Genomic DNA, 57,671 nt, shown 5'->3' on the forward strand with positions numbered 1-57,671 from the left:
AGGTGTTCATGGCGAAAAACGCCGATTCCGCACTGAAGCTTGGGCAGGCCCGTGGGGCTGCTATTGTGGCGGGGGCTGAAGAGTGCCTGGAGATTGCCGAATACACCGCAACCCAGGTCAAGCAAGCCGTGGTTGGTACCGGTGCGGCCAACAAGGAACAAGTGCAGATGATGGTCATGCACATGCTGAAGCTGACCAGCAAGCCGCAAATCGATGCTTCGGATGCGCTGGCAATCGCCATTTGTCATGCGCACACCCGTTCCAGTCTGTTGCCGCATGGTCTGGGTACCGCACGCAGTCGTGGCGGGCGCCTGCGTCTCTGATAGCATCAGCAATCAATTTTCCGGTATACGGATTCTGTGCCTGGGTCGTCGGCCCGAATCCGTATTCCGTTTTGTCGCCAGCCCCCGGCTGGTCAACGCTCAAGGATCTGAAACGTGATTGGACGCTTGCGCGGCACCCTGGCTGAGAAACAGCCGCCGCACCTGATTCTGGATGTAAACGGCCTCGGGTATGAGCTGGAAGTGCCCATGACCACTCTTTATCGCCTGCCGTCGGTCGGTGAACCGCTGACGCTGCATACCCATTTGGTCGTACGCGAAGACGCGCAGTTACTCTATGGTTTCGCCGGCAAGCGTGAGCGAGACTTTTTTCGTGAGTTGATCCGTCTCAATGGTGTCGGGCCGAAACTGGCCCTGGCCCTGATGTCGAGCCTGGAAGTGGATGAGCTGATCCGCTGCGTGCAATCCCAGGACACTTCGGCACTGACCAAAGTCCCGGGTGTCGGCAAGAAAACCGCCGAGCGTCTGCTGGTCGAACTGAAAGACCGCTTCAAGGCCTGGGAAACCGTGCCGGCGATGTTCGCCCTGGTGCCGAACCAGCCGGACGGTCCGGCGCCGGTCAACACCGCCGAAAACGATGCGGTCAGCGCGCTGATTTCCCTGGGCTACAAGCCGCAGGAAGCGAGCAAGGCAATTTCCGCCATCAAGGACAAGAACCTGAGCAGTGAAGACATGATCCGCCGCGCCCTGAAGGGAATGATTTAAGTGATTGAAGCTGATCGTCTGATCGCCGCCGCGCACAGCCCGCGCGAGCGCGAAGAAGTCCAGGATCGGGCCATTCGCCCCGTCAGCCTGGCCGACTACATTGGCCAGCCGACGGTTCGCGAGCAGATGGAGCTGTTCATCCAGGCCGCCCGCGGCCGTAACGAATCCCTCGATCACACGCTGATCTTCGGCCCGCCGGGGTTGGGTAAAACCACCCTGGCCAATATCATTGCCCAGGAAATGGGCGTGTCGATCAAGAGCACGTCCGGCCCGGTGCTTGAACGTCCGGGTGATCTGGCGGCGTTGCTGACCAATCTTGAGCCGCACGACGTGCTGTTCATCGATGAAATCCATCGCCTGTCGCCGATCGTGGAAGAAGTGCTATACCCGGCGATGGAAGACTTTCAGCTCGACATCATGATCGGCGAAGGGCCGGCGGCGCGGTCGATCAAGCTGGATCTGCCACCGTTCACCCTCGTCGGCGCCACCACCCGCGCCGGCATGCTGACCAACCCGTTGCGTGACCGCTTCGGTATCGTCCAGCGTCTTGAGTTCTACAACACCGCTGACCTGTCGACGATTGTCAGTCGCTCGGCGAACATTCTCGGCCTGCCGCTGGATCCGGAGGGCGCCTTTGAGGTGGCTCGCCGCGCCCGTGGTACGCCACGGATTGCCAACCGTCTGCTGCGTCGGGTACGCGATTTCGCTGAAGTCCGGGCCAAGGGGCACATCACCAAGGCCGTGGCCGATCTGGCGTTGAACCTGCTGGATGTCGACGAACATGGCTTCGATCATCAGGACCGGCGCCTGCTGCTGACCATGATCGAGAAATTCGACGGCGGCCCGGTGGGCATCGACAGCCTGGCGGCGGCGATCAGTGAAGAACGCCACACCATTGAAGACGTGCTGGAGCCGTATCTGATTCAGCAGGGCTACATCATGCGCACGCCACGGGGCAGGGTGGTGACGCGGCATGCCTACCTGCATTTCGGTTTAAACATTCCGTCACGAATGGGCGAGATGCCTGTGGTAGACGAGTTTCTCGATGCGGTAGACGATTAGCACACATTTATTCTCGATTTATTCAGCGTTTGTACTGTCACAGGACGGTACTTTTGCGGTAAAGCCTTTGAACAATGAAAAACAGTTGCCTGGCTGGATTGGCAACCCGAGGAGTAAGCACTAGAGTATGCGCGCGCAAAACGGGCTTGAGCCGTTCGCACATCGTTGTCGCGTTTATTACGAGGACACCGATGCCGGCGGCATCGTGTATTACGTTAATTACCTCAAGTTTATGGAACGGGCTCGAACCGAGCGGCTCCGGACGCTGGGCTTTGCCCAGTCGGAACTGGCAGGGGAGGACCTGTTGTTTGTCGTGCATTCCAGCGAAGCGCGCTACCACGCGCCGGCGCGACTGGACGACGAACTGCTGGTAAGCGCTGATGTAATCGAATTGAACCGTGCCAGCCTGCGCTTCAAACAGCAGGTCAGGCGGGCCACGGATAATGTGCTGCTCTGTGAAGGGCAGTTTCTGGTGGCCTGTGTGCGCACCGAAAGTTTGAAACCCCGGGCCATGCCCGAATCCTTGCGTGCGGCCTTTGCCGACGCGGGCGGCACGGGTACACACTCAAAGCAGGAGATAAAGCGTGGAAGCTAACGTCGTCGACCATTCCTCCATGTGGAGCCTGGTCAGCAATGCCAGCATCGTGGTGCAGTTGGTAATGTTGACCCTGGTGGCCGCATCGGTGACCTCATGGATCATGATCTTTCAGCGCAGCAATCTGCTGCGTGCCGGTCGACGTGCCTTGGAGAGCTTCGAGGAGCGCTTCTGGTCGGGTATCGACCTGTCCAAGCTGTACCGTCAGGCCGGCAGCAACCCTGATCCGGATTCGGGCGTGGAGCAGATCTTCCGTGCCGGCTTCAAGGAATTCTCCCGTCTGCGTCAGCAGCCAGGCGTCGATCCTGAGGCGGTGATGGAAGGTGTGGCGCGTGCCATGCGCGTTGCCATCTCCCGTGAAGAAGAGAAACTGGAGCAGAGCCTGCCGTTTCTCGCCACCGTCGGTTCGGTCAGCCCGTACATCGGTCTGTTCGGTACCGTTTGGGGCATCATGAACTCCTTCCGTGGTCTGGCCAGTGCCCAGCAAGCGACCCTGGCCACCGTGGCCCCGGGTATCGCCGAAGCCCTGATCGCCACCGCGATCGGCCTGTTCGCCGCGATCCCGGCCGTTATCGCTTACAACCGTTTCTCTGCCCGCAGCGAAACCTTGCTGAGCCGCTACTACACCTTCGCCGATGAGTTCCAGGCGATCCTGCACCGCAAAGTGCACACCAGCGAAGAATAAGCAGGTATTTCCCGATGGCTTTAATCGCTCGAGCCCGAAACAAGCGCAAGCCGGTCGCCGAGATGAACGTGGTGCCATACATCGACGTGATGCTGGTGCTGCTGGTTATCTTCATGGTGACCGCGCCGATGCTCAATCAGGGCGTGAAAGTGGATCTGCCCAAGGTTTCCAGTGAAGCCTTGCCGCAGGACAACAACACTCAGGTGCTGACCATTTCGATCAAGGCTGACAAGACCTACTACTGGAACCTTGGCAGCGAAGTCGACACTGAAAAGCAGCAGGACAGGGCCATGACGCTGCCGCAGATGACTGACGCGGTGACCAAGATCATTCGCGCCGGCACCGAAGGCGGCAAGCGTACCCAGGTCTTTATCCGTGGCGACAAGTCGGTCGACTACGGCGCCGTCATGGGTGCCATGGGCGGGTTGCAGAAGGCCGGGGTCGGTAATGTTGGCTTGATTACCGAGGCGCCCTGATGCAGCAACAGCGAGAGCCGTCCGCCTCGGAAAGCTACTTCTGGCCTAGTGTCCTGGCAATTGTCCTGCACGTGCTGGTGTTTGGCATGCTGTTCGTCAGTTTTGCCTTCACACCAGAGCTGCCGCCGGCCAAGCCGATTGTCCAGGCGACCCTGTACCAGCTGAAATCGAAAAGTCAGGCAACCACCCAGACCAATCAGAAGATTGCGGGTGAGGCGAAGAAATCCGCCGCACGCCAGACCGAAGTCGAGCAGATGGAACAGAAAAAGGTCGAGCAGGAAGCGGTAAAGGCTGCGGAACAAAAGAAAGAAGCAGCGGCTCAAAAGGCCGAGGAAGCCAAGAAGGCCGACGAGGCGAAGAAAGCGGACGAAGCGAAAAAGGCTGATGAAGCCAAGAAAGCCGACGACGCGAAGAAAGCCGAAGCCAAAAAGGCCGAAGAGAAACAATTGGCTGATATAGCCAAGAAGAAAGCCGAAGAAGAAGCCAAAAAGGCTGCTGAAGAAGAGGCCAAGAAAGCGGCCGCTGAAGAAGCCAAGAAGAAGATCGTCGAAGACGCGAAGAAGAAAGCCGCCGAAGACGCCAAGAAGAAAGCTGAAGCTGAAGAGGCGAAGAAGAAAGTCGCCGACGAAGCGAAGAAGAAAGCTGCTGCCGATGCTGCGAAGAAGAAATCGCAGGAAGCGGCACGTAAATCTGCTGAAGAGAAAAAGGCTCAGGCCCTGGCAGATTTGCTTTCCGACACGCCGCAGCGTCAGCAGGCCTTGGCCGATGAGCAGGGTGACGAAGTCGCGGGCAGTTTCGATGACCTGATTCGTGCGCGAGCAGCGGAAGGCTGGGCACGTCCTCCTTCGGCACGCAAAGGCATGACGGTCGTGCTGCAAATCGGCATGTTGCCGGACGGTACGGTGACCTCGGTCAGCGTGGCCAAGTCCAGTGGCGACGGTCCGTTCGATGCTTCGGCAGTCGCGGCGGTCAAGAATATTGGACGTTTGACGGAAATGCAGGGAATGAAGCCGAGCGATTTCGCTCCGTATCGTTCATTCAAGATGACATTCACACCTGAGGATCTAGCCTTGTGAGAAACCTTCTTCGAGGAATGCTGGTCGTGATCTGCTGCATGGCAGGGATCGCGATGGCTGATGAAAAGAACATTCTGGTCACCAGCGGCAGCGATCGGGCCACCCCGATCGCCGTTGTACCGTTCGGCATGCAGGGCGGTGCCGTGCTGCCGGACGATATGGCAGAAATCATTGGTAACGATTTGCGGAACTCGGGCTACTACTCGCCGATTCCAAAGCAAAACATGATCAGCCAGCCAAGCCAGCCGAGCGAAATCATCTTCCGTGACTGGAAGGCGGTGGGTGCTCAATACATGATGGTCGGCAGCATTGCTCCAGCGGGCGGTCGTCTGCAGGTGCAGTGGGCACTGTTCAACGTGGCCACCGAGCAGAAAGTGGCTGACGGCAGTGTTTCCGGGACCACCGAGCAACTGCGTGACATGGCGCACTTCATCTCTGACCAGTCGTTCGAAAAACTCACCGGTATCAAAGGTGCGTTTTCGACCCGTCTGCTGTATGTGACAGCCGAGCGTTTCTCCGAGAAGAACACTCGCTACACCCTGCAGCGTTCGGACTACGACGGTGCCCGCGCCGTGACTCTGCTGCAATCGCGCGAGCCGATCCTGTCGCCGCGTTTCGCACCGGATGGCAAGCGCATCGCCTACGTGTCGTTCGAGCAGAAGCGTCCGCGCATCTTCATGCAGAACATCGACACCGGTCGCCGTGAGCAGATCACCAACTTCGAAGGCCTGAACGGTGCGCCAGCCTGGTCGCCGGATGGCAATCGTCTTGCGTTCGTACTGTCGAAAGACGGTAACCCGGACATCTATGTGATGAACCTGGGTTCGCGTCAGATCACTCGCGTGACTGCAGGTCCTGGCATCAATACCGAACCGTACTGGGGCAAGGATGGTTCGACCATCTACTTCACCTCGGACCGTGGCGGCAAACCACAGATCTACAAAACCAGCGCCAGTGGCGGCGGTGCGGAGCGAGTGACCTTCATCGGTAACTACAACGCCAACCCGAAACTTTCGGCTGACGAAAAGACCCTGGTGATGATCCATCGTCAGGACGGTTTCACCAATTTCAAAGTAGCGGCTCAGGATTTGCAGCGCGGAAGTGTAAAAATCCTAACTGATAGCACTCTGGACGAGTCGCCTACTGTTGCGCCCAACGGCACCATGGTAATCTACGCCACCCGCCAGCAGGGCCGGGGAGTCTTGATGCTCGTGTCCATTAATGGACGCGTGAGGCTCCCGCTTCCTACCGCACAAGGCGAAGTCAGAGAACCGTCCTGGTCCCCTTACCTGAACTGACGCGGCGCTTTACGTTTTACTTAACACACTGGGGTTCATTAGGAGTTTCACGATGGAAATGCTGAAGTTTGGTAAATTTGCTGCGCTGGCTCTGGCCATGGCTGTAGCTGTAGGTTGCTCGTCCAAAGGCGGCGACAACGCCGGTGAAGGCGCTGTTGATCCAAACGCTGGTTACGGCGCAAACACTGGTGCCGTTGACGGTTCCCTGAGCGAAGAAGCTGCTCTGCGCGCAATCACCACCTTCTACTTCGAATACGACAGCTCGGACCTGAAGCCAGAAGCCATGCGCGCTCTGGACGTTCACGCCAAAGACCTGAAAGCAAACGGCGCTCGCGTTGTTCTGGAAGGCAACACCGACGAACGTGGTACTCGTGAGTACAACATGGCACTGGGCGAGCGTCGTGCGAAAGCCGTTCAGCGTTACCTGGTACTGCAAGGTGTTTCCCCAGCTCAGCTGGAACTGGTTTCCTACGGCGAAGAGCGTCCAGTTGCTACCGGCAACGACGAGCAGTCCTGGGCTCAAAACCGTCGCGTCGAACTGCGTAAGTAATTCGATATGCGAACGTGCCGTCGTGCTGTAACTGTTCTGGCTCTCAGTCTCGCGCCGCTTGCGGCGTGGGCTGCGGTTCCTGTGGTCGATGACAACTCCGGTTATAACAATAGCGGGAGCAGTTATCCGCCTGCAGGTTACGGTACGAACGGCGCCTATGCCGGGGGAGCGGCTTCGGCCCCTGCCTCGGCACAGGGCATGCTGTTCAACCAACTGCAACAGATGCAGGATCAGATATCGCGCCAGCAAGGTGTGATCGAAGAACTGCAGAATCAGGTTGCGCGCATGAAGCAAGAGTCTCTGGAGCGATACCAGGATCTTGATCGGCGCATAGGATCCGGTGCTGCACCTGCCGCGACTCCTGAGAATTCTTCTGCCGGTGGCGATGCAAGTGCTGCTGCCGGTGCTGCTGCGGGTGCCGGGGCTGCTGCCGCCCAAGCGCCTGCAGCGAGCAGCGAACCGGGTGATCCGGCCAAGGAAAAGCTGTATTACGATGCGGCTTTCGACCTGATCAAAGCCAAAGACTTCGACAAGGCCAGCCAGGCTTTCTCGGCATTCCTGCGCAAATACCCGAACAGCCAATACGCGGGCAACGCCCAGTACTGGTTGGGCGAAGTCAACCTGGCCAAAGGCGATCTGCAAGGTGCAGGTCAAGCGTTTGCCAAGGTTTCGCAGCTGTATCCCAAGCATGCCAAAGTGCCGGATTCGCTGTACAAGCTGGCTGACGTAGAGCGCCGCCTCGGTCACACCGACAAGGTCAAAGGCATTCTGCAACAGGTGGTTTCCCAATACCCGGGGACCTCTGCAGCTCAGTTGGCCCAGCGCGATCTGCAACGCATGTAACCCAGCTTTACCCCGTTTGGAAGAAACCCGCGCTTGTCGCGGGTTTTTTCGTTAGAATTCACGCCCTTTTTCTGAAACACGCTTCTGGTGATCTACGCGTTGGCGGGGTTGCCTGAAGTGCCTGACGGAGGCGGACAGCCTGTTTAGCTGTTACGCCCGTGGCGACTATGCAAGACACATTGAGAATCACCGAAGTTTTCTACTCGTTGCAGGGGGAAACGCGGACTGCCGGGCTGCCCACGGTTTTTGTGCGCCTGACCGGTTGCCCATTGCGTTGCCAATACTGCGACAGCGCCTATGCGTTCACCGGCGGTACGATCCGCACCCTCGATGACATCCTTGAGCAAGTGGCCGGGTTCCGCCCGCGCTACGTGTGTGTCACTGGTGGTGAGCCACTGGCGCAGCCCAATGCCATTCCTTTGCTCAAGCGGTTGTGTGATGCCGGTTACGAGGTCTCGCTGGAAACCAGCGGTGCCCTCGACGTTTCGGCCGTCGATCCACGCGTCAGCCGCGTTGTCGACCTGAAGACGCCGGGCTCGAAAGAAGCCCACCGCAACCGTTACGAGAATATCGAACTGCTGACTTCCAACGATCAGGTGAAATTTGTCATCTGCTCGCGGGAAGACTATGACTGGGCGGTTTCCAAACTGATCCAGTACGGGCTCGACCGGCGTGCCGGCGAAGTCCTGTTTTCTCCAAGTCACCATGACCTCAACGCAAGGGATCTGGCGGACTGGGTGGTGGCGGATAACCTGCCAGTGCGGCTGCAACTGCAACTGCATAAATATCTATGGAATGATGAGCCGGGGCGCTGAGATGACTGAACAACTGAACACTGACGAAAAACGTGCGGTAATACTGCTGTCGGGTGGCCTGGACTCGGCCACCGTGGTGGCAATGGCTCGCGCTGAAGGCTACGCCTGCTACACCATGAGTTTCGATTACGGTCAGCGCTCCCACGCTGAGCTGCACGCTGCTGCTCGCGTTGCCCGCGACCTGGGTGTGGTCGAGCACAAGGTCATTGGCCTGAACCTGAACGGCATGGGCGGTTCGGCCCTGACCGACACCAGCATCGATATCCCGGAAGAGTTGGGTGAGGGCATTCCGGTGACTTACGTGCCGGCGCGCAACACTGTGTTCCTGTCGCTGGCATTGGGCTGGGCGGAAGTGCTCGGCGCCCGTGACATCTTCATTGGCGTCAACGCGGTGGATTATTCCGGCTACCCGGATTGCCGTCCGGAGTTCATCGAGTCGTTCGAGCGCATGGCTAACCTTGCGACCAAGGCGGGCGTGGAGGGCAATGGTTTCCGCATCCAGGCGCCGCTGCAGAACCTGAGCAAGGCGCAGATCGTCCAGGCCGGTGTGAAGCTCGGCGTGGATTACGGCCTGACCGTTTCCTGCTATCAGGCCGACGATGACGGCCGTGCCTGCGGCAAATGCGACAGCTGCCGCCTGCGTGCAGAGGGCTTTGCGGCGGCCGGTGTGAGCGATCCAACACCTTATTTTTGATTTTTTTCAAAAAGGTGTTGAATAGTCCTTAAAAATCAGTATTATACGCGCCACCACACAGCGGGTCGTTAGCTCAGTTGGTAGAGCAGTTGGCTTTTAACCAATTGGTCGTAGGTTCGAATCCCACACGACCCACCATATTTGGCGGTTTAGAAAATCCGGAAGGCCCACGAAAGTGAGGATTTCCGGGTTTTTTTTTGCCTGCGATTCGGGTGAGCATTTGTTCAGTGCCGTCGGTGCTGACACAGGTCAGAATCATCTTTTGTATCAATGGGATATTCTGTAGCCTTGCGCAGCTTCAATGCTGTCCGTGCCTGATAATACTCACTCTCCCGGCGGTACCCTCATGTGGTCCGGAGCCGGGTGTATACTCGACTTTCGCGCGAAAGCGCCTGCAGGTCTTGCGAACATGACGCAGATTTCCGAACGCCTTCTGGTTCAAGCCCACCTCGATGCCAAACAGCCCAAACCGCTGACTGCCGAGGAAGAGGCCTACTACCGTTCCGCCATCGCCGCCGAGCTCAAGGCTCAGGACGCGGTGCTGGTCGCCCACTTCTATTGCGATCCGGTGATTCAGGCTCTGGCCGAAGAAACCGGTGGCTGTGTTTCCGACTCCCTGGAGATGGCCCGCTTCGGCAACGCCCATCCGGCCAAGACCGTGGTGGTCGCCGGCGTTAAATTCATGGGTGAGACCGCCAAGATCCTCAACCCGGAAAAGCGCGTGCTGATGCCGACGCTGGACGCCACTTGCTCGCTGGACCTGGGTTGCCCGGTTGACGAGTTCTCGGCGTTTTGCGATCAGCACCCGGAGCGCACGGTGGTGGTGTATGCCAACACCTCCGCTGCGGTCAAAGCCCGGGCTGACTGGGTGGTGACATCGAGCTGCGCGCTGGAGATCGTCGAAAGCCTGATGGACAACGGCGAGACCATCATCTGGGGCCCGGACAAGCACCTGGGGACTTACATCCAGCGCAAGACCGGTGCGGACATGCTGCTGTGGGACGGTGCCTGCATCGTGCACGAGGAGTTCAAATCCAAGCAGCTCGAAGACATGAAGGCGCTGTATCCGGACGCCGCGATTCTGGTGCACCCGGAGTCGCCGACGTCGGTGATCGAACTGGCCGACGCCGTCGGTTCCACCAGCCAGTTGATCGCTGCCGCGCAATCGCTGCCGAACAAGACCCTGATTGTCGCCACCGACCGTGGCATCTTCTACAAGATGCAGCAGCTGTGCCCGGACAAGGTCTTCATCGAGGCGCCAACCGCCGGTAACGGCGCGGCATGCCGCAGTTGCGCGCATTGCCCGTGGATGGCCATGAACACCCTTGAGCGTACGCTCAAGAGCTTGAAGGAAGGGACGAATGAGATCTTTGTTGATCCGGCGTTGATTCCGCAGGCGATCCGGCCTTTGAAGCGCATGCTGGATTTCACCCAGGCGGCGCGGATGAAGCTGGCGGGTAACGCTTAAGCTCTAAAGGCATTACAAAAACCTGTAGGAGTGAGCTTGCTCGCGATAGCGGTTTATCAGTCGACTTAAATATTGACTGACACTTCGCTATCGCGAGCAGGCTCACTCCTACAGTGGTTTTGGGTGTCTGAAAATTATTTGGTCTTTTTCGGGATCCGCACCACGCGGGTATCGGAATAGATGTCATGCCAGGTGCGTTTCTGCTTGTCATACAACGACCAGAAGAAGCCAAGCCCCGCGCACAGCCACGAAGCGATCGATACCATGAAGCGCAGCAGCGCCTGCCACAGGCTGATCGCGCTGCCATCGGCGTTCTGCACGCGAATCCCCCACACCTGCATGCCCAGCGTCTGCCCGCCATGGGTCCAGAACTTGGCGAAGAACGCAAACAGCACCAGCAGCAGCACCGTGGAGTACAGCGGATCGCCGTCCATTTTCCCGGAGTCGGTCAGTACCCGCAGGCGTTCCTCGCCGATGATTGCCGCCTGGATCAGCTTGTAAACGAATCCGGTGACAATCAGCAGGGCGGTGCACAGCAGGAAGTCATAGAACATCGCGGCCAGGCGACGGCCAAGGCCAACGGCAGGAAAATCGCCCTGGGGAGTGAGCAGGTTTTTCGACATGGCAGCCTCTGGACGCAAAATGAAGCGCCATTTTACGGATTCGTGCGCACAAAAAAGCCCCTGATATCAATATCAGGGGCTTTTTCGTAACAGAAGATCAGGCTTCAGCTTGTACTTCGTCAGCCTGCATGCCTTTTTGGCCTTGCACTGCAACGAAGGTCACTTTCTGGCCTTCTTTCAGGCTCTTGAAGCCGTTGCCCTGAATGGCGCGGAAATGCACGAACAGATCCGGACCGCTTTCTGGAGTGATAAAACCAAAACCTTTCTCGTCGTTAAACCACTTGACGGTACCGCTCTGACGTGTGGACATTTCTTATTTCCTTTGACGCAAAAAATTAATGACAGTCTCTTCCTTATGAAAGAGTACTGGGGCTGGTTGCAGGAGAGTAAGAAGACGTCGAACGGGATGTAGCTAACTTTGTAGGCTACTGCCCAGGTCACGATTCCAAGCTGACCCATGCAAACACAGTGGACAAACTCTACGCCAACTACGGGAGAAAAAACAAGCCCCGCGAAGGCCCCGGTTTTCCTGCCCCTGATGGCAGTTTAGTCAGTCCACTAGTACGGTTTAGACGATTAGCTTGTTGAAATGTTTTCGACCGTTATAAGCAAAGTTCAAATTCGAATCAGATGTTAGAAAATGCACTTTTTTGTGGCGATTGCGTTACACATTAGTGCGCGCATAACGCAATCGCGTTACTTATAGAAACAGTCAATCAACCACGGTAGTAGCGTTGTGGAACAAATGGCATTTTGCTTACAAGCATTTGCACCTTTTTCCCACGAACGATGGCCCAGACTGGCGTATCGAGTGCGGTATAAGCGCTGTCGAGGTAACCCATCGCCAGCGGCCCACCCAAGGTCGGCCCGAAGCCGCCGCTGCACACGCTGCCGATGATCTCACCGGCCTCATTGACGATTTCTGCGCCTTCACGCACCGGCGTGCGTTCCTGCGGCAGCAGGCCGACGCGTTTGCGTGCGACACCGTTCTGCTGTTGAGCGAAAACCGTTTCCGCTCCCGGGAAACCACCGGCCCGCGCGCCGTCGGCACGGCGTGGCTTGGAGATCGCCCACAACAGGCTCGCTTCGATCGGCGTGGTCTCGGTGTTCATGTCGTGGCCGTACAGGCACAGACCGGCCTCCAGGCGCAGCGAGTCGCGGGCGCCGAGGCCGATGGCCTGGACTTCCGGTTCGGCGAGCAGGGCGCGGGCGAGTTTTTCCGCGTCGGCAGCAGGCACCGAGATTTCGAAACCGTCTTCACCGGTGTAGCCCGAACGGCTGACGAAGCAATCCACGCCCAGCAGTTGCACGCGGTTGAACTGCATGAAGGTCATCTTCGCCACTTCCGGCGCCAGCCGCGCGAGCACGGTGACTGCTGCCGGACCCTGCAGGGCGAGCAGGGCGCGCGCCTCGAACAGCTCCGTAATGGTGCACTGGTCGCCGATGTGTTTTTGCAGGTGGGCCAGGTCCTGATCCTTGCACGCGGCGTTGACCACCAGGAACAGCTCGTCGTTACCGAGGTTGGCGACCATCAGGTCGTCGAGGATGCCGCCGTTCTGGTTGGTGAACATCGCGTAGCGCTGCATGCCCACCGGCAGGTCGATGATGTCCACTGGCACCAGGGTTTCCAGGGCCTTGGCGGCATTGGCGCCGGTCAGGCGGATCTGGCCCATGTGCGAGACATCGAACAGCCCGGCCTGCTCACGGGTGTGCTGATGTTCCTTCATCACGCCCAGCGGGTATTGCACCGGCATGTCATAGCCGGCGAACGGCACCATGCGGGCACCGAGTTCGAGATGCAAAGCGTGCAGCGGGGTTTTCGACAGTTGTTCGGTGGACATGCGGAACTCCTTGATTCACAGCAACCCTCTCCCGCAGGGAGAGGGGGCTAATTAGCATTCGATAATGTTGACCGCCAGACCGCCACGGGCGGTCTCTTTGTATTTGCTTTTCATGTCGGCGCCGGTCTGGCGCATGGTGCGGATGACCTTGTCGAGCGAGACGAAGTGTTGGCCGTCGCCGCGCATGGCCATGCGCACCGCGTTGATCGCCTTCACCGAGCCCATGGCGTTGCGCTCGATGCACGGCACCTGCACCAGCCCGCCAATCGGGTCGCAGGTCAGGCCGAGGTTATGCTCCATGCCGATTTCTGCGGCGTTTTCCACTTGCTGCACGCTGCCACCGAGGACTTCGCACAACGCACCGGCCGCCATCGAACAGGCCACACCGACTTCGCCCTGACAGCCGACTTCGGCGCCAGAGATCGAGGCGTTTTCTTTGTACAGAATGCCGATCGCGGCGGCGGTCAGCAGAAAACGCACGACGCCGTCGTCATTCGCACCGGGAATAAAGCGCATGTAGTAATGCAGCACCGCCGGGATGATTCCCGCCGCACCGTTGGTCGGCGCGGTAACCACGCGACCGCCGTTGGCGTTTTCTTCGTTGACCGCCAGCGCGTACAGGTTGACCCAGTCGAGCACCGACAGCGGATCGCGCAGCGCCGATTCCGGGTTCTTGCACAGCTGCCGATGCAGTGCCGCCGCCCGGCGTTTGACCTTCAGCCCGCCCGGCAGAATGCCTTCGTTGCGGCAGCCGGCAGCCACGCAGTCCTGCATCACTTGCCAGATCTTCAGCAGCCCGGCGCGGGTCTCCGCCTCCGGACGCCAGGCGCTTTCGTTGGTCAGCATCAGTTGGCTGATTGACAGCCCGTACGTGGCGCAATGACCGAGCAGGTCCTTGGCGCTTTTGAACGGGAAGGTCAGCGGTGTGGCGTCTTCGACGATGCGGTCGGCACCGGCGGCATCCTCGTCGACGACAAAACCACCGCCAACGGAGTAGTACTCGCGGCTGCGGATCTGAATGCCTGCCGCATCGAATGCACGGAAGATCATGCCGTTGGGGTGATAGGCCAGCGGCTTGCGGATCATCGCCAGGTGTTCTTTTTCGTTGAACGCAATGCTGTGTTCACCGAGCAAGTTCAGCTGGCCATTGCCGCGAATGTCTTGCAGGCGCGCGGCGACGGTTTCGGTATCAACGGTGTCCGGGTGTTCGCCCTCAAGGCCGAGCAACACGGCCTTGTCGCTGCCGTGACCTTTGCCGGTGGCGCCGAGCGAGCCGTACAGCTCGACTTTGACGGTGCGGGTTGCAGACAACAGGCTGTCCCGACGCAGGCCTTCGGCGAAGCGCGCAGCGGCACGCATTGGGCCGACGGTATGGGAGCTGGAGGGACCGATGCCAATCTTGAACAGGTCGAACACGCTTAACGACATGAGTGGTTCTCCGGTTTCTTGTTATAGGAATTGGCGGATGTTGCGGTTCACCGCATTCCCTTGTAGGAGTGAGCCTGCTCGCGATAGCGGTCTTTCAGTCGACATCATTGGTGAATGTCAGTGCGCTATCGCGAGCAGGCTCACTCCTACAGAGGAATTGCGGCGTGTGCGGGATCAGCGATAACTGATCCCGCATCGGTTTAAGCGTAGCTTTCGATCGACGGGCAGGCGCACACCAGGTTGCGGTCGCCGAACACGTTGTCGACGCGACCGACCGGCGGCCAGTATTTGCCTTCGATCAACGACGCCACTGGATACACCGCTTGCTCGCGGCTGTACGGGTGAGTCCATTCGCCGACCAGCTCCGCCGCGGTGTGCGGGGCGTTCTTCAGCGGGTTGTCGTCCTTGTCCAGGGTGCCGTTTTCCACGGCGCGAATTTCTTCGCGGATGCGGATCATGGCGTCGCAAAAGCGGTCCAGTTCTTCTTTGGATTCGCTTTCGGTCGGCTCGATCATCAGCGTGCCCGCTACCGGGAACGACATGGTCGGGGCGTGGAAGCCGAAGTCGATCAGGCGCTTGGCAACGTCATCGACGCTGATACCGCTGCTGTCTTTCAGCGGACGCAGGTCGAGGATGCATTCGTGCGCCACCAGACCGTTGCTGCCGGTGTACAGCACCGGGTAGTGCTCTTCCAGACGACGGGAAATGTAGTTGGCGTTGAGGATCGCCAGTTGCGAAGCACGCTTGAGACCCGCGCCACCCATCATACGAATGTACATCCAGGTGATCGGCAGAATGCTCGCGCTGCCGAACGGTGCTGCGCAGACCGCGCCTTCTTTGCGCTCCATCTGGCCATGGCCCGGCAGGAACGGGGTCAGGTGCGACTTGACGCCAATCGGGCCGACGCCCGGGCCGCCACCGCCGTGCGGAATGCAGAAGGTCTTGTGCAGGTTCAGGTGGCTCACGTCACCGCCGAACTTGCCCGGCGCGCAGAGGCCGACCATCGCGTTCATGTTGGCGCCGTCGATGTACACCTGGCCGCCGTTGTCGTGAATGATCCCGCAGATTTCGCGGATGCCTTCTTCGAACACGCCGTGGGTCGACGGGTAGGTGATCATCAGCGCGGCGAGGTGTTCGCGGTGCTCGATGGCTTTGGCGCGCAGGTCTTCGATGTCGACGTTGCCACGGGCATCGCACGCAGTCACGACCACGCGCATGCCGGCCATGTTGGCGGTGGCCGGGTTGGTGCCGTGGGCGGACGACGGGATCAGGCAGATGTCGCGGCGCTCATCGCCACGGCTCTGGTGGTAGGCGCGGATTGCCAGCAGGCCGGCGTATTCACCTTGCGAACCGGCGTTCGGTTGCAGCGAGATCGAGTCGTAACCGGTGGCGGCGCAGAGCATCGCTTCCAGTTCATCGGTCAGTTGTTGGTAGCCGGCACTTTGCGCGGCCGGGGCGAACGGGTGCAGGGCGCCGAATTCGGCCCAGGTCACCGGGATCATTTCGCTGGCGGCGTTGAGTTTCATGGTGCACGAGCCCAGCGGGATCATGGTGCGATCCAGTGCCAGGTCCTTGTCCGCCAGTTTGCGCAGGTAGCGCATCAGCTCGGTTTCCGAGTGATAACGGTTGAACACCGGGTGGCTGAGGATCGGCGACTGACGCACCAGTGCAGCAGGAATGGTGCTTTGCACCGCAGCGGCCAGCGCAGCGAAGTCCGGCAGGGTCTTGCCGTCAGCGAACAGGCCCCACAGGGTTTCGATGTCAGCCTGAGTGGTGGTTTCATCCACCGACAGGCCCAGGCGCTCGGCATCGATCACGCGCAGGTTGATCTGCTGAGCGTGTGCCTTGTCATGCAGTGCAGCGGTGTGCGCGCCGGTGGCGATGGTCAGGGTGTCGAAGAAGCTTGCCTGCTCGACTTTGGCGCCCAGCGCGCTCAGGCCTTTGGCGAGAATCGCGGCCAGGTGATGCACGCGGTTGGCGATCTGCGTCAGGCCTTTCGGGCCGTGGTACACGGCGTACATGCTGGCGATGTTGGCCAGCAGCACCTGCGCGGTGCAGATGTTCGAGGTGGCCTTCTCGCGGCGGATGTGTTGCTCGCGGGTCTGCATCGCCAGACGCAGGGCCGGCTTGCCGAAGCGGTCAACCGAGACACCGACCAGACGGCCCGGCATATCGCGCTTGAACGCATCCTTGGTGGAGAAGTAAGCGGCGTGCGGGCCACCGAAACCCAGCGGCACGCCGAAGCGTTGCGCGGAACCGATGGCGACGTCCGCGCCGAACTCGCCCGGGGCGGTCAGCAGGGTCAGGGCCAGCAGGTCGGCAGCCACGGCGACCAGCGCGTTGGCGGCGTGGAAGCGCTCGGTCAGCTCGCGATAGTCGAACAGGTCACCGTTGCTGGCCGGGTATTGCAGCAGCGCGCCGAAGAACGGCGACACGTCGGTCAGCTCACGCTCGTCGCCCACCACGACCTCAATGCCCAGCGGCTCGGCACGGGTGCGCAGCACGTCGAGGGTTTGCGGGTGGCTGTGGATCGAGGCGAAGAATTGGTGGCTGCCTTTGTTCTTGCTCAGGCGTTTGCAGAAGGTCATGGCTTCGGCAGCGGCGGTGGCTTCGTCGAGCAAGGAGGCGTTGGCGATCGGCAGGCCGGTGAGGTCGCTGATCAGGGTCTGGAAGTTCAGCAGCGCTTCGAGGCGACCCTGGGAAATTTCTGGCTGGTACGGGGTGTAAGCGGTGTACCAGGCCGGGTTTTCCAGAAGGTTGCGCAGGATCGGCGACGGCGTGTGGCAGTTGTAGTAGCCCTGGCCGATGTAGGTTTTGAACAACTGGTTTTTGCCGGCGATGGATTTGATCATCGCCAGGGCGTCGGCCTCGCTCAGGCCGTCGTCCATGCCGAGCACGCTGGTGCCCTTGATGCTTTCCGGGATCACGCTGGCGCTCAGGGCTTCGAGCGAGTCGAAGCCGAGGCTGTTGAGCATGGCCTGCTCGTCACCGGCGCGCGGGCCGATGTGACGGGCGATGAATTCGTTGGCGGTGCCGAGGTTTACTTGGGTCATGTCGCTACTCCTCAGGCTTCGGCGTTGGCTTTGATCAGACGGTCGTAGGCGTCCTGATCCAGCAGTTTCGCCACAGCCGATGCGTCGGTTGGCTTGAAGCGGAAGAACCAGCCTTCACCCAGCGGATCTTCGTTGACCAGTTCCGGGGCGTTTTCCAGTGCCGGGTTGACTTCCAGCACGTCGCCGTCCAGTGGCATGTACACGCCGCTGGCGGCTTTCACCGATTCCACGGTGGCGGCTTCAGCGCCTTTTTCGTAAGCCTGCAGTTCAGGCAGTTGCACGAACACCACGTCGCCCAGGGCGTTCTGCGCGAAAGCGGTGATGCCGACAGTAACGCTGCCGTCAGCTTCGGTGCGCAGCCATTCGTGATCTTCAGTAAAACGCAACTCGCTCATGGAAACTCCTAAGGGGGCCAGACTCGTCTGGTGGACGCGATGGAAGACTCGGGCGGGAAAGCCCTGATTTTATGAGCGGTTACTTAGCAAGAACGCGGCCATCTTGTATTTTTCTTTATAAATCAATTAGATAGATGTTTTTTGGAGATGGCGCAAATTGCATGGGTGTAGCGAAATCGCTACAGATCGGGGCAGGGAAAAAAGCTGAAGCGGATCAAAGCCTTGCACAGCGGTGATCGGAGATGAGTGTAGCGATATCGTTCCGCTGTAGCGCTTTCAGTACAGATGGAGGTCGTTTTTACAACGGGCAATGAAGTGTCTGAACTGCAAACCAGGACTGTAGGAGCTGCCGAAGGCTGCGATCTTGTGATTTTGTTTTTTCGATCAAGATCAAAAGATCGCAGCCTTCGGCAGCTCCTACAGGAGATCGGGAGAGTTCGGGGATTTGTAGTGGCTCAGGGCTTGTTGGGGATGCCGTATTTGCGCAGGCGATGGGCAATCGCGGTGTGCGAGGTTTGCAGACGGCTGGCCAGTTGCCGAGTCGAGGGGTAGCTGACGTAGAGCTTTTCCAGCAACGATTTCTCGAACGCTTCCACGGCTTGTTCGAGGCTGTCGACGTCGCTGTCAGCCTGGCGCGCCACGGAGGTGCCGGCGATGTCCAGGTCGCCGATGTCGACCAGGCTGCTTTCGCAGATCGCAGCGGCGCGGAAGATCACGTTTTGCAGTTGCCGCACATTGCCCGGCCAGCGGTTGCCGAGCAGCGCCGGATAGGTGCCGGGGGCGAGGCGGCAGACCGGGCGCTGGATCTGCGCGCAGGCCTGCTGCATGAAGTAGCGCGCCAGCAGCAGGATGTCCTGACCGCGCTCGCGCAGCGGTGGCACTTCAACGTTGAGCACGTTGAGGCGGTAGAACAGGTCTTCGCGGAACAGGCCTTCGCTGACCATTTTTTCCAGATCGCGGTGGGTCGCGCTAAGGATCCGCACGTTGACCTTCACCTCGCGATCACCGCCGACCCGACGGAAACTGCCGTCATTCAGAAAGCGCAATAACTTGGCCTGCAAGTACGGCGACATCTCGCCGATTTCGTCGAGAAACACCGTGCCCTGGTTAGCCAGTTCCATCAGCCCCGGTTTGCCACCGCGTGCCGCGCCTGTGAAGGCGCCGGGGGCGTAGCCGAACAGTTCGCTTTCGGCGAGGTTTTCCGGCAGGGCCGCGCAGTTCAGCGCCAGGAACGGTGCACTGTACCGCGCACTGATTGCGTGGCAGGCACGGGCCACCAGTTCTTTACCAGTGCCGGTTTCGCCCTGAATCAGCAGTGGCGCATCAAGGGCCGCGACCCGTTGCGCGCGGGCCTTGAGGGTGCGGATCGCCGGGGATTCGCCGAGCAGCGCATCGAAGCCTTCGGCGTGGTCGTGGTGCAGCGCCGACAGTTGTTCGCCAATGCGATTCGGCTGATACAGGGTCAGCAGCGCGCCGGCGTCGGTGATCGGTGTAGCGTCGAGCAACAGGGTCTGGCCGTTGACGGTGATTTCCCGCAGCGGCAGGCGGAAGCCCTGTTCGAGCAGGGTGTCCAGCAGGCCGGGATCGTTGAACAATTGCGCAACGCTTTCGCCCGCCGGCTCACGACCGTACAGCGCGATCAAGGCCGGGTTGGCCAGCAGCACCTTGCCGGCGCTGTCCAGTGCCAGTACCGGATCGGTCATCGCCGCGAGCAACGCATCGAGCTGCAAGTGCTGACGCTGGCCGGGGAGGATGTCGACCACGGTCACCGCTTCTACACCGCGCACGCGAAACAGCGCATCCTTGAGTTCTTCGAGCACTTGCGGGCTCAAGGTCGGGGCGTCGATGTAGACGTTGGGCGGGATCATCTCCACCGCATCCAGATTGAGGTTGCGCCCACCGAGGATAGCCAGGACTTCCTGGGTGATGCCGACGCGGTCGATGAAGCTGACGTGGATACGCATGGGGCGGTTCAGTGTTCTGGGATGCGGAGGGTGGCAAGTATGCCTTGGGGCGGGGCAATGGTGAAATCCGACGCAAGATTTCAGGGCCACACTGAACCCTTGTAGGAGCGAGCCTGCTCGCGATAGCGGTGTGTCAGATAACAACGATGTCGACTGATACTCCACTATCGCGAGCAGGCTCACTCCTACAGGGAGTGTGAAACATTGAGGGTTATTCGAAGTGCTCGAGATTGACCGAGTCGCCGGATTTCATATCGAGCTGCTTACGGATGTCTTCAAACATCAGATCGTAATGCTTGTGTACCGAGCCGATCTGGCTGTGGGTCCTGGGGATGCCGTACTTCTCGGCGATCCGCGTCACGTTGTTGGCAAAGTTGTAGGCCTCTTCCTTGGGCAGGAAGAAGGTCTCTTTCATATCCTTTCCCTGAAGGCTGCCATGCATCGTGAACTGTATGCCTTTGCCTTTTTGCGGATCGGTGAACAACTCATAGTCGAGGTGCACGTTGTAACTGACATCATCCGGCGTCAAAGCATGTCGCTCGATGTGCAGGCGACCGGGTTCGAATTGGGCCATGGGTTTCTCCTTTCAAGGCATGGGAGAAGGGCAGACCCTGGGTCTGCCCCCGGAGTTTCTATTTATCGATAACTGATGCCCGGCTTCGCCGTGCTGACGCGAGTACCGGCGGTGCCCTGGACAATCGCTTCGATGTCCGCGAGCGAGCCGATCACCGCAACCTTGCCAGTATGGCGCGCGAATTCGCAGGCTGCCTGCACCTTCGGTCCCATGGAACCGGCGGCAAAACCCAGACGTTCCAGTTCATCCGGATGCGCCTCGGCGATGGCTTTCTGCGTCGGTTTGCCGTAGTCGATGAACGCTGCGTTGACGTCGGTGGCGATCACCAGCAAGTCGGCTTCCAGCTGTTCGGCCAACAGCGACGAGCACAGGTCCTTGTCGATCACCGCCTCGATGCCCTTGAGGTTGCGGTTTTCGTCGTACAGGGTCGGAATCCCGCCGCCACCGGCGCAGATAACGATGCTGCCCTTGTCCAGCAGCCACTTGATCGGGCGGATTTCGAAGATGCGTTTTGGCCGTGGACTGGCGACCACACGGCGGAACTTGTCGCCGTCCGGAGCGATGACCCAGCCTTTTTCGGCGGCGAGTTTTTCCGCTTCGGCTTTGTCGTAGACCGGGCCGATCGGTTTGCTCGGCTTCTGGAACGCCGGGTCCTTGGCGTCGACTTCAACCTGAGTCAGCAGGGTGGCGAACGGCACCTCGAAGTCCAGCAGGTTGCCCAGTTCCTGTTCGATGATGTAGCCGATCATGCCTTCGGTTTCGGCACCGAGCACGTCCAGCGGGTAAGGGGTGACAGAGGTATAAGCGGCCGCTTGCAGCGACAGCAGGCCGACTTGCGGGCCATTGCCGTGGGCGATGACCAATTGGTTGCCGGGGTGGATCTTGGCGATTTGCTCGGTGGCGATGCGGATGTTGGCGCGCTGGTTGTCAGCGGTCATCGGTTCGCCACGGCGGAGCAGGGCGTTACCGCCCAGAGCTACGACGATACGCATGGTGCAATCCTTTCAGAGTTCGATGACCCTGTAGGAGCCGCCGAAGGCTGCGATCTTTTGACTTTGCTGTATGCAGATCAAGATCAACAGATCGCAGCCTTCGGCAGCTCCTACAGGTCAATGGTTGATCAGGAAGTCCCGATCAGCGAGTTACAGATCAGCCAGTGCCGACACCAGAATCGCCTTGATGGTGTGCATGCGGTTTTCCGCTTGTTCGAAGGCGATGTTGGCCGGGGATTCGAACACGTCCTCTGTCACTTCGACGCCGTTGGCCAAGTGCGGATAGCGCGCGGCAATGTCTTTGCCGACCTTGGTTTCGCTGTTATGGAACGCCGGCAGGCAGTGCATGAATTTCACGCGAGGGTTGCCGGAGGCTTTCATCATTTTGCTGTTGACCTGGTACGGCAGCAGTTGCTCGATACGCTCGTCCCACGCTTCGACCGGCTCACCCATCGATACCCAGATGTCGGTGTGAATGAAGTCCACGCCTTTGACCGCTTCTTTCGGGTCTTCGGTAATGGTGATGCGTGCGCCGCTTTCTTCGGCGAATTCTTTGCACTGCGCGATGAAGTCAGCGTGCGGCCACAGCGCTTTCGGTGCAGCGATGCGTACGTCCATGCCGAGTTTGGCGCCGATCATCAGCAGCGAGTTGCCCATGTTGTAGCGGGCGTCGCCGAGGTAGGCGTAGCTGATGTCGTGCATCGGTTTGTCGCTGTGCTCACGCATGGTCAGTACGTCGGCGATCATTTGTGTCGGGTGGAATTCGGCGGTCAGACCGTTGAACACCGGCACCCCGGCGAACTTGGCCAGCTCTTCGACGATTTCCTGTTCGAAGCCACGGTACTCAATGGCATCAAACATCCGGCCGAGCACGCGGGCGGTGTCTTTCATGCTTTCTTTGTGGCCGATCTGCGAGGACACCGGGTCAATGTAGGTGACGTGAGCGCCTTGGTCGTGCGCCGCGACTTCGAAGGCGCAACGGGTGCGGGTCGAAGTTTTTTCGAAGATCAGCGCGATGTTCTTGCCTTGCAGGTGCGGACGCTCGGTACCGCTGTACTTGGCGCGTTTGAGGTCGCGGGACAGGTCGATCAGATAGTTGAGTTCGCGAGTGGTGTGGTGCATCAAGCTCAGCAAACTGCGGTTGCGCATGTTAAAAGCCATGATGGATCTCCTTGGGTTTCGGTTATCCCCTTGGCCGCGCTCGATAAGTCGCGGCCAAGGCTCAAAGATTAGTAATCGATCGGGTCGCGGATGATCGGGCAGGTCATGCAGTGGCCACCGCCACGGCCGCGCCCGAGTTCGCCGGCGCTAATGGTGATGACCTCCACGCCCGCCTTGCGTAGCAAGGTGTTGGTGTAGGTGTTGCGGTCGTAGCCGATGACCACGCCCGGCTCCACGGCCACCACGTTGTTGCCGTCGTCCCATTGTTCGCGTTCGGCGGCGAAGCTGTTGCCGCCGGTTTCCACCACGCGCAGCTTCGGCAGGTTGAGGGCTTTGGCCACGGTGTCGAGGAAGGTGGTTTCTTCGCGGCGAATGTCGATGCCGCCCTGTTTGCTTTCGTCAGGGCGCAGGGTAAACGCGACGATCTGGTTCACTACTTCCGGGAAGATCGTCACCAGGTCGCGGTCGCAGAAGCTGAACACGGTGTCCAGGTGCATCGCCGCACGGGACTTCGGCAGGCCTGCGACGATGACTTTTTCCACGGCTTTGTTCTTGAACAGGTTCAGCGCCAGTTGGCCGATGGCCTGGCGAGAAGAACGCTCGCCCATGCCGATCAACACCACGCCGTTGCCGATCGGCATCACGTCGCCGCCCTCAAGGGTGGAGCTGCCGTGATCCTTGTCCGGGTCGCCGTACCAGATCTCGAAATCGGCGTTGGTGAACTGCGGGTGGAATTTGTAGATGGCGGTGGCCAGCAGGGTTTCCTGACGGCGCGCCGGCCAGTACATCGGGTTGAGCGTCACGCCGCCGTAGATCCAGCAGGTGGTGTCGCGGGTGAACTGGGTGTTTGGCAGCGGCGGCAGAATGAAGCTGGAGTGGCCGAGGAAGTCGCGGAACATCTGGATGGTTTTGCCACCGAAGCTGTCCGGCAGGTCATCGGCAGACACGCCGCCAATCAGGAACTCGGCGATGTGTCGCGGCTCAAGGCTTTTCAGCCAGGATTTGACTTCGCTGATCAGGCCCAGGCCCACCGAGTCGGCGGTGACCTTGCGATCAAGAATCCAGTCCAGCGCTTCAGGGATGGCGACGATGTCGGTCAGCAGGTTGTGCATTTCCAGCACGTCGATCCCGCGCTCACGCATCTTGGTCACGAAGTCGAAGTGGTCGCGCTTGGCCTGGGCGACCCACAGCACGTCGTCGAACAGCAGTTCATCGCAGTTGTTCGGGGTCAGCCGCTGGTGGGCCAGACCTGGGGAGCAAACCATGACTTTGCGCAGTTTGCCGGCTTCGGAATGGACGCCGTACTTAACTTTTTCCGTGGTCATTGCAGTGATCCTCCAGAGATAAAACGGTGGGCAATTACAGAGTCAGGAAGCCGTCGTAGAGACCGTAGGCTGCCACCAGGGCACCGACGATCACCGCGGCAAAAATCAGCTTCTCGACGTTAGTGAAAACCGCTTGTTTGAGTTCGAGCTTGGCCTTGGCGAACAGGATTGCGCCGGGGGCATACAGCAGGGCCGAGAGCAGCAGGTACTTGACGCCGCCGGCGTACAGCAGCCAGACCGCGTAGACCAGGGCGATACCGCCGATGATCAGATCCTTGCGCCGCTCGGCCGCGAAGCCTTCGTAGGTTTCGCCGCGCACCGCCAGCAGCAGGGCGTAGGCCGCCGACCACAGGTACGGCACCAGAATCATCGAGGTGGCGAGGTAGATCAGCGACAGGTAAGTGCTGGCCGAGAACAGGGTGATGATCAGGAACAGCTGCACCATCGCGTTGGTCAGCCACAGGGCGTTGGCCGGCACTTGGTTGGCGTTCTCGCGGCGCAGGAACTCCGGCATGGTGTGGTCCTTGGCGGCGGCGAACATGATCTCCGCGCACAGCAGCACCCACGACAGCAGCGCGCCCAGCAGCGAGATGACCAGGCCGACGCTGATCAGCACCGCGCCCCAGTGCCCGACCACGTGCTCGAGCACGGCCGCCATCGACGGGTTCTGCAATTTGGCCAGTTCAGGCTGAGTCATGATGCCCAGCGACAGCACGTTCACCAGTACCAGGAACAGCAGCACGGTGATGAAGCCGATCACGGTGGCTTTACCCACGTCGGAACGTTTCTCCGCCCGCGCCGAGAAGATGCTTGCGCCCTCGATGCCGATGAACACCCACACGGTGACGAGCATCATGTTGCGCACCTGGTTCATCACGCTGCCCAGATCGGGATTTTTCAAGCCCCAGATGTCAGCCGTGAAGATGTCCAGTTTGAATGCGAAGATCGCGATCAGGACGAACAGCAACAGCGGCACGACCTTGGCGACGGTGGTCACCAGGTTGATGAACGCTGCTTCCTTGATCCCGCGAAGCACCAGGAAATGCACGGCCCACAACAGGACAGAAGCGCCGATGACCGCCGCCACTGTGTTGCCTTCGCCGAAAATCGGAAAGAAATAGCCGAGGGTGCTGAACAAGAGAACAAAGTAGCCGACGTTGCCCAGCCAGGCACTGATCCAGTAACCCCAGGCGGACGAGAAACCCATGTAATCGCCGAAACCGGCCTTGGCGTAAGCGTAGACACCGCCGTCCAGGTCAGGCTTGCGATTGGCTAGGGTTTGAAAGACAAAAGCGAGGGTGAGCATGCCGACAGCGGTGATGGCCCAACCAATCAGTACCGCGCCGACATCGGCGCTGGCGGCCATGTTTTGTGGCAAAGAGAATATCCCGCCACCGATCATTGAACCGACTACCAATGCAACCAGTGCACCGAGTCGTAGTTTTACGGGAGCTTCAGACATTGCATGACTCCATTGCAGGAGAGAAGAGTTCACAGCCTAGTGCTGTTGTCTGTTCAAACATCTGACTTAGATCAGTACATGGCCACATTCCATTGTTAATGAATGACTTATGAAAAAGCTGATGGCATAAAGCGGCTGCCTGAAGAGGTCTGTTCCAGAGGCTCTGGCAGGTGTGGTTGGGAATTGCTCCTATTGCTTTCGAGTTATCACGCTAGTTGGTTTTCAGCTTTTGGCAAATTTTCCACATCTGTTTTCAGTACAGAATCGAATAACCAGTATTCGCGCACAAAAGCGACTAGCCGTGATAGGCGTTAGCGTCGTTGGCTATATATAAGAGGCGCTAATTGGCGTTATTCAATAAACGTACTTACGCTTTATCCGTTTAGTTAATACCTGATATTTGCAGGCGCTCGCCGCCGACAGGGAAAGGGAGACTGGAATGTCGCAACCGACGCAAAAGCTGCAACTGGGTGCGTTGATCGCCCTGGTGGTGGGTTCGATGATTGGCGGGGGGATTTTTTCCCTGCCGCAGAACATGGCGGCCCGCGCCGATGCCGGGGCGATCCTGATCGGCTGGGGCATCACGGCCATCGGCATGTTGACCCTGGCCTTCGTGTTCCAGACCCTGGCCAACCGCAAACCCGAGTTGGACTCCGGCGTCTACGCCTACGCCAAGGCCGGATTCGGCGACTACATGGGCTTCTCGTCCGCCTGGGGTTACTGGATCAGTGCCTGGTTGGGCAACGTCGGTTATTTCGTTTTGCTGTTCAGTACCCTCGGTTACTTCTTTCCAGTGTTCGGCGAGGGCAACACGCCGGTCGCCATCGGTTGTGCGTCGCTGTTGCTATGGGCCGTGCACTTTCTGGTGATGCGCGGGATCAAGGAGGCGGCGTTCATCAATCAGGTGACCACGGTCGCCAAGATCGTGCCGCTGATCATGTTCATCGTCATTGCGGCGGTGGCGTTCAAGGCCGACATCTTCACTCGCGACATCTGGGGCCACAGCAACCCGAGCTTCGGCGGGGTGATGGATCAGGTGCGTAACATGATGCTGGTGACGGTGTTCGTGTTCATCGGCATCGAGGGGGCCAGCGTGTACTCGGCGCGGGCGGAGAAACGCACCGATGTCGGCCGCGCCACGGTGATCGGTTTCATCGGCGTGCTGGCGCTGCTGGTGCTGGTCAACGTGCTGTCGCTGGGGATCATGAGCCAGCCAGAGCTGGCGACCCTGCAGAACCCGTCGCTGGCGGCGGTGCTGGAACACATCGTCGGGCCGTGGGGCGCGTTGCTGATCAGCCTCGGTCTGGCAGTTTCCCTGCTCGGCGCGTTGCTGTCATGGGCGCTGCTGTGCGCCGAAATCCTGTTTGCCACGGCCCGAGACAAGACCATGCCGGCGTTCCTGAAAAAGGAAAACGCCAACCATGTGCCGGTCAATGCGCTGTGGCTGACCAACGTGATGATCCAGATTTTCCTGCTGATCACACTGTTTTCCGCCGGCACCTACACCAGCCTGATCTACCTCGCGTCGTCGATGATTCTGGTGCCGTACCTGTGGTCGGCGGCGTACGCGGTGTTGCTCAGCGGTCGCGGCGAAACCTATGAACACGCCTCGGCCGAGCGCACCAAGGACCTGCTGATCGGCGGCATCGCCCTGTGTTACGCGGTGTGGCTGTTGTATGCCGGCGGGGTGAAATATCTGCTGCTGTCGGCGTTGTTGTATGCGCCGGGTGTGGTGCTGTTCGCCAAGGCCAAGCATGAGCAGGGTGAGCCGCTGTTCACCCATGTCGAGAAGGTGATTTTCACCTGCGTGATCATTGGCGCGGGGTTGGCGGCGTATGGTTTGTACAGCGGGGTGTTGTCGTTGTAGGTGGATTGATTCTGGAATCGGTGGTGTCGGTGCGGGCCTCTTCGCGAGCAAGCTCGCTCCCACAGGGAACGGATTTCAAGGGGGAGCGAGCCTGCTCGCGAAAGCGGTTAGAAAGTCACCACTGCGCTCGATGTGAACCCAATTCTGTGGCTGGCAACGCCCACTGCAGCGGCGTCCCGCTGATCTTCACCGGCGCCAGCAAGCGATGCGCCGGCCCCCACGGTGTCTGCTCCACCCGCGAGTCTTGATCCTGTTTATCCTCGGCGCGCAACGCTTCGTTCGTTCCCGGTCCGTGCTCGATCAACAGCTTGGCGGTGCGCGCCAGCGACAAGCGTGCTGAACCGCCGCGACCGCTGCGCAAACGTTCGGTGAGCAATTTGATCGCACTCGCCGCCATCAGATAACCGGTTGCATGGTCCAGCGCCTGCACCGGCAGCGGCGTGGGTTTGTCGGCGTGCTTCCAGCGCTGCCCGGCTTCGGCGATGCCGCTGCTCATCTGCACCAGGCTGTCGAAGCCACGGCGGTTCTGCCACGGGCCGCTCCAGCCGTAGGCGTTGAGGCAGACGTCGATCAGCCCCGGGGCCAGCTGTCGGCGGCGGTCGGTGCCGAAGCCGAGGTGTTCCAGCGCATCGGCGCGGTAGCCGTGCAGCAGGATGTCGGCGTCTTTCAACAGGTTTTCAAACACTGCACGATCAGCCGGTTGCTGCAGGTCCAGCCGCGCGCAGCGTTTGCCGAGGGTGACTTCCGGCACCACGCCCGGCTCGTTCCAGGTCGGTGGATCGATGCGCAGCACATCGGCCCCCAGGCCCGCGAGAAAGCGGCTGGCGGTGGGGCCGGCGAGCACGCGGGTCAGGTCCAGCACCTTGATTCCGGCCAGCGGTTGCGCCACTGAGCCTTGCCACGTGTTGGCGTGTTCATCGTGTGAATCGATGAAATGCACCAGCGGTTCGGCATTCACCGCCAGCCCCTGCGGATGCTGCTGCCACTGCGCCCAACCGCGCATTTGCGCGGCGCAACCCTTGGCCTCGACCACCGCTTGCTCCAGCTCGGTACTGCTCCATTGCGCGACTTTCGCCGCCATCGCGGCACGGTCGGCGCAGGCACCCAGCACGCGTTCGGCGGCGGCGCGGTGATGCGGGGCGTTGGTGTGCAGGCGGATCCAGCCGTCCCGGGTCGCGTAGTCGCCGGCCACCGGATCCCACAGCGGCGGGACTTCCCAGCCCATCGGACGTAACGAAGTGGCGAACCAGAACGAGGCCAGTCTTCGATCAACTTCCACGGCGGGCAGGTGTTGGGTGTGTTGCTGGAGCAGTTCGGCGACGGCCTGACCGGCAGTGCCGATGCTGGCACAGGCCAGGTCGGTGACGGCGAACGCCGAGGGCAGGGCGCCACGGGCGGTAAACGGAATCGGCGTGCGCGACAAGCCGAGTGCGGCTTGAATGGACGTGAGTAAATCAGTCATCGAAGGCCCTCCGGGAGAGAGGGCGATGATAGTGCAAAAAAAATCCTGGGCTAGATGAAATTCAATTGTAGGAGTGAGCCTGCTCGCGATTGCGTCGTATCAGTTGATGCATCTGTTAACTGACTCACCGCTATCGCGAGCAGGCTCACTCCTACAGGGGAAATGTGTGGCGTTACACGCGGAACTGATCCATCAGCTTCATCTGCTGGCTCGCCAGGGCATTGAGCTGGCTGCTGATCGCCGCCGATTCAGTGGCCTGCTCAGTCAGCGTTTCCGTCACGGTGCGAATCGCCGAGACGTTGCGGTTGACCTCTTCGGCCACCGCGCTCTGTTGTTCGGCGGCGCTGGCGATTTGCAGGTTCATGTCGCTGATCACTGTGACGGCATCGCTGATCTTGCCCAGCGCATCCACCGCCTGACGGATCTGCCCGGCGTTGTTGTGCGCCTGAGTCTGGCTCGAATGCATGGTCGCGACCACGCCACGGGTGCCGGTCTGGATGCGCTCGATCACGATGCGGATTTCCTCTACCGAATCCTGGGTGCGCCTGGCGAGGTTGCGCACTTCATCGGCCACCACCGCAAAACCACGGCCGCTTTCACCGGCGCGAGCCGCTTCGATGGCAGCGTTGAGCGCCAGCAGGTTGGTCTGTTCGGCGATGCTGCGGATCACTTCCAGCACCGAGCCGATTTGCTCACTGTTGACCGCCAGCGCTTCGACTTCGGTCACTGCTTTGCTGACTTCATCGGCCAGTTGATTGATGTCGCGGGTGCTGCGCTCGATGATCGACATGCCGTCCTTGGCCGACTGATCGGCACCCTTGGCGGCGTTGGCCGCGTTCGAGGCGCTGTTGGCAACGTCGTGGGCGGTGGCGCTCATTTCGTTGGACGCGGTGGCGACCTGATCGATCTCGCGGAACTGCACCTGCATGCCTTCACTGGTCTGGCGGGCGATTTCCGAAGACTGGTCGGCGGTGCCACGGGCCTCGGTGATGCTCTGCTTGATCTGCGCAATGGTCGGTTGCAGCTTGTCGAGGAAGCGGTTGAACCAGTTCACCAGTTCGCCCAGTTCATCCTGCTTGCTGTAGTTCAGGCGCTGGGTCAGATCGCCTTCACCGCTGGCGATGTTCTTCAGCATGTCGGCGACGCTGTTGATCGGCCGGGTCACGCCCGACGCGGTGAGCCAGATCAGCAGCAGGCCAACCAGGCCGGCGACGACCGCCACCAGCAGCGCAGTGATCACGCCGGTTTTCTGGGCATCGTCGAGCACCGCTTGCAGCTTGACCGAGTCGGCCAGCAGCACCTGTTTCGGCAGGTCGATGATCACGCCCCAGGCCCGCGAGTTGCCAATCGGATCGACCGGGTACACGGCGCGAATCAGGTCGCCCTGTTCGAGAATCTTCGGTGTGCCGCTGCTGACCAGTTGCAGCAGGTCCTTGCCGTCGGCGCCGAGGGTGTCGCTGATCTTTTTACCGACCTTGCTCGCGTCGGAACTGTCGGCACCGAGCACGCCGCTGCCGGAGACGATCAGCATGTGCCCGGCGTTGTTGAACAGATTACGCTGGGACTCCACGGCCGCCGCTTGCAGGGCATCGAGGGCAATGTCGACCCCGACCACGCCGATGGCCTTGCCGTCGACGATCAGCGGCACGGAAATGGTGGTCATCAACATTTCCTTGCCGCCCACGGTGTCGGCGTACGGGTCGAGCAGGCAGGTGCGCTTGCTGTCGCGAGGGCAGGTGTACCAGCTGTTGTACGGTGTGCCGCTGACACTGAGGGTGGTCTTGGTCATGTCTTCTTCGACCATGATCGTGTTCAGCGCGGAACCGGCAGCGCGGCTCCAGTAGGTCGCAAAACGCCCGGCTTCGTTGGACTGGTGCGCGGCGTCGCTGACGAACTCGCTGTCCTTGCCATCGAGGCCGTTGGGTTCGAAGGCGAGCCAGATGCCGAGCACCTTGTCGTTGCGCTCGAACGCGGTTTTCAGGCTCAGGTTCAACTCCTCACGCAGGGCGCCGGCGTCCAGCGAGCGCTTGGCGGCCATCACACGCATGTCTTTGATCTGGTCGGCCAGGGCGGTGATCACCGTCAGGCTCTCGCCAAAAGTCTTCTGCACCCGCACCGCTTGCTCGCCAGCCTTGGCCAGCAACAGGTTCTGCACACTGGCGGTGAGCATCTTGCTGCTGGAGTCGTTGACCAGGTCGTCGTTCTGGTTGGTCTGGTAAATGTTCATGCCGACGATCAGCGCGACCACACCGAGCAGACACAGACCGGAGAGCAGGACGATTTTCAGGCGAATGGAGAGAGAGTCGAACATGGGGCGATCTCGTGAATGAATGAGCAGGTGGCCCGGGCGGAGTTACCGGTTCGCCAAATCCATTCAGCGCCATTCAATGCTCATCGGCGCCGGGCGAGGGCGCATGAGGCGATTACCGACGAACGGTCAGCGCTAAACGTTTGCGCAGGGGATTGTGCTGAAAAGGCGATTAATTACAGGGAAGTTTCAGTGTGGAGTCGCTGCTGAAACGTGCCGATGTGGCAGGGCCTTTTGTGGTGAGGGGGCTTGCCCCCGTTGGGGCGCAAAGCGGCCCCAGAACCTGTAAGCGAGTATTTTCAGGAAAACCGCGTTCAAGGATTTTGCGTCTGCTGCGCAGCCGAACGGGGGCAAGCCCCCTCGCCACAAAAGCCATTCACCTTAAATAGCGTGCGGTCAGACAGATTCCGGGAGGGCTTCGGGGCGTGACCAGATCCACAGGTTGCCCAGGGTCATGCCGGCAATCGCCAGGTACACCGGCCAGCCGTGATCGAGCATCACCAGCATCAGCGTCGCGCACAGCAGCATGCTGATTGTGGCGCTGACCTTGGCCTTGCGCGCGATGATCTTGCCATTGCGCCAGTTGCTCAGGATCGGCCCGAACAGCCGATGGTTTTCCAGCCAGGCACTCAGGCGCGGCGAGCTGCGGGTCGCGGCCCAGGCGGCGAGCAGGATGAACTCGGTGGTCGGCAAGCCGGGCACGACGATGGCAATCAGGCCGATGCCGAGGCTGACGTAGGCCAGCAGGCCGAACAGCAGACGGGCGAGTTTGGAGGTGGCTGGTTGCGGCATGGACTCAGCGGTTGCTTCTGAAGCGGGATGGAGATCTTACAGACTTACGTGGCCCCCCTGTAGGAGCTGCCGCAGGCTGCGATCTTTTGATGTTGTTTTCAATATCGAAAGATCGCAGCCTGCGGCAGCTCCTACAGGGGGATTTGTGTTGTGTCAGGCCGGTTCTGCTTCTGTGGCGTAAGCCTGTTCCAGCAGCACGGTGAAGCGGTTGAACGCATCGATCGCGCCTTGCTCGATTTCGGCTTCCTCTTCGGCAGTGAACTGCAGCGAGTCGAGGGTGCGCACGAAGCTTTTCCAGCCTTCAGCACGGCCACCTTCCGGCTCGCCCAAGTGACGGGCACCGAAGGTGTCGCTCAGCTCCAGCGCCACGGCGCGTTTGATCAGGAACGCCGCGCCCAGCTTCGAACCTTCGGAGACGAACAGCCAGCCCAGTGCGCGGGCCTTGCTCGGGTTTTTCAGCGCGCCGGCCACCGGTGCCGGGATGTCGGTGTGCAGATCCGCCAGGTCAGCCTTGGCCGCTTCCGCGCGGCAACGGGCCGGCAAGTCGGGGACGATGGCGGTCAGTTCGGCGTTGTTATAGAGGTCGACCAGTTCCGACTGGAACAGGTACTGCGCCACCACGAAACGCGCGAAGTTGGCGCGGGTTTCGAATGGTGCGTGAGCCTTGACCAGGGCGTCGAGCTTGCTGTGCGGCTCGTGGGTGATCTGGTTCAGGCGTTGTGAACGCAGGGCTTTTTCCGAAGTGGTCATGAGAGGTCCTTGAATAAAAGAGGCGCTTGATAACGAGACGAACGGGCACGTGCCGAACCGTAAAAAAAGCCCCGCGACGCGCTATCGATGCTCGCGCCGCAGGGCCGTGCGGATCAGATGTCCCAGACCAGATTGATCGCGAAGTTGCGGCCCGGCTGGGTCAGGCGATCGAGGTTGGCCGGTTGCGTCACCGAGGCTTCGCCGACGCTGTCATAACCGCGCACGTCATCCCACAGCCAGTACTTCTTGTCGGTCAGGTTGTAGATGCCGCCGCTGACGGTGACGTCGTCGGTGACTTTGTAATAGCCGGCCAGATCGAGAATGCCGAAGCCCGGGGTCTTGAACTGGCTGCTGACGCCATCTGGCGACTTGAAGTTGCTGTCGTCGACGCGGTCCTTTTTCTTCACCACGGTCCAGCTCAGCAGGCCGCCGTAGTGGTCCTGGTCGTAACCCAGGCCGAACACGCCGGTCAGCGGATTGACGCTGTTGAGCGGTTCGCCGCTGTCGTTGTTGCGCCCGTAGGCGTAGGCGATCGAGCCCTGGGTGTAGAGGCCTTGCGGCGCGCCGAAGGTGTCCAGGTTCAGACGACCTTTGACCTCGGCACCCTTGATGGTCGCGTGCTTGATGTTGCTCGACTGGAAGGTCAGCTCGTCGTAACCCGGGGTGACCGCGTCTTCGTTGATGAAGTCGCGGTACTTGTTATAGAACACCGCCACATCGAACGAGCCTTGCTCGAAGTTGCCGCGCAGGCCGGTTTCATAGCTTTTGCTTTTTTCCGGTTCCAGGTTCGGGTTTGGCGCCACGTTGTAGCCGGTGGTGCTGTTTTCGAAGCGGCCGTATAACGCTTTCGCGGTCGGCGTGCGGAAACCTTCGGCGTACTGGCCGTACCAGGTGTAGTGGTCGGTCAGGGCGTAGGTCAGGCCGAATTTGGGCGAGACTTTGTGCCAGGTCTTGTTCTCGTCGCTGACCGTGCCGTTGCCGTCGGCGGCCACGGTGTTGAGGAATTCCTGAGTGATGTGCGGCTTGAGCTGGGTGTAGTCGTAGCGCAGGCCCGGCAGGAAAGTCCACTGGTTCCAGCTGATCTGATCCTGGGCGAACAGGCTGTAGGTGTTGATGGTCGGGTCCGGGAAGTCGCTGGACTTCTTCAGCACGTCGGCTGCGCTGGTGGCACCGATGGCGCTGCAGCCACGGCCGACCGCCAGGCACTTGCCGTCGCCGCTGCGCGAACCGGTGACTTTCTGCTGTTTGATCGTGGTGCCGTAGGTCAGCACGTGATCGGTGTCACCGAGGGCGAAGGCCTTGTCCAGTTGTGCATCGAATACCCACTGTTTCTCCTCGTAGACCGTGTCGCGGGTGCGCAGCACTTTACGGGTCATCGGGTAGTAGAACTCTTCGGTGCTCTGGTCGGTCTTGGCGATCTGGTGATTGAGGCTCCACTTCACGTTATCGGCCAGCAGGCTGTCGAGGGCGAAGCTGTGCTCCAGGCCGAAACGCTCGCGGGTGATGGTGTCGTTGCCGGTGCGCCACTGGTACATGCCGCCGGGCAACATGCTGTCGGGGATGGTCGGGGCGCCGTTGAAGTATGGGCCGCCGTAGGCGCTTTTCTGGTCGGTGTCGCGATCATCCTTGTACTTTTCGTAGGTCAGGCCCAGGCGCGAATCGTCGTTGTAGTTCCAGCCGATCTTGGCCAGTACGTTGGTGGCTTTGACGTCTTCCGGGTTGGCGGCGGTGCGCTCAAGGCCTGTGCCGTTGTTGCTGCCGTAGGAATCGGTTTCGTGGCCGTCGCGCTGGCTGAGGTGCAGCAAACCGTCGAACTGCTCGGCGCGGCCGGCGACGGTGGCGGATTTCAGCCAGCTGTCATCGGCGGAGCTGTAGCCGGTTTTCAGGCGGGCGCCGACGTCTTTGCCAGGCTTGATGATGTCGTCCGGGTCGAGGGTGTAGTAGCTGACCGCGCCGCCGATGGCGTTGCTGCCGTACAGCACCGAGGCCGGGCCGCGAAGGATTTCCACGCGTTTGACGATTTCCGGGTCGACGTAGTTGCGCTGGGTCTTGGCGTACGGACCATTGAAGAAACCATCCGGTACTTCGACGCCGTCAACCTGGGTCAGGATGCGGTCGCCGTCGATGCCACGAATGTTGTAGCCGCTGATACCGCCGCGCTGACCGGCGCCGCCGACGGACACGCCCGGCTCGTAGCGCACCAGATCCTTGATGGTGTTGACGTTGTTGCGGTCCAGGTCCTGGCGAGTCTGCACGGTGACGGTGGCCGGCACGCTGTTGACCGACTGTTCCTGGCGGGTGGCGCTGATGGTCACCTGATCCAGATTGAGCGCGCCGCCGGTGTTGCGCTTCTCCAGCATGACGTTGTTGTTGCTCAGTTTGCGGAAGCTCAGGTTGGTCCCCACCAACAGGCGCTCCAAGGCTTTTTCCGGCGGCAGCGAACCGCGCACGCCCGGCGACGACACGCCCTGACCCAGTTCTGCCGGCAAGCCGACCTGCCAGCCGGTCACGCTGGTGAAGGCATTGAGCGCCGACACCAGCGGTTGCTGGCCGATCGAGAACGAATAATCACCCATGTTGCGCGCCGGTTGTTCGGTGGCGGCCATCAGCGGTGCGGTGCCGGCCATCAGGATGGCGGCCGTCAGCAACGACAACATGCGGGAAGGGGAAGCAGTCTGGCGGGTAAGGCGAGAGGACATCGATAGCGCTCCGTGTCGCACGAATCTTTATAGGTGCTGATCCGCCTCCGAAGATGCGAATCAATTGCATTGGCTATAACGAGACGAACGGGCTTTCGCTATCGAGTAAAAATAATTCTCATTTAGTTCAGGATCACCAGCGCGGGGAATTCCTGCAGGCGCGCCGAGGTGATGTGGGCAAGGGAGCGCACCACGTCCAGCGGCTGGTCGAGGCGGTAGTTGCCGGTGACGTTGACGTCGGCCAACTGCTCATTGGTGTTGATGATCCAGCCCGGGTAGTAGCGGCGCAGTTCGGCCAGCACCTGATTCAACGGGCAGTTCTCGAACACCAGTCGGCCCTGGACCCAGGCCAGTTCGGTGGCGGCATCAAGTTTGGCCGGGCGATCGAAACCGTTGGGGCCGATGCGGATGCTTTCCCCGGCGGACAACCGCACGCGCGCGTCGTTGTGCGTGGCGCGCAGATCGACATCGCCGCGCTGCACATTGACCTGTGCCACGCCGTCCAGATAACGCACGGCGAACGCGGTGTCACGCACGCTGGCCTGTACCGGGCCGGCATCGATTTCCAGCGGCTGGCCACGGTTGGCGGCAATCTCGAAAAACGCTTCGCCCTGATACAGCCGCGCCACGCGCTGGCGTTCATTGATGGTGCTGGAGAACGCCGAGTTGGTGTTGAGCAACACCTTGGAGCCGTCTTCCAGTTGCAGGCGCTGGCGCTCGCCGACCACGGTCAGGTGATCGGCCTGGAGGCGCATCGGCAGGTTGCTGAAACTGAACAGGCCGAGGATCAGCACGGCGGCGGTGGCCAACGGTTTCCAGTGCGGGCGCAGACGTTTGAGCAAGGAGACTTTCGCAGGCTTCGCGGCAAGACGCTGCGCACATTGCACCACCTGCGGCCCATCCCAGATCGCCTGGGCCTTGGCGAACGCCTCGGCATTCAACGGGTCGGCCGCCAGCCACGCGTGAAATTGCCGGGTCTGCTCTTCGTCCGCACTGCCGAGCACGATGAGCCAGTCCAGAGCCTGGTCCATTGCGCTAGCGACGTCCTGCGCTGTGTCGGGCGAAGGCGGGCGGTGGGTGTCCGTCACGGTGGTTCCTCGGGCTTCTGGCGAAGCAGTTTCTAGCGTCAAGCTGCAAGCTGCAAGCCAGATGCGTGTACTGCTTTTCGTTTTTACTTGGAGCTTGAAGCTTACAGCTTGCCGCTGCTGTCGTGTCGTTCGGCGACGCCGATGCAAATGCTCATGATCAACTTCAGTTCCTTCTGCACGGTACTGAGGGACACGTTCAGTTCGTCGGCAATTTCCTGGTAACTGTGCCCGTGCAGACGGCTGAGGATGAAAATCTGCTGCTGGCGCGGGCTGAGTTGACTGAGGCTCACGTTCAGGCGCTCCAGCAATTGTTCGGCGTGGGCGGCGTCTTCGGCGCTGCTGGCGGGGGCGGCGACGCTGTGCACCACCTCTTGCGGCACGTCATCGAGCATGGTCCGCGAATGGATCTTGTGCGCACGCAGATGATCCAGCGCCAGGTTGCGCGCGGTCTGGAAGACAAAAGGTTCGAGGTGATCGATGGCGCGCTCGCTCAGCGCCCGCGTGACGCGCAGGTAGGTTTCCTGCAGCAGGTCTTCGGCGGTGCTGTGGTTGTTGACCATCCGCTCGATCGTGCGCAACAGGGACGTGCGCTGAGAGAGGAAGACGTGGTTGAAGCGCGATTGACTCACGGGGGAACCTGATCCATTTTGAGCGAATGATAATGCTTATCATCCAGTCGAGTGGTCAAGTCTTGATTTTGAATACAGCGCAAACCTGTAGGCGTGAGCCTGCTCGCGATAGCGGTCGCTTAGCCACAACTTCTATGACTGACAGATCGCAATCGCGAGCAGGCTCACTCCTACACGAGGTTGTCGGTTACTCGGCGTTGCAGAGCGCCAGGCAGTTATCCAGCATGCGGTTGGAGAAGCCCCATTCGTTGTCGTACCAGGCCAGCACTTTCAGCAATTTGCCGCTGGCTTTGGTGTGGTTGGCGTCGAAGATCGACGACAGCGGGTTGTGGTTGAAGTCACTGGAAACCAGCGGCAACGTGTTGTAACCCAAAATTTTCGAGTGCTGGCTGGCGGCTTTCATCAGCGCGTTGACTTCGTCGGCCGAGGCTTCGCGTTTGAGCTGCACGGTCAGGTCCACCAACGACACATTGATCACCGGCACACGCACGGCCATGCCGGTCAGTTTGCCCGCCAGTTCCGGCAGCACCAGGCCTACCGCTTCGGCGGCGCCGGTCTTGCTTGGGATCATGTTCTGCGTGGCAGAACGCGCGCGGTACGGGTCGGTGTGGTAGACGTCGGTGAGGTTCTGGTCGTTGGTGTAGGCGTGAATGGTGGTCATCAGGCCGCTTTCAATGCCCAGCTCGCGATGCAGCACCTGCGCCACGGGCGCCAGGCAGTTGGTGGTGCACGAAGCGTTGGAGATGATCTGGTGCGACTGGCGCAGAATGTCGTGGTTCACGCCGTAAACGACGGTGGCGTCCGCGCCTTTGGCCGGCGCCGAGATGATGACTTTGCGCGCGCCGGCAGTAATATGCGCGGCCGCTTTGGCGCGGTCGGTGAACAGACCGGTGCATTCGAACACCACATCGATCTTTTCCGCGGCCCACGGCAGCTCGGCCGGGTTGCGAATCGCGCTGACCGAAATGCGGTCGCCATTGACCGTCAGGCTCTCATTGTCATGGGCCACTTCGGCGTCGAATGTGCCATGAACGGTGTCGTACTTGAGCAAATGGGCGTTGATGGCGCTGTCGCCCAGATCGTTGATAGCGACGATCTGCAAATCCTGTCGATAGCCTTGGGTATACAGTGCGCGCAGGACATTACGGCCGATACGGCCAAAACCATTGATTGCAATTCGAAGAGTCATTGAACAGCGCCGCCGTCGTTTTGTTGTTGGAATTACAAGATTATTCGCATAAAAATAGAAAACAAGCCTTTTTAGTGGCAATATTTTGTTTTATCTACAACGAGTGACCTGAATCAACTGGTCCGAATGGTCAAAAAAGCCGTCTGTCATTCAAACAACAGCGGCGTTTGATCAGCATAGACAATCAGGTCGCCACATCCGTTAGCCTGGAGTTCTACACATGCATCCCCGCGTTCTTGAGGTCACCGAACGGCTTATCGCCCGCAGCCGCGCCACGCGTCAGGCTTACCTTGCACTGATTCGCGGTGCCGCCACTGACGGGCCGATGCGCGGCAAGCTGCAATGCGCCAACTTCGCCCACGGCGTGGCCGGGTGTGGCAGCGAAGACAAGCACAGCCTGCGGATGATGAACTCGGCGAACATCGCCATTGTTTCGTCGTATAACGACATGCTCTCGGCACACCAGCCGTACGAAGTGTTCCCGCAACAGATCAAAAACGCCCTGCGTGAAATCGGTTCGGTCGGCCAGTTCGCCGGCGGTACGCCAGCGATGTGCGATGGCGTGACCCAGGGCGAGCCAGGCATGGAGCTGAGCCTGCCGAGCCGCGAAGTGATCGCCATGTCCACAGCAGTGGCGCTGTCGCACAACATGTTCGACGGCGCGCTGATGCTTGGCATCTGCGACAAGATCGTGCCGGGACTAATGATGGGTTCGCTGCGCTTCGGCCATCTGCCGACGATCTTCGTTCCGGGCGGGCCGATGGTCTCGGGGATTTCCAACAAGGAAAAAGCCGACGTGCGGCAGAAGTACGCCGAAGGCAAAGCGACCCGCGAAGAGCTGCTGGAATCGGAGATGAAGTCCTACCACAGCCCGGGCACCTGCACCTTCTACGGCACCGCCAACACCAACCAGTTGCTGATGGAAGTCATGGGCCTGCACTTGCCGGGCGCCTCTTTCGTCAACCCGAACACGCCGCTGCGCGACGCCCTGACCCGCGAAGCCGCGCATCAGGTCACGCGCCTGACCAAGCAGAATGGCAACTTCATGCCGATCGGCGAAATCGTCGACGAGAAGGCGCTGGTCAACTCGATCGTCGCGCTGCACGCCACCGGCGGCTCGACCAACCACACCCTGCACATGCCGGCGATCGCCATGGCGGCGGGTATTCAGTTGACCTGGCAGGACATGGCCGACCTCTCCGAAGTCGTGCCGACCCTGAGCCACGTTTACCCGAACGGTAAAGCGGACATCAACCACTTCCAGGCGGCGGGCGGCATGTCGTTCCTGATCCGCGAACTGCTCGAAGCCGGCCTGCTGCACGAAGACGTCAACACCGTGCTCGGCCATGGCCTGAGCCGTTACACCAAAGAGCCGTTCCTGGAAAACGGTGAGCTGGTGTGGCGCGAAGGCCCGATCGAAAGCCTCGACGAAAACATCCTGCGTCCAGTCGCCCGAGCGTTCTCGGCCGAGGGCGGCTTGCGGGTGATGGAAGGCAATCTCGGGCGTGGCGTGATGAAAGTCTCCGCCGTGGCGCTGGAAAACCAGATCGTCGAAGCGCCGGCCATGGTGTTCCAGGATCAGCAGGACCTGGCCGATGCGTTCAAGGCCGGTCTGCTGGAGAAGGATTTTGTCGCGGTGATGCGCTTCCAGGGCCCGCGCTCCAACGGTATGCCCGAGCTGCACAAGATGACGCCGTTCCTCGGTGTGCTGCAGGATCGCGGCTTCAAAGTCGCGCTGGTGACCGACGGGCGCATGTCCGGCGCGTCGGGGAAAATCCCGGCGGCGATTCACGTCAGCCCGGAAGCTTATGTCGGTGGTGCTTTGGCGCGGGTGCAAGAGGGCGATATCATCCGCGTCGATGGCGTCAAAGGGACTTTGGAACTCAAGGTCGACGCCGCCGAATTCGCAGCGCGCGAACCCGCCAAAGGCCTGTTGGGCAACAACATCGGCAGCGGTCGCGAACTGTTTGGCTTCATGCGTTTGGCCTTCAGCTCGGCGGAGCAGGGCGCCAGCGCCTTCACTTCTGCCCTGGAGACGCTTAATTGAAACTGGCTTTGGTCGGTGATATCGGAGGCACCAACGCGCGGTTCGCGTTGTGGAAAAACCAGCAACTGGAATCGGTTCAGGTGCTGGCCACGGCCGACCACGCCAGCCCGGAGGAGGCAATCAGCCTGTACCTGAGCGGCCTCGGTCTGGCGCCGGGCTCGATCGGTTCGGTATGCCTGTCGGTGGCGGGGCCTGTGAGTGGTGATGAATTCAAGTTCACCAACAATCACTGGCGCCTGAGCCGCATGGCGTTCTGCAAGACCTTGCAGGTCGAGCAACTGCTGCTGATCAACGACTTCTCGGCGATGGCGCTGGGCATGACCCGCTTGCAGCCCGGCGAATTCCGCGTGGTCTGCGAAGGCACGCCGGAGCCGTTGCGCCCGGCGGTGGTGATCGGTCCGGGCACTGGTCTGGGCGTCGGCACTTTGCTCGATCTGGGTGAGGGGCGTTTCGCGGCATTGCCGGGGGAGGGCGGTCACGTCGATCTGCCGTTGGGCAGCCTGCGGGAAACACAACTCTGGCAGCACATCCACAACGAAATCGGCCATGTCAGCGCGGAAACCGCGTTGAGCGGCGGCGGGTTGCCACGGGTTTATCGGGCGATCTGCGCGGTGGACGGGCATGAACCGACACTCGACACACCGGAAGCGATCACCGCGGCCGGTCTGGCGGGGGACCCGATCGCGCTGGAAGTGCTGGAGCAGTTCTGCTGCTGGCTCGGCCGCGTGGCGGGCAACAACGTGCTGACCACCGGTGGGCGTGGCGGCGTGTTTATCGTTGGCGGGGTGATTCCACGGTTTGCCGACTTCTTCCTCGAAAGCGGTTTCGCCCGCAGCTTCGCCGACAAGGGCTGCATGAGCGATTACTTCAAGGGCATTCCGGTGTGGCTGGTGACGGCGCCGTATTCCGGGCTGGTCGGTGCCGGTGTAGCGCTGGAACAATCCGTTCCTGTAGTGACATAAGTAACCTGTGGCGAGGGAGCTTGCTCCCGCTCGACTGCGTAGCAATCGCAACTCCGGCCAGCACGATGTCAGAGGCAAAACATCGGGGCTGCTTCGCAGCCCAGCGGGAGCAAGCTCCCTCGCCACAAAAGCTCGTACGCCATCTGTTTTTGCTCAGGCATAATCCGCCCCAATTCCAACAACAAGGATGCCTTCGAAGTGAGCTCAGTCAACAAGTCGATATTGTTGGTCGATGACGACCAGGAAATACGCGAGTTGCTGGAAACCTACCTGACCCGCGCCGGGTTTCAGGTGCGGGCCACAGCCGATGGCGCCAGTTTCCGCCAGGCACTCAACGAAGCACCGAGCGATCTGGTGATCCTCGATGTGATGTTGCCCGACGAGGACGGCTTCAGCCTGTGCCGCTGGGTGCGTCAGCATCCGCGTCAGGCGCAGGTGCCGATCATCATGCTCACCGCCAGTTCCGACGAGGCCGACCGGGTAATCGGTCTGGAGCTCGGCGCTGACGATTATCTGGGCAAACCTTTCAGCCCTCGCGAACTGCAAGCGCGGATCAAGGCGTTGCTGCGTCGTGCGCAGTTCGGCCAGGAACGCGGCGGCAGTGAAGTGCTGGCCTTCGACGAGTGGCGGCTGGACATGGTCAGCCATCGGCTGTTTCACACCGACGGCGAGGAAGTGATTCTCTCCGGCGCCGACTTCGCGTTGTTGAAACTGTTCCTTGATCACCCGCAGGAAATCCTCGACCGCGACACCATCGGCAACGCCACCCGCGGCCGTGAGCTGATGCCGCTCGACCGCATCGTCGACATGGCCGTCAGCCGCTTGCGCCAGCGCCTGCGTGACACGGAAAAACCGCCGCGACTGATTCGCACCGTGCGCGGCAGCGGCTACCAACTGGCAGCCAATGTGGTTGCCGGCAATGCTCACTGAGTCGCTGCGCCGGCTCGCCAGCAAGGTGCCGGTGCCGCGTTCGCTGCTGGGGCGGATGCTCCTGTTGACGCTGTTGGCGGTGCTGTTTGCGCAGACCTTGTCGAGCGTGATCTGGGTTTCGCAACTGCGCGCCACCCAGCTCGAAGGTCTGGTCACCAGCGCCCGTAGCCTCGCCCATTCGATGACCGCCAGCGTCAGTTATTTCCGCTCGCTGCCGGTGGCGTACCGACCGCTGGTGCTCGACCAGTTGCGCAGCATGGGCGGCACCCGTTTCGTGGTGACGCTCAACGATAAACCGCTGGGCATGGACGTGCTGCCGATCACCCCGCGCAAGGCGGCGGTGATTCAGGCGGTGGACGAAGTGCTGCGCCAGTCGCTGGGCCATGACACTGATATCTCGGTGACGTTCGTCAGCCCCGAAGACCTGCGGATTTTCAACGCCGGACTCAAGCTCGATGAGCTTCCACGTTCTTGGGCGCATTACGCGCTGACCCTGGAGCCGGTGAACCCGCCGGTGCTGGTCACCCAGATTCAAATGGCCCCGGGCGAATGGCTGTACATCGCGTCGCTGTTGCCCGAGCCCTACACCAGTCTTGAAGAACAAGGCCTGCCGGCGCAACAGGTGTGGTTCATCGTCCTCACCAGCGGCTTTTTGCTGTTGTTCATCGGCCTGCTGGTGCACTGGCAGAGTCGGCCGCTCAAGCGTCTGGCGCGGGCGGCGCGGGATCTGTCGCTGGGTGCCGACGTCGAACCGGTGGCCGAGGGTGGTGGCAGTGAAGTGGTGGAAGTGGGCCGTGCGTTCAACACCATGCGTGAGCGTATCAGCCGTTACCTGACCGAACGCAGCCAGTTGTTCAGTGCGATTTCCCATGATTTGCGCACGCCAATCACCCGCCTGCGCTTGCGCGTCGAGCTGCTGGAAGACGAGCAACTGCAAGCCAAGTTCGGTCGGGATCTGGATGAACTGGAGCTGCTGGTCAAAGGCGCGCTGCAGTGCGTGAAAGACACCGACATCCACGAGAACATCGAGCCGGTGGACCTGAATCATGTGCTCGACTGCCTGGTGGAGCCGTATCTGGCGCCCAACGGCAATGGCCGCGTGACTCAGCAAGGCAAGGCGCTGGCGGCGTATCCGGGCAAGCCTCTGGCGTTGAAGCGCTGCATCGGCAACCTGATCGACAACGCGTTGAAGTACGGGCAGAACGCGCACCTGCACGTCGACGATGATGAGCGCGCGTTTGTCCTGCACGTCGACGACGAAGGCCCGGGCGTGCCGGAGCAACGGCTGGAGCAGGTGTTCGAGCCGCATTTTCGTCTGGCGGGGCAGCAGCAGGGTTATGGCCTCGGTTTGGGCATTGCGCGCAACATTGCCCATAGCCATGGCGGCGAGGTGACGTTGCAGAACCTGCGTGAGGGTGGGTTGCGGGTGACGTTGCAGCTGCCGCGTTCAGTAGACTGAAGATCAAAAAGATCGCAGCCTTCGGCAGCTCCTGCATTTGGAATGCATTTCCCTGCAGGAGCTGCCGAAGGCTGCGATCTTTTGACTTTGCTTTTCTAATGTCACGGCTTGGTGACAAAACCCGCCCCCTTCGTTACAAGCCCGGCCCGGCCCGTTGTTTAGACTGCCCGCAGTCATAACAACAAAAAAGGGCCACTCCATGGACACCTTTCACCCAGGCTTCAGCAGTTGGCTGAATGCCCCTGCCCACCAGCAATGGCTCGCCGACGAAGGTCTGCGCCTGCTGGCGTTCGCCAAGGCTTCAAAGCTGCCTGAAGGTTTCGGCAACCTCGACGAGCGCGGCCGTCTGCCTGCGAACGCGCAAGCCGAAACCATGAACACCGCGCGCATGACCCACAGCTTCGCCATGGCCCACATTCAGGGCCTGCCGGGGTTCGCCGAACTGGTCGATCACGGCATCGCGGCCCTGCGTGGCCCGTTGCGTGATGCGCTGCACGGCGGCTGGTTTGCGGTCGCCGAACACCGCGACGGCAACACCGGCAAGAACGCCTACCTGCATGCTTTTGTCGCGCTCGCGGCCAGCTCGGCGGTGGTCGCGCAACGTCCCGACGCCCAAGCATTGCTGGATGACGCCATCGACATCATCGACACCTATTTCTGGTGCGAAGAAGAGGGCGCCATGCGCGAATTTTTCAATCGCGACTGGCGCGAAGAAGAAGCCTATCGCGGCGCCAACAGCAACATGCACGCCACCGAAGCGTTCCTCGCACTGGCCGATGTCACCGAAGACCCGCGCTGGCTGGTGCGCGCGCAACGCATCGTCGAGCGGGTGATCCACGGTCACGCCGCCGCCAACGGTTACAGGGTCATCGAACACTTCGACCGCGACTGGCAACCGCTGCGCGAGTACAACCACGACAACCCGGCCGACGGCTTCCGTCCCTACGGCACCACCCCGGGCCACGGTTTCGAGTGGGCGCGGCTGTTGCTGCACCTCGAAGCGGCGCGGGTTAAGGCCGGTATGCTCACCCCGGGCTGGCTGGCGACCGATGCGCAAAAACTCTTCGAGCAGAACTGCCGCCACGGCTGGGACGTCGATGGCGCGCCGGGGATCGTCTACACCCTCGACTGGGACAACAAGGCCGTGGTGCGCCATCGTCTGCACTGGACTCATGCCGAGGCCAGCGCCGCTGCCAGCGCCTTGCTCAAACGCACCGGTGATGCGCAGTACGAAGCCTGGTACCGACTGTTCTGGGAATTCTGTGAAGGCCATTTCATTGACCGGTGCGATGGCAGCTGGCACCACGAACTCGATCCGCAAAACCGTCCGAGCGCCGATATCTGGCCGGGCAAGCCCGATCTGTATCATGCCTGGCAGGCGGTTCTGATCCCTCGTCTACCCTTGTCACCCAGTATGGCAACGGCTCTGGCGCAATTATCCCGGGCTGTTCCTATGTAACCATGCGGTGACATTTGCGCATCCCTTCGTTACCTGCGAAGGGAATCGCCCTGTTTAAACTCCTGTGCAGCGCAAGCACCAGACTTGCATGCATAACAACAAGAAAGGTACATCTCAGATGAATGCGATTTCTCGCCTCGCTACTGTCATTTCTGTCGCCTCCCTGTTCCCGCTCGCAATTCTGCCTCTCAGTGTTTCCGCTGCCGAATCCAAAGGTTCGGTCGAAGTCGTGCACTGGTGGACGTCCGGTGGCGAAAAAGCCGCCGTTGATGTGCTCAAGGCGCAAGTCGAAAAAGACGGTTTCACCTGGAAAGACGGCGCTGTCGCCGGCGGTGGCGGTGCCACGGCCATGACCGTGCTGAAAAGCCGTGCCGTGGCTGGCAACCCGCCAGGCGTCGCCCAGATCAAGGGCCCGGACATCCAGGAATGGGCGTCCACCGGTCTGCTCGACACCGACGTGCTGAAAGACGTCGCCAAGTCGGAAAAGTGGGACAGCCTGCTCGACAAGAAAGTCTCCGATACCGTGAAGTACGACGGTGATTACGTGGCCGTGCCGGTGAACATTCACCGGGTGAACTGGCTGTGGATCAACCCGGAAGTCTTCAAGAAAGCCGGCATCACCAAGAACCCGACCACCCTCGAAGAATTCTACGCCGCTGGCGACAAGCTCAAGGCTGCGGGCTTCATCCCGCTGGCCCACGGCGGTCAGCCTTGGCAGGACAGCACCGTGTTCGAAGCCGTGGTGCTCTCGGTCATGGGCGTTGATGGTTACAAGAAAGCCCTGGTCGACCTGGACAACAAGGCGTTGACCGGTCCGGAAATGGTCAAGGCGCTGACCGAACTGAAGAAAGTCGCGACCTACATGGACGCCGACGGCAAGGGCCAGGACTGGAACCTGGAAGCGGCCAAGGTCATCAACGGCAAGGCCGGCATGCAGATCATGGGTGACTGGGCGAAGTCCGAATGGACCGCTGCCAAGAAAGTCGCCGGCAAGGACTACGAGTGCGTAGCGTTCCCGGGTACCGACAAGGCGTTCACCTACAACATCGACTCCCTGGCGGTGTTCAAGCAGAAAGACAAAGGCACTGCGGCGGGTCAGCAGGACATCGCCAAAGTCGTGCTGGGTGAAAACTTCCAGAAAGTCTTCAGCATCAACAAAGGCTCGATCCCGGTGCGTAACGACATGTTGAACAACATGGACAAGCTCGGCTTCGATTCCTGCGCGCAAACCGCTGCCAAGGACTTCCTGGCAGACGCCAAGTCCGGCGGCCTGCAACCAAGCATGGCGCACAACATGGCGACCACGCTGGCGGTGCAGGGCGCGTTCTTTGATGTCGTGACCAACTACATCAACGACCCGAAAGCCGACCCGGCCGATGCGGCCAAGAAACTGGGCGCGGCGGTTCAGTCGGCCAAGTAATTCTTGGCCCCTGTAGGAGTGAGCCTGCTCGCGATAGAGGTTTGTCAGGTAACAGATTCATCAACTGACACACCGCAATCGCGAGCAGGCTCACTCCTGCAAGGGGACGAGTTGCCCAAGTAGTCCTTTTCTCTCGTACTGGATTTCCCCATGAGTTCTGTTGCTGTGTTCAGCAAGGCCTCGCCGTTCGATGCACTGCAGCGCTGGCTACCGAAACTGGTGCTGGCGCCGAGCATGTTCATCGTGCTGGTGGGCTTCTATGGCTACATCCTGTGGACGTTCGTGCTGTCGTTCACCACCTCGACTTTCCTGCCCAACTACAAGTGGGCGGGACTTGCGCAATACGCACGGCTGTTCGACAACGACCGCTGGTGGGTGGCGAGCAAGAACCTCGCGGTGTTCGGTGGCATGTTCATCGGCATCACGCTGGTGATCGGTGTGCTGCTGGCGGTGTTCCTCGACCAGCGCATCCGTCGCGAAGGCTTTATCCGCACCATTTACCTGTACCCGATGGCGCTCTCGATGATCGTCACCGGTACCGCGTGGAAATGGCTGCTCAACCCGGGCATGGGCCTGGACAAATTGTTGCGTGACTGGGGCTGGGAAGGCTTCCGTCTGGACTGGCTGATCGACCCTGATCGCGTGGTGTACTGCCTGGTGATCGCTGCTGTGTGGCAAGCCTCGGGCTTCATCATGGCGATGTTCCTCGCCGGCCTGCGTGGTGTCGATCAGTCGATCATCCGTGCCGCGCAGATCGATGGCGCGAGCATGCCGACCATCTACTGGAAAGTGGTGCTGCCAAGCCTGCGTCCGGTGTTCTTCAGTGCGGTGATGATCCTCGCCCACATCGCGATCAAGAGCTTCGACCTGGTCGCGGCGATGACTGCGGGTGGTCCGGGTTATTCCTCCGACCTGCCGGCGATGTTCATGTATTCCTTCACCTTCAGTCGCGGCCAGATGGGCATGGGCTCGGCCAGTGCGATTCTGATGCTCGGTGCGATTCTCGCGATCATCGTGCCTTACCTGTACTCCGAGCTGAGGACCAAGCGTCATGACTAGTCTCGCTGCCAAACCCGCCTTCAGCCTCAGTCGCGTGGCGATCTACGCGGTGCTGATCCTCGCGGTCCTGCTGTACCTGATTCCGCTGGTGGTGATGCTGCTGACCAGTTTCAAGACCCCGGAAGACATCAGCACCGGCAACCTGCTGAGCTGGCCGACCGTGGTCAGCGGCATCGGCTGGGTCAAGGCCTGGGCCACGGTTGACGGTTACTTCTGGAACTCGATCAAGATCACCGTGCCGGCCGTGGTCATCTCCACCGCCATCGGCGCGCTGAACGGTTACGTGTTGTCGATGTGGCGGTTCCGCGGTTCGCAGCTGTTCTTCGGTCTGCTGCTGTTCGGCTGCTTCCTGCCGTTCCAGACTGTGCTGCTGCCGGCCTCGTTCACTCTCGGCAAGATGGGCCTGGCGAGCACCACCACCGGCCTCGTCTTCGTCCACGTGGTCTACGGTCTGGCGTTCACTACGCTGTTCTTCCGTAACTACTACGTGAGCATTCCCGATGCGCTGGTGAAAGCTGCACGTCTGGATGGCGCGGGTTTCTTCACGATTTTCCGGCGGATCATTCTGCCGATGTCGACCCCGATCATCATGGTCTGCCTGATCTGGCAGTTCACCCAGATCTGGAACGACTTCCTGTTCGGTGTGGTGTTCTCCAGCGGTGATTCGCAACCGATCACGGTGGCGCTGAACAACCTGGTCAACACCAGCACCGGGGCCAAGGAATACAACGTTGATATGGCAGCGGCGATGATCGCCGGGCTGCCGACCCTGCTGGTCTATGTGGTCGCAGGCAAGTATTTCGTGCGCGGGCTGACGGCCGGCGCAGTCAAGGGGTAATCATGGCAACGCTCGAACTTCGCAACGTCAACAAGACCTACGGTGCCGGCCTGCCGGACACCCTGAAGAACATCGAACTGTCGATCAAGGACGGTGAGTTCCTGATCCTCGTCGGCCCGTCGGGCTGCGGCAAGTCGACCCTGATGAACTGCATCGCCGGCCTCGAGACCATCACCGGTGGCGCGATCATGATCGGCGACCAGGACGTCAGCGGCATGAGCCCGAAGGATCGTGACATCGCCATGGTGTTCCAGTCCTACGCGCTGTACCCGACCATGAGCGTGCGCGAGAACATCGAGTTCGGTCTGAAGATCCGCAAGATGTCGCAGTCGGCGATCGACGAAGAAGTCGCGCGCGTGGCCAAGCTGCTGCAGATCGAACACCTGCTCAACCGCAAGCCGGGCCAGCTCTCCGGTGGTCAGCAACAGCGTGTGGCGATGGGCCGTGCCCTGGCGCGGCGGCCGAAGATCTATCTGTTCGACGAACCGCTGTCCAACCTCGACGCCAAGCTGCGCGTCGAGATGCGCACCGAAATGAAACTGATGCACCAGCGCCTGAAAACCACCACGGTCTACGTGACCCACGACCAGATCGAAGCGATGACCCTGGGCGACAAAGTGGCGGTGATGAAGGACGGGATCATTCAGCAGTTCGGCACGCCGAAAGAGATCTACAACGACCCGGCCAACCTGTTCGTGGCGAGCTTCATCGGTTCGCCGCCGATGAACTTCATTCCGCTGCGCCTGCAACGCAAGGACGGTCGTCTGCTGGCGTTGCTCGACAGCGGCCAAGCCCGTTGCGAGTTGCCGATGAGCATGCAGGACGCCGGGCTGGAAGATCGCGAAGTGATCCTCGGTCTGCGCCCTGAACAGATTGTTCTGGCGAACGGAGAGGGCAATGGCCTGCCGAGCATCAAGGCGCAAGTGCAGGTCACCGAGCCGACCGGTCCGGACACGCTAGTGTTCGTCAACCTGAATGAAACCAAGGTCTGCTGCCGTCTGGCGCCGGACGTGGCGCCGCAGGTGGGCGAAACCCTGACACTGCAATTCGATCCGTCGAAAGTGTTGTTGTTCGATGCCAATACCGGTGAGCGCCTCGGCACTGCCGGCCAACCGCAGACCGATGCGCGGTCTGCGAACGTGGCGCAATTCAAAGGCCGCTGACGAACAAGTGTAGGAGTGAGCCTGCTCGCGATGACGGTGTATCAGTCGACAGAGATGTTGAATGTAAAACCGCTATCGCGAGCAGGCTCACTCCTACAAGGAGCACGCGGTGCCCGGCCTGTCGAGCACCGCAAATTATGTAAACCACGTTGGAAAAAAACAGTTAATAACAATAAAGACGAGGATGTAGGGATGAAAAAGAAACACGTCAATGCCCGGTTGATCTGCCAAGTGTCAGCTGCGGCGGCATTGGTGCTGGCCGGCAATGCAATGGCTGCCGATGCATTCAGCTCCGATTCGAAATGGATGACTGGCGACTGGGGTGGCGAGCGTACCAAGCTGATCGAGCAAGGTATCGATATCAAGGCTGATTACGTTGGGGAAATGGGCGCCAACCTGCATGGCGGCTACAACGACGACAAAACCGGTCGCTACAGCGACCAGTTCGGTCTGGGCGTGGCGCTGGACCTGCAGAAACTCTGGGGCTGGGACAACACCCAGGCCAAGATCCAGCTGACCAACCGTAACGGTCAAAACATCTCCAACGACCGCGTTGGCGATCCGCGTGCCGGCACCTTGTCGTCTTCGCAGGAAGTCTACGGTCGTGGCCACATGGTGCGTCTGACCCAGTTGTGGATTCAGCACCAATTCTTCGACAACAAGCTCGACGTGAAGGCCGGTTACTTCGGTGAAGGCGAAGACTTCAACACCTTCCCGTGCGAATTCCAGAACCTGGCGTTCTGCGGCTCGCAAGTGGGTAACTGGGCGACCAACATCTGGTACAACTGGCCCGTCAGCCAGGCCGCGATCCGCGTGAAGTACAACATCAACGACGAGCTCTATGCGCAGATCGGTGCGTACAACCAGAACCCGTCGCAGCTGGAACACGGCAACGGTTTCAAACTCAGCGGCAGCGGCACCAAAGGTACTGTTCTTCCTGTCGAACTGGTCTGGTCGCCGAAGGTCAACAGCCTGCCGGGCGAATACCGCATCGGTTACTACAAGAGCACGGCGGACGCCAGCGACGTGCGTGAAGACGTCAACGGTTTCGACGCGGCGACCACCGGCGACGCCTACAAGACCCACAGCAGCAAACACGGCTACTGGTTCGTCGCGCAACAGCAACTCACCAGCCACAACGGTGATGCGACTCGTGGTCTGAACATTGCGGCCAACGCCACGTTCCACGACAAGGACACCAACTTCATCGACAACTACCAGTCGGTGATGTTTGTCTACAAAGGCCCGTTCGACGCACGTCCGAAGGATGACGTCGGCATTGGCGCGGCGCGTATCCACGTCAACGATGACGTGAAGAAAAACGCCGAGCTGCTGAATGTCTCCAACGGTGTTTCGGACTACGACAATCCGGTGTTCTCGCCGATTCGTGAAACCGAATACAACTACGAGATCAACTACGGCTTCCACGTCACCAACTGGCTGACCGTACGTCCTAACCTGCAGTACATCACTCACCCGGGTGGTGTGGATGAAGTGGACAACGCATTGGTCGCTGGCCTGAAAATTCAGTCTACGTTCTGACGCGTCTGCGATAAGCTCCTCTCTATGTGCGCATATTTGCGGACAGCGAGGGGGCGTTCTCAATTGTTTTACCCGCCGCGGTGGGAAAAACAATTGAGAACGCCCCCTAGGCTGTCCGCTTTTTTTTGAGGGCTGGCGCAGCCCGTAACAGATGAATTCGGAACCGTGGCCAATGCCTGAGCATCCGCTGCAACGCTTCTTCAAATCCCTGCGCGAACAACCGGTGTTTGCCTGGGAGCGCTATCAGATGCGCGACGTGCTGGTGATTGATCATCCGCTGTGTCAGGCGGTGTTCAGTCGTCAGGGCGCGCAGTTGCTGCACTTTCAGCCGCGCGGGCAGAAACCGTGGTTGTGGTGTGCGGCGAAGTGGCCGCACGTTGGCGCCATTCGCGGCGGCGTGCCGGTGTGCTGGCCGTGGTATGGCCGTCATCCGAGCGAAAACGCATGGCCCTCCCATGGCTGGGCGCGGCTGCTCGACTGGAAACTGATCGACAGCAGCAGTGCCGATGACGGCGTGCGCCTGCATTGGCAGTTGCAGCTGTGCGACTGGCAGGCGGACCTGCATGCGCACCTGGGCGAACGCATGGAATTGCGCCTGAGCACCGAGCATCAGGACGACATGCCGTGCCAGCTGAGCCAGGCTTTGCATGCTTACTGGCGTATTGGCGATGTTGGTGAGATAGCGCTGTCTGGGCTCGAAGGCGCGCAAGGTTATGACCAATTGAGCCGCCAGTCCTGCCAGCAGGAAGGCGAGTTGCGCGTGGATGGCGGTTGTCAGCGGGTGTTCCAGCATGACGGCGAATTGCAGCTCAAGGATCACGCCTGGCAGCGCGAGCTGTGCATCGACACCGGCGCCAGCGCCGACACGGTGGTCTGGCACCCGGGTTCACGGCCATTGTTGGGCGTGAGCTGGGATGAAGTGGCAGAGTTTGTCTGTGTCGAAGCGGCGGCCGGCGGGACGGACAGCCTGCATCTGGCGCCGGGGGAGAAGGCGCATTTGAGTTTGCAGGCGTGGGCAGCTGCATGAAAATCAAAAGATCGCAGCCTTCGGTAGCTCCTGTATGGGGTGGCGTACACATCATGCAGGAGTTGCCGAAGGCTGCGATCTTTTACGCGAAGCGTCCTAATTGAACTCGTCACCCACCGGATACCGGCTCGCATTCAGGCTCTCTTTGATCTTGCGCAGATGCGGCTGGAAATCCACCCCGCGACGCAAGGTCATGCCGGTCGCCAGCACGTCCAGCACGGTCAGCTGAATGATCCGCGAGGTCATCGGCATATAGATGTCGGTGTCTTCCGGCAGCGGAATGTTCAGGCTCAGGGTACTGGCCTTGGCCAGTGGCGAGTTCTCCGCCGTCAGGCCCAGCACCGAAGCGCCGTTCTCCCGGGCGATGCGCGCCACTTCCACCAGCTCGCGGGTGCGGCCGGTGTAGGAAATGATCACGAACAACTCACCGGTATGCGCCACCGAAGCAATCATCCGCTGCATCAGCACATCCGCATGCGCGGTGACGGCGAGGTTGAAACGGAAGAACTTGTGCTGCGCATCCAGCGCCACCGGTGCCGAAGCGCCGAGGCCGAAGAAGTGGATCTGCCGCGCCTGGATCAACAGGTCGACGGCGCGGCTGATCAGGTTCGGGTCCAGCGCCTGGCAAGCGCTGTCCAGCGAGGCGATGGCGCTGCCGAAAATCTTCTGCGTGTATGCCTCGGGATTGTCATCGGCCTCGACCGCGCGGCTGACATACGCCGCGCCACTGGCCAGGCTCTGCGCCAGTTGCAGCTTGAGTTCAGGGTAGCCGCTGACACCGAACGAACGGCAGAAACGGTTGACCGTCGGCTCGCTCACCGACGCCGCCTGGGCGAGGGCGGCGATGCTGAAGCGGGTGGCCTGCTGCGGGTTGAGCAGGATCACCTCGGCGACTTTGCGTTCGGCCTTGTTCAGCTCTTCAAGGCGACTCTGGATCTGTTCCAGTAAATTTCGCACGCGGTCCATATGGAATTCCTAATTCACCTGCGCAAAGTTGCGCCGGGCTATGCAAATTGGGCCTTTGATGTGGCCCGTGACGGTGGCCTATCCTACTGATGGCTCCGACCGACCACCACTCGGAATCTGTATTTTGCGAAAATGTTGTGGTTATTACTACATTTTCCCTTGAGTGATGCCTTGAAAAAAGGTATTTGTAGCTTAACTTGATAAAAGAACAAACATCATGCCTTCGATTACGGTTGAACCGTGCACCTTTGCCTTGTTCGGCGCTTTGGGCGATCTTGCCCTGCGCAAGCTGTTTCCTGCCCTTTATCACCTCGATGGCGCCGATCTGTTGCACGAGGACACGCGCATTATCGCGCTGGCCCGTGAATCCGGCTCCGAGCAGCAGCACCTGGCGTTCATCGCCGCCGAATTGCGCCGTTACGTCGGCAAAGAGCTGGACGAAGCCGTGGCCGAGCGCTTTCTGGCGCGCCTGAGCTACCTGCACGTCGACTTCCTCAAGGCTGATGATTACGTGACGCTGGCCGAAGCCGCCGGCACCGCGCAACGCATGATTGCCTACTTCGCCACCCCGGCGGCGGTGTACGGCGCGATCTGCGAGAACCTGGCCAAAGTCGGTCTGGCGGAAAACACCCGCGTGGTGCTGGAAAAGCCGATCGGTTCCGATCTGGAATCCTCGCGCAAAGTGAACGACGCCGTGGCGCAGTTCTTCCCCGAGAACCGCACCTACCGCATCGACCACTACCTGGGCAAAGAGACCGTCCAGAACCTGATCGCCCTGCGTTTCGCCAACAGCCTGTTCGAAACCCAGTGGAACCAGAATTACATCTCCCACGTGGAAATCACCGTGGCCGAGAAGGTCGGCATCGAAGGCCGTTGGGGCTACTTCGACAAGGCCGGCCAACTGCGTGACATGATCCAGAACCACCTGCTGCAGCTGCTGTGCCTGATCGCCATGGACCCACCGGCCGACCTGTCCGCCGACAGCATCCGTGACGAAAAGGTCAAAGTGCTCAAGGCCCTGGCGCCGATCAGTCCGGAAGGCCTGACCACGCAAGTGGTGCGCGGTCAGTACATCGCCGGCCACAGCGAAGGCAAGTCCGTACCGGGCTACCTGGAAGAACCCAATTCCAACACCCAGAGCGACACCGAAACCTTCGTCGCCCTGCGTGCCGACATCCGCAACTGGCGCTGGGCCGGCGTGCCGTTCTACCTGCGGACCGGCAAGCGCATGCCGCAAAAACTGTCGCAGATCGTCATCCACTTCAAGGAACCGTCGCACTACATTTTTGCGCCGGAACAACGCCTGCAGATCAGCAACAAACTGATCATTCGTCTGCAACCGGATGAAGGCATTTCCTTGCGCGTGATGACCAAGGAGCAAGGCCTGGACAAGGGCATGCAACTGCGCAGCGGACCGCTGCAACTGAATTTCTCCGACACCTGGCGCAGCGCGCGGATCCCCGACGCCTACGAGCGGTTGTTACTGGAAGTGATGAACGGCAATCAGAACCTGTTTGTCCGTAAAGATGAAATCGAAGCCGCGTGGAAGTGGTGTGACCAGTTGATCGCCGGGTGGAAAAAATCCGGTGACGCGCCCAAGCCGTATGCGGCCGGGTCGTGGGGGCCGATGAGCTCGATTGCACTGATCACGCGGGACGGGAGGTCGTGGTATGGCGATATCTGATGTGAAACTGCCCGAGGGCGTGCACGCCCATCCGTTCAAAAGCCCGGTGCTGCTGGCCGAGGGTTTGGCGCTGAACGTCGCCAAGCAACTGAACGAAGCCATCGGCGCTCGCGGCAACGCGGTGCTGGTAGTGTCCGGCGGTCGCAGCCCGGTGGCGTTTTTCCAGCACCTGGCCAAGCAGGAACTGGACTGGTCGAAGGTCGTCGTGACCCTCGCCGACGAGCGCTGGGTACCGGTCGAACACGCCGACAGCAATGCCGGTCTGCTCAAGCAGTACCTGCTCAAGGGCCCGGCGGCCAAGGCGCAGTTCCTCAGCCTTTACAGCGCGGCGACCAACGTCGAGCAGGCTGCCGAACAGGCCGACCGGTTGCTCGCCGAACTGCCGCCGATTGACGTGCTGGTGCTGGGCATGGGCGATGACGGTCATACCGCGTCGCTGTTCCCCGACAGCCCGAACCTGACTGAAGCGTTACAGGCGGATGGCACTCGTCGCTGCTGGCCGATGCTGGCGCCAAGTGTGCCGCGTCAGCGCCTGACCATGAGCCGCGCGCTGCTGGCTTCGGCCAGGCACAAGATTCTGTCGATTTCCGGTCAATCGAAACTGACCACCCTGAATGCCGCACTGGCATCCGACGACGTCGCGGCCATGCCGGTTCGCGCGTTTCTGCAACCTACGTTAGAGATTTACTGGTGCCCATGAGCCAAGGAACAGCCGCTATGACAACCCCATCCCCGACCGTTTCCATGGCGGACAAAGTTGCCCTGATCGACAGCCTCTGCGCCAAGGCGCGGATCCTGCCGGTGATCACCATCGCCCGTGAACAGGACGTGCTGCCGCTGGCCGACGCCCTGGCCGCCGGTGGCCTGACGGCGCTGGAAGTGACCCTGCGTTCGCAGTTCGGTCTCAAGGCGATCCAGATCCTGCGCGAACAGCGTCCGGAGCTGGTGACCGGTGCCGGCACCGTGCTCGATCGCAACATGCTCGCGGCTGCCGAAGCGGCGGGTTCGCAATTCATCGTCACCCCGGGCATCACTCGTGACCTGCTCGAAGCCAGCGTCGCCAGCCCGATCCCGCTGTTGCCAGGCATCAGCAACGCCTCCGGCATCATGGAAGGCTATGGCCTGGGTTATCGCCGCTTCAAGCTATTCCCTGCGGAAGTCAGCGGTGGCGTGGCAGCGATCAAGGCCCTCGGCGGCCCGTTCGGCGAAGTGAAATTCTGCCCGACCGGCGGCGTCGGCCCGGCCAACATCAAGAGCTACATGGCGCTGAAAAACGTCATGTGCGTGGGCGGTAGCTGGATGCTGGATCCGGAGTGGATCAAGAACGGCGACTGGGCGCGCATTCAGGAATGCACCGCCGAGGCCCTGGCGCTGCTGGACTAAAAGTTTTTACCTGACACTTCGTTGTGTGTTCTACGGCTTTACGGTGCGCTTGGTCGGTGCACCGTTTTTTTTTGCCCGGAAAAACCCATTCTCGGTAGGAGCTGCCGAAGGCTGCGATCTTTTTAAAGCCAGGATCAAAAGATCGCAGCCTTCGGCAGCTCCTACAGGTGGATGGGGATCATCGTTACGCTGCGATACATAGTTACCGCACAGGCGCTTGGGCGTGGCGTTAATCTGCGTTCATCTTATGGAAGAGAGAACGTGTCATGGAACGAGATACTTCAGCCTCATCGCCACAACCGATCTATCAGTTGGCCCCCGAACAGATCGCCGGGCCGTACTTCCGCAATCCCAAGCTGCTGCGCCGCAACATCAGCGAAGGTGCCGACGGGCTGCCCCTGCTGCTGCGCCTGAGCATCGTCGACGCCATGACCGGCGAGCCGGTGGGCGGGGCGCTGGTTGATATCTGGCACTGCAATGCGCGGGGCGCCTATTCCGGATGGAGCCGGGTCAACCCGGATCTCGAAGCCGACACCGATGCCATCGGCTCGATCCCGCGCACCGACGACGACACCTACCTGCGCGGCAGCCAGTTCTGTGATCACAAGGGGCGGGCGCGGTTTACCACGATCTATCCGGGGTTCTACGCCGGTCGGGCGCTGCATATTCATGTGGCGGTGCGCATCGTTACCGGCGGTGAATATCTGGAGGAGCGCAACGTGGCCTGGGTCGGTCAGCTGTATTTCCCCGAGGTGGTTTCGCGCTCGGTACTCGCCGCCCGGGATTATCGCGGCCGGGCTTCGACGCCGCTGAACAACGCCGAAGACAACTATTACGCAAACATGGGCGGCGAGGGCTCGACCCTGACCGTGTGGCCGATCGGCCGTGACTCTCACGAGGACGGTTTTTTCGGTCACCTGACCATCGGCATCGACACCTTCGCGGCCTCATCGCAGATCAAGCCCGAGGACTTCGACAAATACACCGTGTGAGCGAATCAGCGCAGCTCGTTGAGCGCGCGTGTCAGGGTCTGCATGTCGGCGTCGGTGGTGGTCAGCCCCGGGGTGATACGGATGCTCGGCCCGCTCGCTGCGCCGTTGCGCACCACGGTGAACAGGTTGTACTCGTTGAGCAGGCGCTCGACCATCGCCTGTTGATCGGTGTGGCGGGTGAAGCGCATCGAGGTGATGCCGCAATACAGGCGTGGATCGTCCGGGGTCATCACTTCAATGCCCGGCAGGTGCCGCACTGCGCTGACCCACAGGTTGCGCAGGTAATTGAGTCGCGCGCCTTTGGCCGCGGCCCCGCCGAGCGAACGGTGTTCCTCGAGCGCCAGCGGCAGGGACATCAGCGCCGGGATGTTCGGCGTGCTGTACGGCGTGCGCGCGCGGACGTCGCTGGCCGGAAAGTGCATTTCGCCCATGTCCGGATCGATGTCGGCAAGGCGCTGCGGGGCGATGTACAGAAAGCCCAGGGTCAATGGAGCGCCAATCCACTTGTGCAGGTTGAAGCCGGCGAACGA

General features: G+C 60.6%; 51 protein-coding genes, 1 tRNA gene and 1 pseudogene (2 of these 53 cut by a window edge). 30 read left to right on the plus strand and 23 right to left on the minus strand.

Annotated features, from left to right (window positions below; genetic code table 11):
- The 14 genes from ruvC to nadA form a co-directional block, all read left to right on the plus strand.
- Positions 1-323, plus strand: the 3' portion of a protein-coding gene (gene ruvC, locus KKQ10_RS26105) for a crossover junction endodeoxyribonuclease RuvC (RefSeq protein WP_103303956.1). Its footprint begins 205 nt before the window's first position; only the last 323 of its 528 coding nucleotides appear in the window; its start codon lies off the left edge, out of view; the stop codon is at positions 321-323.
- 114 nt (positions 324-437) lie between these two features.
- Positions 438-1,046, plus strand: a complete 609-nt coding sequence (gene ruvA, locus KKQ10_RS26110) for a Holliday junction branch migration protein RuvA (protein ID WP_025112788.1) — start codon at positions 438-440, stop codon at positions 1,044-1,046.
- Complete coding sequence (gene ruvB, locus KKQ10_RS26115) at positions 1,047-2,108, plus strand: Holliday junction branch migration DNA helicase RuvB (RefSeq protein WP_064588910.1); 1,062 nt, start codon at positions 1,047-1,049, stop codon at positions 2,106-2,108.
- Positions 2,109-2,235: 127 nt separating this feature from the next.
- Positions 2,236-2,703, plus strand: a complete 468-nt coding sequence (gene ybgC / locus KKQ10_RS26120) for a tol-pal system-associated acyl-CoA thioesterase (RefSeq protein ID WP_047599520.1) — start codon at positions 2,236-2,238, stop codon at positions 2,701-2,703.
- A complete protein-coding gene (gene tolQ / locus KKQ10_RS26125; protein ID WP_007912733.1) occupies positions 2,693-3,388 on the plus strand; it encodes a protein TolQ in 696 nt (231 codons plus the stop codon). Before ybgC ends, tolQ begins: the two co-directional genes overlap by 11 nt.
- A 23-nt stretch (positions 3,389-3,411) precedes the next feature.
- Positions 3,412-3,864 (plus strand): protein TolR, encoded by a 453-nt coding sequence (gene tolR, locus KKQ10_RS26130; RefSeq protein ID WP_161794900.1) that lies wholly within the window; start codon positions 3,412-3,414, stop codon positions 3,862-3,864.
- Positions 3,864-4,940, plus strand: a complete 1,077-nt coding sequence (gene tolA / locus KKQ10_RS26135) for a cell envelope integrity protein TolA (protein ID WP_127648393.1) — start codon at positions 3,864-3,866, stop codon at positions 4,938-4,940. The genes tolR and tolA overlap by 1 nt, the downstream gene beginning before the upstream one ends.
- Before the next feature lie 17 nt (positions 4,941-4,957).
- Positions 4,958-6,238: a Tol-Pal system beta propeller repeat protein TolB gene (gene tolB, locus KKQ10_RS26140; protein WP_164747834.1), complete on the plus strand. Its 1,281-nt coding sequence runs from the start codon at positions 4,958-4,960 to the stop codon at positions 6,236-6,238.
- A 52-nt stretch (positions 6,239-6,290) separates the two neighbouring features.
- Positions 6,291-6,788: a peptidoglycan-associated lipoprotein Pal gene (gene pal, locus KKQ10_RS26145; RefSeq protein WP_003178634.1), complete on the plus strand. Its 498-nt coding sequence runs from the start codon at positions 6,291-6,293 to the stop codon at positions 6,786-6,788.
- A 6-nt stretch (positions 6,789-6,794) separates the two neighbouring features.
- Positions 6,795-7,631 (plus strand): tol-pal system protein YbgF, encoded by an 837-nt coding sequence (gene ybgF / locus KKQ10_RS26150; protein ID WP_064588907.1) that lies wholly within the window; start codon positions 6,795-6,797, stop codon positions 7,629-7,631.
- A gap of 167 nt (positions 7,632-7,798) precedes the next feature.
- Entirely contained in the window at positions 7,799-8,446 is a 648-nt protein-coding gene (queE, locus tag KKQ10_RS26155; protein ID WP_127648394.1) for a 7-carboxy-7-deazaguanine synthase QueE, read from the plus strand.
- A gap of 1 nt (position 8,447) precedes the next feature.
- Positions 8,448-9,140: a 7-cyano-7-deazaguanine synthase QueC gene (gene queC, locus KKQ10_RS26160; protein ID WP_127648395.1), complete on the plus strand. Its 693-nt coding sequence runs from the start codon at positions 8,448-8,450 to the stop codon at positions 9,138-9,140.
- A 62-nt stretch (positions 9,141-9,202) separates the two neighbouring features.
- A tRNA-Lys gene (locus KKQ10_RS26165) sits at positions 9,203-9,278 on the plus strand.
- Positions 9,279-9,549: 271 nt separating this feature from the next.
- The gene (gene nadA, locus KKQ10_RS26170; protein WP_003227499.1) at positions 9,550-10,608 is read left to right on the plus strand and encodes a quinolinate synthase NadA; all 1,059 of its coding nucleotides are present in this window, start codon (positions 9,550-9,552) and stop codon (positions 10,606-10,608) included.
- A 134-nt stretch (positions 10,609-10,742) separates the two neighbouring features.
- On the opposite strand, the gene KKQ10_RS26175 is transcribed toward nadA, so the two are convergent.
- The 12 genes from KKQ10_RS26175 to arcD (KKQ10_RS26230) form a co-directional block, all read right to left on the minus strand.
- Entirely contained in the window at positions 10,743-11,231 is a 489-nt protein-coding gene (locus tag KKQ10_RS26175) for an RDD family protein (protein ID WP_215502746.1), read from the minus strand.
- Between the two features lie 97 nt (positions 11,232-11,328).
- Positions 11,329-11,541 (minus strand): cold-shock protein, encoded by a 213-nt coding sequence (locus KKQ10_RS26180; RefSeq protein ID WP_003227496.1) that lies wholly within the window; start codon positions 11,539-11,541, stop codon positions 11,329-11,331.
- A 406-nt stretch (positions 11,542-11,947) separates the two neighbouring features.
- Positions 11,948-13,072 (minus strand): glycine cleavage system aminomethyltransferase GcvT, encoded by a 1,125-nt coding sequence (gcvT, locus tag KKQ10_RS26185; RefSeq protein WP_215502747.1) that lies wholly within the window; start codon positions 13,070-13,072, stop codon positions 11,948-11,950.
- A gap of 51 nt (positions 13,073-13,123) precedes the next feature.
- On the minus strand, positions 13,124-14,500 hold the full coding sequence (locus KKQ10_RS26190; RefSeq protein ID WP_215502748.1) for an L-serine ammonia-lyase: 1,377 nt from the start codon (positions 14,498-14,500) through the stop codon (positions 13,124-13,126).
- A gap of 200 nt (positions 14,501-14,700) precedes the next feature.
- Positions 14,701-17,553, minus strand: coding sequence for an aminomethyl-transferring glycine dehydrogenase (gcvP, locus tag KKQ10_RS26195; protein ID WP_215502749.1), 2,853 nt, complete (start codon positions 17,551-17,553; stop codon positions 14,701-14,703).
- 11 nt (positions 17,554-17,564) lie between these two features.
- Positions 17,565-17,948, minus strand: coding sequence for a glycine cleavage system protein GcvH (gene gcvH, locus KKQ10_RS26200; protein WP_127648400.1), 384 nt, complete (start codon positions 17,946-17,948; stop codon positions 17,565-17,567).
- A gap of 455 nt (positions 17,949-18,403) precedes the next feature.
- Positions 18,404-19,912: a transcriptional regulator GcsR gene (gene gcsR, locus KKQ10_RS26205; protein ID WP_127648401.1), complete on the minus strand. Its 1,509-nt coding sequence runs from the start codon at positions 19,910-19,912 to the stop codon at positions 18,404-18,406.
- Between the two features lie 211 nt (positions 19,913-20,123).
- Positions 20,124-20,486, minus strand: a complete 363-nt coding sequence (locus tag KKQ10_RS26210; RefSeq protein WP_127648402.1) for a DUF5064 family protein — start codon at positions 20,484-20,486, stop codon at positions 20,124-20,126.
- 62 nt (positions 20,487-20,548) lie between these two features.
- Positions 20,549-21,478 carry a carbamate kinase gene (gene arcC, locus KKQ10_RS26215; protein ID WP_215502750.1) on the minus strand — a complete coding sequence of 310 codons (930 nt, stop codon included), beginning with the start codon at positions 21,476-21,478 and terminating at the stop codon, positions 20,549-20,551.
- A gap of 150 nt (positions 21,479-21,628) precedes the next feature.
- Positions 21,629-22,639: an ornithine carbamoyltransferase gene (locus tag KKQ10_RS26220; protein WP_127648404.1), complete on the minus strand. Its 1,011-nt coding sequence runs from the start codon at positions 22,637-22,639 to the stop codon at positions 21,629-21,631.
- A 68-nt stretch (positions 22,640-22,707) separates the two neighbouring features.
- On the minus strand, positions 22,708-23,964 hold the full coding sequence (gene arcA / locus KKQ10_RS26225; protein WP_215502751.1) for an arginine deiminase: 1,257 nt from the start codon (positions 23,962-23,964) through the stop codon (positions 22,708-22,710).
- A gap of 34 nt (positions 23,965-23,998) precedes the next feature.
- Positions 23,999-25,426, minus strand: a complete 1,428-nt coding sequence (gene arcD / locus KKQ10_RS26230) for an arginine-ornithine antiporter (RefSeq protein WP_127648406.1) — start codon at positions 25,424-25,426, stop codon at positions 23,999-24,001.
- A 439-nt stretch (positions 25,427-25,865) separates the two neighbouring features.
- On the opposite strand from arcD (KKQ10_RS26230), the gene arcD (KKQ10_RS26235) reads away from it, so the two are divergent.
- Entirely contained in the window at positions 25,866-27,293 is a 1,428-nt protein-coding gene (gene arcD / locus KKQ10_RS26235) for an arginine-ornithine antiporter (RefSeq protein ID WP_215502752.1), read from the plus strand.
- A 115-nt stretch (positions 27,294-27,408) separates the two neighbouring features.
- On the opposite strand, the gene KKQ10_RS26240 is transcribed toward arcD (KKQ10_RS26235), so the two are convergent.
- The 9 genes and pseudogenes from KKQ10_RS26240 to gap all read right to left on the minus strand — a co-directional run bounded on the left by KKQ10_RS26240 (position 27,409) and on the right by gap (position 38,210).
- On the minus strand, positions 27,409-28,755 hold the full coding sequence (locus KKQ10_RS26240) for a CoA transferase (protein WP_215502753.1): 1,347 nt from the start codon (positions 28,753-28,755) through the stop codon (positions 27,409-27,411).
- Positions 28,756-28,927: 172 nt separating this feature from the next.
- Positions 28,928-29,683 (minus strand): methyl-accepting chemotaxis protein, encoded by a 756-nt coding sequence (locus KKQ10_RS28880; protein WP_414892819.1) that lies wholly within the window; start codon positions 29,681-29,683, stop codon positions 28,928-28,930.
- 102 nt (positions 29,684-29,785) lie between these two features.
- Positions 29,786-31,066, minus strand: a pseudogene (locus KKQ10_RS28885) (methyl-accepting chemotaxis protein); the annotation flags it as partial.
- A gap of 393 nt (positions 31,067-31,459) precedes the next feature.
- Positions 31,460-31,855, minus strand: a complete 396-nt coding sequence (locus tag KKQ10_RS26250; protein WP_215502755.1) for a YbaN family protein — start codon at positions 31,853-31,855, stop codon at positions 31,460-31,462.
- Between the two features lie 153 nt (positions 31,856-32,008).
- Entirely contained in the window at positions 32,009-32,605 is a 597-nt protein-coding gene (locus tag KKQ10_RS26255; RefSeq protein ID WP_215502756.1) for a biliverdin-producing heme oxygenase, read from the minus strand.
- 113 nt (positions 32,606-32,718) lie between these two features.
- A complete protein-coding gene (locus tag KKQ10_RS26260) occupies positions 32,719-35,304 on the minus strand; it encodes a TonB-dependent receptor (RefSeq protein ID WP_215502757.1) in 2,586 nt (861 codons plus the stop codon).
- 122 nt (positions 35,305-35,426) lie between these two features.
- Positions 35,427-36,392, minus strand: coding sequence for a FecR family protein (locus KKQ10_RS26265; protein ID WP_215502758.1), 966 nt, complete (start codon positions 36,390-36,392; stop codon positions 35,427-35,429).
- A gap of 101 nt (positions 36,393-36,493) precedes the next feature.
- Positions 36,494-37,021 carry an RNA polymerase sigma factor gene (locus tag KKQ10_RS26270; protein ID WP_127651278.1) on the minus strand — a complete coding sequence of 176 codons (528 nt, stop codon included), beginning with the start codon at positions 37,019-37,021 and terminating at the stop codon, positions 36,494-36,496.
- A gap of 187 nt (positions 37,022-37,208) precedes the next feature.
- The gene (gene gap, locus KKQ10_RS26275; protein WP_127651279.1) at positions 37,209-38,210 is read right to left on the minus strand and encodes a type I glyceraldehyde-3-phosphate dehydrogenase; all 1,002 of its coding nucleotides are present in this window, start codon (positions 38,208-38,210) and stop codon (positions 37,209-37,211) included.
- A gap of 220 nt (positions 38,211-38,430) precedes the next feature.
- On the opposite strand from gap, the gene edd reads away from it, so the two are divergent.
- From edd to KKQ10_RS26330, 11 genes are all read left to right on the plus strand, one after another.
- On the plus strand, positions 38,431-40,257 hold the full coding sequence (gene edd / locus KKQ10_RS26280) for a phosphogluconate dehydratase (RefSeq protein ID WP_127651280.1): 1,827 nt from the start codon (positions 38,431-38,433) through the stop codon (positions 40,255-40,257).
- Entirely contained in the window at positions 40,254-41,219 is a 966-nt protein-coding gene (locus tag KKQ10_RS26285) for a glucokinase (protein WP_127651281.1), read from the plus strand. The genes edd and KKQ10_RS26285 overlap by 4 nt, the downstream gene beginning before the upstream one ends.
- A 198-nt stretch (positions 41,220-41,417) precedes the next feature.
- Entirely contained in the window at positions 41,418-42,149 is a 732-nt protein-coding gene (locus KKQ10_RS26290; RefSeq protein WP_127651282.1) for a response regulator, read from the plus strand.
- Positions 42,139-43,608, plus strand: coding sequence for an ATP-binding protein (locus tag KKQ10_RS26295; RefSeq protein WP_127651283.1), 1,470 nt, complete (start codon positions 42,139-42,141; stop codon positions 43,606-43,608). Before KKQ10_RS26290 ends, KKQ10_RS26295 begins: the two co-directional genes overlap by 11 nt.
- Before the next feature lie 199 nt (positions 43,609-43,807).
- Positions 43,808-45,067, plus strand: a complete 1,260-nt coding sequence (locus KKQ10_RS26300) for a D-mannose isomerase (protein ID WP_127651284.1) — start codon at positions 43,808-43,810, stop codon at positions 45,065-45,067.
- Between the two features lie 118 nt (positions 45,068-45,185).
- Entirely contained in the window at positions 45,186-46,487 is a 1,302-nt protein-coding gene (locus KKQ10_RS26305; protein WP_127651285.1) for an ABC transporter substrate-binding protein, read from the plus strand.
- A gap of 150 nt (positions 46,488-46,637) precedes the next feature.
- Positions 46,638-47,546, plus strand: a complete 909-nt coding sequence (locus KKQ10_RS26310) for a carbohydrate ABC transporter permease (RefSeq protein WP_003227452.1) — start codon at positions 46,638-46,640, stop codon at positions 47,544-47,546.
- Positions 47,539-48,384, plus strand: coding sequence for a carbohydrate ABC transporter permease (locus KKQ10_RS26315; RefSeq protein ID WP_047599569.1), 846 nt, complete (start codon positions 47,539-47,541; stop codon positions 48,382-48,384). Before KKQ10_RS26310 ends, KKQ10_RS26315 begins: the two co-directional genes overlap by 8 nt.
- 2 nt (positions 48,385-48,386) lie before the next feature.
- Positions 48,387-49,547: an ABC transporter ATP-binding protein gene (locus tag KKQ10_RS26320; RefSeq protein ID WP_215502759.1), complete on the plus strand. Its 1,161-nt coding sequence runs from the start codon at positions 48,387-48,389 to the stop codon at positions 49,545-49,547.
- A gap of 192 nt (positions 49,548-49,739) precedes the next feature.
- Complete coding sequence (locus tag KKQ10_RS26325; protein ID WP_215502760.1) at positions 49,740-51,089, plus strand: carbohydrate porin; 1,350 nt, start codon at positions 49,740-49,742, stop codon at positions 51,087-51,089.
- 172 nt (positions 51,090-51,261) lie between these two features.
- Positions 51,262-52,116: a D-hexose-6-phosphate mutarotase gene (locus KKQ10_RS26330; RefSeq protein ID WP_215502761.1), complete on the plus strand. Its 855-nt coding sequence runs from the start codon at positions 51,262-51,264 to the stop codon at positions 52,114-52,116.
- 96 nt (positions 52,117-52,212) lie between these two features.
- Here KKQ10_RS26330 and KKQ10_RS26335 read toward each other — a convergent pair whose 3' ends face one another.
- On the minus strand, positions 52,213-53,073 hold the full coding sequence (locus KKQ10_RS26335) for a MurR/RpiR family transcriptional regulator (protein ID WP_169842436.1): 861 nt from the start codon (positions 53,071-53,073) through the stop codon (positions 52,213-52,215).
- Between the two features lie 226 nt (positions 53,074-53,299).
- Here KKQ10_RS26335 and zwf point away from each other — a divergent pair, with 226 nt between their 5' ends.
- From zwf to KKQ10_RS26355, 4 genes are all read left to right on the plus strand, one after another.
- The gene (gene zwf / locus KKQ10_RS26340; protein ID WP_127651289.1) at positions 53,300-54,766 is read left to right on the plus strand and encodes a glucose-6-phosphate dehydrogenase; all 1,467 of its coding nucleotides are present in this window, start codon (positions 53,300-53,302) and stop codon (positions 54,764-54,766) included.
- Positions 54,753-55,466 carry a 6-phosphogluconolactonase gene (gene pgl, locus KKQ10_RS26345; protein ID WP_215502762.1) on the plus strand — a complete coding sequence of 238 codons (714 nt, stop codon included), beginning with the start codon at positions 54,753-54,755 and terminating at the stop codon, positions 55,464-55,466. The genes zwf and pgl overlap by 14 nt, the downstream gene beginning before the upstream one ends.
- A 17-nt stretch (positions 55,467-55,483) precedes the next feature.
- Positions 55,484-56,149: a bifunctional 4-hydroxy-2-oxoglutarate aldolase/2-dehydro-3-deoxy-phosphogluconate aldolase gene (locus tag KKQ10_RS26350; protein ID WP_127651291.1), complete on the plus strand. Its 666-nt coding sequence runs from the start codon at positions 55,484-55,486 to the stop codon at positions 56,147-56,149.
- A 266-nt stretch (positions 56,150-56,415) separates the two neighbouring features.
- Positions 56,416-57,141 (plus strand): intradiol ring-cleavage dioxygenase, encoded by a 726-nt coding sequence (locus tag KKQ10_RS26355; RefSeq protein ID WP_127651292.1) that lies wholly within the window; start codon positions 56,416-56,418, stop codon positions 57,139-57,141.
- A 5-nt stretch (positions 57,142-57,146) separates the two neighbouring features.
- Here the strand turns inward: KKQ10_RS26355 and KKQ10_RS26360 are convergent, their stop codons facing one another.
- Positions 57,147-57,671: the 3' end of an aminotransferase class V-fold PLP-dependent enzyme gene (locus tag KKQ10_RS26360; protein WP_127651293.1), read on the minus strand. 657 nt of this gene lie beyond the right edge of the window; the window shows 525 of its 1,182 coding nt (coding positions 658-1,182); the start codon falls outside the window, past its right edge — the gene reads right to left on this strand; its stop codon occupies positions 57,147-57,149.

The organism is Pseudomonas sp. MG-9 (assembly GCF_018729515.1).
In the GTDB taxonomy this organism is placed as follows: domain Bacteria; phylum Pseudomonadota; class Gammaproteobacteria; order Pseudomonadales; family Pseudomonadaceae; genus Aquipseudomonas; species Aquipseudomonas serboccidentalis.

What these genes read in the sequence shown, in the direction of transcription:
- ybgC (WP_047599520.1), top strand. Translation starts at nt 2,236, where the DNA reads ATGCGCGCGCAAAACGGGCTTGAGCCGTTCGCACATCGTTGTCGCGTT.
- edd (WP_127651280.1), top strand. Translation starts at nt 38,431, where the DNA reads ATGCATCCCCGCGTTCTTGAGGTCACCGAACGGCTTATCGCCCGCAGC.
- KKQ10_RS26300 (WP_127651284.1), top strand. Translation starts at nt 43,808, where the DNA reads ATGGACACCTTTCACCCAGGCTTCAGCAGTTGGCTGAATGCCCCTGCC.
- KKQ10_RS26190 (WP_215502748.1), bottom strand. Translation starts at nt 14,500, where the DNA reads ATGTCGTTAAGCGTGTTCGACCTGTTCAAGATTGGCATCGGTCCCTCC.
- KKQ10_RS26210 (WP_127648402.1), bottom strand. Translation starts at nt 20,486, where the DNA reads ATGGCCCAATTCGAACCCGGTCGCCTGCACATCGAGCGACATGCTTTG.
- KKQ10_RS26250 (WP_215502755.1), bottom strand. Translation starts at nt 31,855, where the DNA reads ATGCCGCAACCAGCCACCTCCAAACTCGCCCGTCTGCTGTTCGGCCTG.
- KKQ10_RS26355 (WP_127651292.1), top strand. Translation starts at nt 56,416, where the DNA reads ATGGAACGAGATACTTCAGCCTCATCGCCACAACCGATCTATCAGTTG.
- arcD (WP_127648406.1), bottom strand. Translation starts at nt 25,426, where the DNA reads ATGTCTGAAGCTCCCGTAAAACTACGACTCGGTGCACTGGTTGCATTG.
- gcvH (WP_127648400.1), bottom strand. Translation starts at nt 17,948, where the DNA reads ATGAGCGAGTTGCGTTTTACTGAAGATCACGAATGGCTGCGCACCGAA.
- pal (WP_003178634.1), top strand. Translation starts at nt 6,291, where the DNA reads ATGGAAATGCTGAAGTTTGGTAAATTTGCTGCGCTGGCTCTGGCCATG.
- KKQ10_RS26260 (WP_215502757.1), bottom strand. Translation starts at nt 35,304, where the DNA reads ATGTCCTCTCGCCTTACCCGCCAGACTGCTTCCCCTTCCCGCATGTTG.
- KKQ10_RS26305 (WP_127651285.1), top strand. Translation starts at nt 45,186, where the DNA reads ATGAATGCGATTTCTCGCCTCGCTACTGTCATTTCTGTCGCCTCCCTG.
- arcA (WP_215502751.1), bottom strand. Translation starts at nt 23,964, where the DNA reads ATGACCACGGAAAAAGTTAAGTACGGCGTCCATTCCGAAGCCGGCAAA.
- KKQ10_RS26315 (WP_047599569.1), top strand. Translation starts at nt 47,539, where the DNA reads ATGACTAGTCTCGCTGCCAAACCCGCCTTCAGCCTCAGTCGCGTGGCG.
- queE (WP_127648394.1), top strand. Translation starts at nt 7,799, where the DNA reads ATGCAAGACACATTGAGAATCACCGAAGTTTTCTACTCGTTGCAGGGG.
- KKQ10_RS26240 (WP_215502753.1), bottom strand. Translation starts at nt 28,755, where the DNA reads ATGACTGATTTACTCACGTCCATTCAAGCCGCACTCGGCTTGTCGCGC.
- KKQ10_RS26310 (WP_003227452.1), top strand. Translation starts at nt 46,638, where the DNA reads ATGAGTTCTGTTGCTGTGTTCAGCAAGGCCTCGCCGTTCGATGCACTG.
- gcvP (WP_215502749.1), bottom strand. Translation starts at nt 17,553, where the DNA reads ATGACCCAAGTAAACCTCGGCACCGCCAACGAATTCATCGCCCGTCAC.
- tolB (WP_164747834.1), top strand. Translation starts at nt 4,958, where the DNA reads ATGCTGGTCGTGATCTGCTGCATGGCAGGGATCGCGATGGCTGATGAA.
- KKQ10_RS28880 (WP_414892819.1), bottom strand. Translation starts at nt 29,683, where the DNA reads ATGCAGGTGCAGTTCCGCGAGATCGATCAGGTCGCCACCGCGTCCAAC.
- gap (WP_127651279.1), bottom strand. Translation starts at nt 38,210, where the DNA reads ATGACTCTTCGAATTGCAATCAATGGTTTTGGCCGTATCGGCCGTAAT.
- zwf (WP_127651289.1), top strand. Translation starts at nt 53,300, where the DNA reads ATGCCTTCGATTACGGTTGAACCGTGCACCTTTGCCTTGTTCGGCGCT.
- KKQ10_RS26325 (WP_215502760.1), top strand. Translation starts at nt 49,740, where the DNA reads ATGAAAAAGAAACACGTCAATGCCCGGTTGATCTGCCAAGTGTCAGCT.
- KKQ10_RS26295 (WP_127651283.1), top strand. Translation starts at nt 42,139, where the DNA reads ATGCTCACTGAGTCGCTGCGCCGGCTCGCCAGCAAGGTGCCGGTGCCG.
- gcvT (WP_215502747.1), bottom strand. Translation starts at nt 13,072, where the DNA reads ATGTCCACCGAACAACTGTCGAAAACCCCGCTGCACGCTTTGCATCTC.
- tolA (WP_127648393.1), top strand. Translation starts at nt 3,864, where the DNA reads ATGCAGCAACAGCGAGAGCCGTCCGCCTCGGAAAGCTACTTCTGGCCT.
- KKQ10_RS26320 (WP_215502759.1), top strand. Translation starts at nt 48,387, where the DNA reads ATGGCAACGCTCGAACTTCGCAACGTCAACAAGACCTACGGTGCCGGC.
- KKQ10_RS26350 (WP_127651291.1), top strand. Translation starts at nt 55,484, where the DNA reads ATGACAACCCCATCCCCGACCGTTTCCATGGCGGACAAAGTTGCCCTG.
- arcD (WP_215502752.1), top strand. Translation starts at nt 25,866, where the DNA reads ATGTCGCAACCGACGCAAAAGCTGCAACTGGGTGCGTTGATCGCCCTG.
- KKQ10_RS26175 (WP_215502746.1), bottom strand. Translation starts at nt 11,231, where the DNA reads ATGTCGAAAAACCTGCTCACTCCCCAGGGCGATTTTCCTGCCGTTGGC.
- KKQ10_RS26220 (WP_127648404.1), bottom strand. Translation starts at nt 22,639, where the DNA reads ATGGCTTTTAACATGCGCAACCGCAGTTTGCTGAGCTTGATGCACCAC.
- pgl (WP_215502762.1), top strand. Translation starts at nt 54,753, where the DNA reads ATGGCGATATCTGATGTGAAACTGCCCGAGGGCGTGCACGCCCATCCG.
- gcsR (WP_127648401.1), bottom strand. Translation starts at nt 19,912, where the DNA reads ATGCGTATCCACGTCAGCTTCATCGACCGCGTCGGCATCACCCAGGAA.
- nadA (WP_003227499.1), top strand. Translation starts at nt 9,550, where the DNA reads ATGACGCAGATTTCCGAACGCCTTCTGGTTCAAGCCCACCTCGATGCC.
- queC (WP_127648395.1), top strand. Translation starts at nt 8,448, where the DNA reads ATGACTGAACAACTGAACACTGACGAAAAACGTGCGGTAATACTGCTG.
- KKQ10_RS26180 (WP_003227496.1), bottom strand. Translation starts at nt 11,541, where the DNA reads ATGTCCACACGTCAGAGCGGTACCGTCAAGTGGTTTAACGACGAGAAA.
- KKQ10_RS26330 (WP_215502761.1), top strand. Translation starts at nt 51,262, where the DNA reads ATGCCTGAGCATCCGCTGCAACGCTTCTTCAAATCCCTGCGCGAACAA.
- arcC (WP_215502750.1), bottom strand. Translation starts at nt 21,478, where the DNA reads ATGCGTATCGTCGTAGCTCTGGGCGGTAACGCCCTGCTCCGCCGTGGC.
- ybgF (WP_064588907.1), top strand. Translation starts at nt 6,795, where the DNA reads ATGCGAACGTGCCGTCGTGCTGTAACTGTTCTGGCTCTCAGTCTCGCG.
- KKQ10_RS26255 (WP_215502756.1), bottom strand. Translation starts at nt 32,605, where the DNA reads ATGACCACTTCGGAAAAAGCCCTGCGTTCACAACGCCTGAACCAGATC.